The organism is Stenotrophomonas sp. 10N36 (assembly GCF_056395005.1).
This window is the reverse complement of record NZ_JBFTIS010000011.1, coordinates 170,911-211,553: the sequence shown is the minus strand read 5'-3', so window position 1 is coordinate 211,553 and position 40,643 is coordinate 170,911. Positions and strand designations below refer to the sequence as shown.

37 protein-coding genes (1 of these 37 running past the window's edge) are annotated in these 40,643 nt (G+C 68.4%); 23 read left to right on the top strand and 14 right to left on the bottom strand.

Annotated elements, in window-relative coordinates; genetic code table 11:
- The first annotated feature begins 294 nt into the window (after positions 1–294).
- Positions 295–1,416, top strand: a complete 1,122-nt coding sequence (locus tag AC1DCJ_RS12970; protein WP_478071130.1) for a DUF3103 family protein — start codon at positions 295–297, stop codon at positions 1,414–1,416.
- A gap of 254 nt (positions 1,417–1,670) precedes the next feature.
- Here the strand turns inward: AC1DCJ_RS12970 and AC1DCJ_RS12965 are convergent, their stop codons facing one another.
- Positions 1,671–1,895 (bottom strand): YbdD/YjiX family protein, encoded by a 225-nt coding sequence (locus AC1DCJ_RS12965; RefSeq protein WP_038686969.1) that lies wholly within the window; start codon positions 1,893–1,895, stop codon positions 1,671–1,673.
- A complete protein-coding gene (locus tag AC1DCJ_RS12960; protein WP_038686970.1) occupies positions 1,895–3,976 on the bottom strand; it encodes a carbon starvation CstA family protein in 2,082 nt (693 codons plus the stop codon). Before AC1DCJ_RS12960 ends, AC1DCJ_RS12965 begins: the two co-directional genes overlap by 1 nt.
- A gap of 262 nt (positions 3,977–4,238) precedes the next feature.
- Here AC1DCJ_RS12960 and AC1DCJ_RS12955 point away from each other — a divergent pair, with 262 nt between their 5' ends.
- Both AC1DCJ_RS12955 and AC1DCJ_RS12950 read left to right on the top strand, forming a co-directional pair.
- On the top strand, positions 4,239–5,090 hold the full coding sequence (locus AC1DCJ_RS12955; protein ID WP_137191590.1) for a pirin family protein: 852 nt from the start codon (positions 4,239–4,241) through the stop codon (positions 5,088–5,090).
- Between the two features lie 175 nt (positions 5,091–5,265).
- Positions 5,266–5,982 carry a transposase gene (locus tag AC1DCJ_RS12950; protein ID WP_478071129.1) on the top strand — a complete coding sequence of 239 codons (717 nt, stop codon included), beginning with the start codon at positions 5,266–5,268 and terminating at the stop codon, positions 5,980–5,982.
- Positions 5,983–6,062: 80 nt separating this feature from the next.
- On the opposite strand, the gene aqpZ is transcribed toward AC1DCJ_RS12950, so the two are convergent.
- From aqpZ to AC1DCJ_RS12935, 3 genes are all read right to left on the bottom strand, one after another.
- Positions 6,063–6,785: an aquaporin Z gene (gene aqpZ, locus AC1DCJ_RS12945; RefSeq protein WP_081797161.1), complete on the bottom strand. Its 723-nt coding sequence runs from the start codon at positions 6,783–6,785 to the stop codon at positions 6,063–6,065.
- A 103-nt stretch (positions 6,786–6,888) separates the two neighbouring features.
- Positions 6,889–7,752 carry a pirin family protein gene (locus AC1DCJ_RS12940; protein WP_038686977.1) on the bottom strand — a complete coding sequence of 288 codons (864 nt, stop codon included), beginning with the start codon at positions 7,750–7,752 and terminating at the stop codon, positions 6,889–6,891.
- A 417-nt stretch (positions 7,753–8,169) separates the two neighbouring features.
- Complete coding sequence (locus AC1DCJ_RS12935; RefSeq protein ID WP_137191586.1) at positions 8,170–10,233, bottom strand: 3-hydroxyacyl-CoA dehydrogenase NAD-binding domain-containing protein; 2,064 nt, start codon at positions 10,231–10,233, stop codon at positions 8,170–8,172.
- 238 nt (positions 10,234–10,471) lie between these two features.
- On the opposite strand from AC1DCJ_RS12935, the gene rpoE reads away from it, so the two are divergent.
- The 9 genes from rpoE (at position 10,472) to recO (ending at position 19,207) form a co-directional block, all read left to right on the top strand.
- Positions 10,472–11,092, top strand: a complete 621-nt coding sequence (rpoE, locus tag AC1DCJ_RS12930) for an RNA polymerase sigma factor RpoE (protein ID WP_478071128.1) — start codon at positions 10,472–10,474, stop codon at positions 11,090–11,092.
- A gap of 8 nt (positions 11,093–11,100) precedes the next feature.
- Positions 11,101–11,982, top strand: coding sequence for a sigma-E factor negative regulatory protein (locus AC1DCJ_RS12925; protein ID WP_478071127.1), 882 nt, complete (start codon positions 11,101–11,103; stop codon positions 11,980–11,982).
- Between the two features lie 97 nt (positions 11,983–12,079).
- Positions 12,080–13,612 (top strand): DegQ family serine endoprotease, encoded by a 1,533-nt coding sequence (locus AC1DCJ_RS12920; RefSeq protein ID WP_137191584.1) that lies wholly within the window; start codon positions 12,080–12,082, stop codon positions 13,610–13,612.
- A 170-nt stretch (positions 13,613–13,782) separates the two neighbouring features.
- A complete protein-coding gene (gene lepA, locus AC1DCJ_RS12915) occupies positions 13,783–15,573 on the top strand; it encodes a translation elongation factor 4 (RefSeq protein ID WP_038686985.1) in 1,791 nt (596 codons plus the stop codon).
- Positions 15,574–15,687: 114 nt separating this feature from the next.
- A complete protein-coding gene (gene lepB / locus AC1DCJ_RS12910; RefSeq protein WP_038686987.1) occupies positions 15,688–16,482 on the top strand; it encodes a signal peptidase I in 795 nt (264 codons plus the stop codon).
- Between the two features lie 32 nt (positions 16,483–16,514).
- Entirely contained in the window at positions 16,515–16,898 is a 384-nt protein-coding gene (locus tag AC1DCJ_RS12905) for a DUF4845 domain-containing protein (RefSeq protein ID WP_137191583.1), read from the top strand.
- Complete coding sequence (gene rnc, locus AC1DCJ_RS12900) at positions 16,888–17,568, top strand: ribonuclease III (protein WP_137191582.1); 681 nt, start codon at positions 16,888–16,890, stop codon at positions 17,566–17,568. Before AC1DCJ_RS12905 ends, rnc begins: the two co-directional genes overlap by 11 nt.
- On the top strand, positions 17,565–18,461 hold the full coding sequence (gene era, locus AC1DCJ_RS12895; protein WP_038686993.1) for a GTPase Era: 897 nt from the start codon (positions 17,565–17,567) through the stop codon (positions 18,459–18,461). Before rnc ends, era begins: the two co-directional genes overlap by 4 nt.
- Before the next feature lie 23 nt (positions 18,462–18,484).
- Positions 18,485–19,207: a DNA repair protein RecO gene (recO, locus tag AC1DCJ_RS12890; RefSeq protein WP_137191581.1), complete on the top strand. Its 723-nt coding sequence runs from the start codon at positions 18,485–18,487 to the stop codon at positions 19,205–19,207.
- A 159-nt stretch (positions 19,208–19,366) separates the two neighbouring features.
- Here the strand turns inward: recO and AC1DCJ_RS12885 are convergent, their stop codons facing one another.
- Positions 19,367–20,092 carry a response regulator gene (locus tag AC1DCJ_RS12885; protein ID WP_478071126.1) on the bottom strand — a complete coding sequence of 242 codons (726 nt, stop codon included), beginning with the start codon at positions 20,090–20,092 and terminating at the stop codon, positions 19,367–19,369.
- A 137-nt stretch (positions 20,093–20,229) separates the two neighbouring features.
- Between AC1DCJ_RS12885 and rlmD the strand changes: the two genes are divergently transcribed.
- Complete coding sequence (gene rlmD, locus AC1DCJ_RS12880; protein ID WP_038686999.1) at positions 20,230–21,564, top strand: 23S rRNA (uracil(1939)-C(5))-methyltransferase RlmD; 1,335 nt, start codon at positions 20,230–20,232, stop codon at positions 21,562–21,564.
- Positions 21,565–21,624: 60 nt separating this feature from the next.
- Here rlmD and AC1DCJ_RS12875 read toward each other — a convergent pair whose 3' ends face one another.
- Entirely contained in the window at positions 21,625–22,251 is a 627-nt protein-coding gene (locus AC1DCJ_RS12875; protein ID WP_478071125.1) for a hypothetical protein, read from the bottom strand.
- A 60-nt stretch (positions 22,252–22,311) separates the two neighbouring features.
- Between AC1DCJ_RS12875 and AC1DCJ_RS12870 the strand changes: the two genes are divergently transcribed.
- The 8 genes from AC1DCJ_RS12870 to AC1DCJ_RS12835 all read left to right on the top strand — a co-directional run bounded on the left by AC1DCJ_RS12870 (position 22,312) and on the right by AC1DCJ_RS12835 (position 28,155).
- The gene (locus AC1DCJ_RS12870) at positions 22,312–22,818 is read left to right on the top strand and encodes a CYTH domain-containing protein (protein WP_478071124.1); all 507 of its coding nucleotides are present in this window, start codon (positions 22,312–22,314) and stop codon (positions 22,816–22,818) included.
- 149 nt (positions 22,819–22,967) lie between these two features.
- Positions 22,968–23,657 carry a DsbA family oxidoreductase gene (locus AC1DCJ_RS12865; protein ID WP_478071123.1) on the top strand — a complete coding sequence of 230 codons (690 nt, stop codon included), beginning with the start codon at positions 22,968–22,970 and terminating at the stop codon, positions 23,655–23,657.
- 96 nt (positions 23,658–23,753) lie between these two features.
- On the top strand, positions 23,754–24,761 hold the full coding sequence (nagZ, locus tag AC1DCJ_RS12860; RefSeq protein WP_478071122.1) for a beta-N-acetylhexosaminidase: 1,008 nt from the start codon (positions 23,754–23,756) through the stop codon (positions 24,759–24,761).
- The gene (locus tag AC1DCJ_RS12855; protein WP_038687008.1) at positions 24,761–25,315 is read left to right on the top strand and encodes a hypoxanthine-guanine phosphoribosyltransferase; all 555 of its coding nucleotides are present in this window, start codon (positions 24,761–24,763) and stop codon (positions 25,313–25,315) included. Before nagZ ends, AC1DCJ_RS12855 begins: the two co-directional genes overlap by 1 nt.
- A complete protein-coding gene (locus AC1DCJ_RS12850) occupies positions 25,315–26,061 on the top strand; it encodes an S-methyl-5'-thioinosine phosphorylase (protein WP_137191574.1) in 747 nt (248 codons plus the stop codon). Before AC1DCJ_RS12855 ends, AC1DCJ_RS12850 begins: the two co-directional genes overlap by 1 nt.
- A gap of 88 nt (positions 26,062–26,149) precedes the next feature.
- Entirely contained in the window at positions 26,150–26,356 is a 207-nt protein-coding gene (cspE, locus tag AC1DCJ_RS12845) for a transcription antiterminator/RNA stability regulator CspE (RefSeq protein ID WP_019183439.1), read from the top strand.
- 139 nt (positions 26,357–26,495) lie between these two features.
- A complete protein-coding gene (locus tag AC1DCJ_RS12840; protein WP_478071121.1) occupies positions 26,496–27,779 on the top strand; it encodes an FAD-dependent oxidoreductase in 1,284 nt (427 codons plus the stop codon).
- Between the two features lie 109 nt (positions 27,780–27,888).
- Complete coding sequence (locus AC1DCJ_RS12835; RefSeq protein ID WP_038691935.1) at positions 27,889–28,155, top strand: hypothetical protein; 267 nt, start codon at positions 27,889–27,891, stop codon at positions 28,153–28,155.
- A gap of 24 nt (positions 28,156–28,179) precedes the next feature.
- Here AC1DCJ_RS12835 and pdeM read toward each other — a convergent pair whose 3' ends face one another.
- From pdeM to AC1DCJ_RS12815, 4 genes are read right to left on the bottom strand one after another with little or no spacing between them, the layout of a single operon-like run.
- The gene (pdeM, locus tag AC1DCJ_RS12830) at positions 28,180–28,824 is read right to left on the bottom strand and encodes a ligase-associated DNA damage response endonuclease PdeM (protein ID WP_313247222.1); all 645 of its coding nucleotides are present in this window, start codon (positions 28,822–28,824) and stop codon (positions 28,180–28,182) included.
- On the bottom strand, positions 28,814–31,261 hold the full coding sequence (locus AC1DCJ_RS12825; protein ID WP_478071134.1) for a ligase-associated DNA damage response DEXH box helicase: 2,448 nt from the start codon (positions 31,259–31,261) through the stop codon (positions 28,814–28,816). The genes pdeM and AC1DCJ_RS12825 overlap by 11 nt, the downstream gene beginning before the upstream one ends.
- Positions 31,262–31,275: 14 nt before the next feature.
- Positions 31,276–32,880, bottom strand: coding sequence for an ATP-dependent DNA ligase (locus AC1DCJ_RS12820; protein WP_478071120.1), 1,605 nt, complete (start codon positions 32,878–32,880; stop codon positions 31,276–31,278).
- Positions 32,877–33,884: a ligase-associated DNA damage response exonuclease gene (locus tag AC1DCJ_RS12815; protein WP_141059595.1), complete on the bottom strand. Its 1,008-nt coding sequence runs from the start codon at positions 33,882–33,884 to the stop codon at positions 32,877–32,879. Before AC1DCJ_RS12815 ends, AC1DCJ_RS12820 begins: the two co-directional genes overlap by 4 nt.
- A gap of 109 nt (positions 33,885–33,993) precedes the next feature.
- Here AC1DCJ_RS12815 and AC1DCJ_RS12810 point away from each other — a divergent pair, with 109 nt between their 5' ends.
- Positions 33,994–35,625: an isovaleryl-CoA dehydrogenase gene (locus tag AC1DCJ_RS12810; RefSeq protein ID WP_478071119.1), complete on the top strand. Its 1,632-nt coding sequence runs from the start codon at positions 33,994–33,996 to the stop codon at positions 35,623–35,625.
- A gap of 509 nt (positions 35,626–36,134) precedes the next feature.
- Here AC1DCJ_RS12810 and AC1DCJ_RS12805 read toward each other — a convergent pair.
- The 3 genes from AC1DCJ_RS12805 to AC1DCJ_RS12795 form a co-directional block, all read right to left on the bottom strand.
- Entirely contained in the window at positions 36,135–36,539 is a 405-nt protein-coding gene (locus tag AC1DCJ_RS12805; RefSeq protein WP_478071118.1) for a hypothetical protein, read from the bottom strand.
- 160 nt (positions 36,540–36,699) lie between these two features.
- Positions 36,700–37,041, bottom strand: a complete 342-nt coding sequence (locus AC1DCJ_RS12800; protein ID WP_038687024.1) for a hypothetical protein — start codon at positions 37,039–37,041, stop codon at positions 36,700–36,702.
- A gap of 124 nt (positions 37,042–37,165) precedes the next feature.
- Positions 37,166–38,341 (bottom strand): thiolase family protein, encoded by a 1,176-nt coding sequence (locus AC1DCJ_RS12795; RefSeq protein WP_478071117.1) that lies wholly within the window; start codon positions 38,339–38,341, stop codon positions 37,166–37,168.
- 183 nt (positions 38,342–38,524) lie between these two features.
- Between AC1DCJ_RS12795 and AC1DCJ_RS12790 the strand changes: the two genes are divergently transcribed.
- A protein-coding gene (locus tag AC1DCJ_RS12790) for a S8 family serine peptidase (RefSeq protein ID WP_478071116.1) crosses the window boundary here: on the top strand, positions 38,525–40,643 show its 5' portion. 740 nt of this gene lie beyond the right edge of the window; only the first 2,119 of its 2,859 coding nucleotides appear in the window; it begins with the start codon at positions 38,525–38,527; the stop codon falls past the right edge of the window.

The following is a 40,643-nucleotide window of genomic DNA, read 5'->3' as shown; positions in this document are numbered from 1 at the left end:
CCGCTGGCCGGCTCCTCATGAACCCATGGTGTCACCTGGAGCCGGCCAGCGGCCGGCACTACCGCGGGATTGATATTGCCTGGAGCCGGCCAGCGGCCGGCACTACCGGGAATTGAGATGGCTTGGAGCCGGCCAGCGGCCGGCACTACCCTTTGGACGTCCAGAGTGTGGAGCGGGTATCAGACGCAGCGGCAATTGCCCCGTAACGTGCGGCCTCATGCGCCACCCCGTGGCAGGGGGCATCACGGGTGGGAATCTCCGCCGATGGCAATCGGCGTCCAGTCAGGACGTTGCATGAAACCCCAGGGACTGTTCCGATGCTGTGTCACCGCGCTGCTGTTGTTGGCCAGCGCCACCGCCGTTGCCCAGACCGCGCGCATCGAGCGCGCCGATGTGCAGGCCATTACCGATGCCAGCGCCCGTGATGTGGCCGCGCTGATCGCCCAGCCGGGCTTCGCCACGGCGGTGACCGGCGCGCTCGCCGCGCGCCCCGACGGTGTGCCGCTGGCCCGGGTGATGGCCCGCTTCGACCCGCAGGCGCGCACCCAGGCCTCGCGCACGCTGGCCGCCCAGGATCGCCAGCTGCGGCAGAAAAAAGGGCTGCCCGCCGCGGGCGCTGACCTGCTGCAGCTCCGCGCCTACATCCCCAGCGGCACCCGGCTCACCGACGTGCCTGCCGCGCAGCTATGGGTGGCCGTGCTCCCGCGCGGCGATGACCGCCACTGGACCACGCTGAACGCCTACGACCCGCAGGGGCGTCGCCACACGCTGGACGCGCGCACCGCGCCGGCCTTCCCGGTGCTGATCGTCGATGTGGATACGCGCACGGCGGTGGAAGAGGGCATGGCGGTGGTCAATGCCGGGCTGCAGGCGCGCGGCCTGCAATCGCCGGACCGCATCCGGTTGGCCGCCAACGGCAGCGCCTCGCTCGACCTGACCCGGCTGGACCGCATCCGCCTGGCCGACGACCAGGAGCCGTGGGCGCTGGGCGGCGCGGAGGTGTTCGCGGTGGTGTCGGGCCTGCAGATCGGCGCGGCCGAACCGGAGATGGCCACGCTGACTCTGCCGTACCTGGACCACGACAACACCGACTACACCCCCGGCCAACCGCTGGTCATCTGGGGCAACTACCGGTTCGACGCGGCCAATGTGCAGCTGTTCGAAGATGACGGCGACACCAACTACCAGGACCTGCTGGTGGCATTGACCGATGGCGTCAAGGCGGCACTGGGTGCGTTCGCACCGGAGTACGCGGTGATCGCCGACATCGCCGGCGCCATCCTCAAGGCGATGCCCACCACCTGGTTCGCCAACGACACCGACTACCTGGACAGCTTCTACCTGCTGCAGCGCGGGCAGGCCTACACCGACCGCATGGGCGCGGCCAACAACGCCAAGGTCACGCTGACCCGGTAGTGCCGGCCGCTGGCCGGCTCCAGGTGACACCGTGGGCCCATGAGGAGCCGGCCAGCGGCCGGCACTACCGGGTAAGGTTCACGGGCGCCGGTTGAACCGCGTGCGGTTCACGGAAACCGGTCGAACCCGATGCGGTTCGCGGAAACCGGCCGAACCGGGTGAGCTTCACGGGAACCGGCCGACAACCGGCTTCCGCCATGAAAAAACGGCGGCGCTTTCGCGCCGCCGTTCCGTTACTCCACCGATGTCGCCGCTCAGCAGCAGCGGCCCCCGTTCCTGCCGCCGTAGCGCGCCTCCTGGCGCTCGCGGAAGAAGGTCTTGTAGTCCATCGGCACGCGGTCGGGATGGTTGTCGAGCACGTGGCGTACGTAGTTGTCGTAGTCGGGGATGCCGCAGCACAGGCGTGCGGTCTGCACCAGGCGCCGCCACAACCGGCGGTGTGCCTGGTACTGCCCAACGGGAACCAGTTCTGTACTCATCACAGGTCCGCCATCTGGTGCGGCTGCAGCGCCACGTACGGGGTTTCCTTGTCCGTGCGCTGCGGGTTGCGGCGCGCCTGCACGATGGTCTTGATCGCATAGAACAGGATCGAGAACACCACGAACAGGAACAACACGGTCAGGCTGGTGTTGACGTAGGCGTTGACCACGATCTGGTGCATCTGGTCCAGGCTCTTGGCCGGCGCGGTGATGGTGCCGGTGGCGATCGCGTCCTGGAACTTGTGCGCCTGCGCCAGGAAGCCCTGGGCCGGGTTCTTGTCGAAGATCTTGATCAGGCCCGCATACGTGGTGCAGATCAGCAGCCACACCGCCGGCACGCCGGTCACCCAGGCAAAGCGCTCGCGCTTCATCTTGAACAGCACCACAGTGCCCAGCATCAGCGCAATGCCGGCCAGCATCTGGTTGGAGATACCGAACAGCGGCCACAGGGTCTGGATGCCGCCGAAGGGATCCTTCACGCCGGTGTACAGCAGGTAGCCCCACAGCGCCACGCAACCGGCCGTGGCGATGATGTTGGCCGTCCACGATTCGGTCTTCTTCAGCGCCGGGATGAAGTTGCCCAGCAGGTCCTGCAGCATGAAGCGACCGGCACGGGTACCGGCATCCACCGCGGTCAGGATGAACAGCGCTTCGAACAGGATCGCGAAGTGGTACCAGAACGCCATCATCGCGTTGCTGCCACTGGGAATGGCCTGGTGCAGGATCTGCGCGATGCCCACCGCCAGCGTCGGTGCACCACCGGCACGGTGCAGGATGGTCGGCTCGCCGATGGCCAGTGCGGTGGCTTCCAGCTGCTCGGGGGTAATCGCAAAGCCCCAGGTCGTGCTGATGAAGTGCGCGGCCGAGGCCGCATCGGCGCCGATCACCGCCGCCGGGCTGTTCATCGCGAAGTAGACGCCCGGGTCGATGATCGAGGCCGCTACCAGCGCCATCACCGCCACGAACGATTCCATCAGCATGCCGCCGTAGCCGATGTAGCGCATGTGGCGCTCATTGGCCAACAGCTTGGGCGTGGTGCCCGAGGCGATCAGCGCATGGAAACCCGACACCGCGCCGCAGGCAATGGTGATGAACAGGAACGGGAACATGCCGCCCTTCCAGACCGGGCCGTCACCGCTGGCCGCGAACTGGGTCAGCGCCGGCATCTTCAGTTCCGGCATGACGATCAGGATGCCGATCGCCAGCGCCACGATGGTGCCGATCTTGAGGAAGGTGGACAGGTAGTCGCGCGGTGCCAGCAGCAGCCACACCGGCAGCACCGAGGCCACGAAGCCGTAGCCGATCAGCATCCAGGTGATCTCGATGCCGGTGAAGGTGAAGGCCGGGCCCCAGACGGGATCGGCGGCCACCTTGCCGCCGTACCAGATGGCGGCCAGCAGCAGGAACAGGCCGACCACCGAAATCTCCCCGATCTTGCCGGGGCGGATGTAGCGCATGTACACGCCCATCAGGATCGCGATGGGCATGGTGGCGATCACCGTGAACATGCCCCACGGGCTCTCGGCCAATGCCTTGACCACCACCATCGCCAGCACCGCCAGGATGATGATCATGATCAGGAAGGCGCCGAACAGCGCGATGGTGCCGGGCACCTGGCCCATCTCCTCGCGCACCAGGTCACCCAGCGAGCGACCGTTGCGGCGGCTGGAGATGAACAGCACCATGAAGTCCTGCACCGCGCCGGCTAATACCACGCCGACCACCAGCCAGAGCAGGCCGGGCAGGTAGCCCATCTGCGCGGCCAGCACCGGACCCACCAGCGGCCCCGCGCCGGCGATCGCGGCGAAGTGGTGGCCGAACAGCACGTGCTTGTTGGTGGGCACGTAGTCCAGGCCGTCGTTGTTGAGCACTGCGGGGGTGGCCCGGGTCGGGTCGAGCTGCATCACCTTGTCGGCGATGAACAGGCTGTAGAAGCGGTAGGCGATCAGGTAGATCGACACCGCGGCGACCACGATCCACAACGCGTTGATGTGTTCGCCACGGCGCAGTGCGACCACGCCCAGACAGAACGCGCCGAGCAGCGCGAGCGCGGCCCAGCCCAGCTTGGAAAAACCTTTCATGAGATTGCGTCTCCCTGGAGATCGTCGTAAGAGTCTGCCTTGGCACCGATGGGGTCAATGCAAACGCAGGTGCTTGCCGCTAGTACTTTGGTCGTAGGTCGCAACGTGGCGTGCGTGACGATGCGGACAACGGCCCGGTGGACGCGCGCGCCTGCACGGGGTGCGAACGCCACCGCTGGAACAATCGGTTGCGGGCGTGGCGATTGGCGGCTGCCACCCGGGCGCCCATCTTGTTGGCTGGTTTCCTTTTGCTGGAGTCGAGATGAGCAGCCCAACCCCGGTGCGCGTACAGCGCACGATCCGTGGCATGGCCACCTCCGATGGCGCCGGCGTGCGCTTGACCCGGGTGATCGGCGGCCCCTCGCTGCCTGACCTGGACCCGTTCCTGCTGCTGGATGAATTCGGCACCGACCGCGCCGAGGACTACATCGCCGGGTTCCCGAGCCATCCGCACCGCGGCTTCGAAACCGTCACCTACATGCTCGACGGGCGCATGCGGCACAAGGACAACCACGGCAACGAAGGCCTGCTTACCCCGGGCAGCGTGCAGTGGATGACCGCCGGCCGTGGGCTGGTGCATTCGGAGATGCCCGAGCAGGAATCGGGGCAGATGCGCGGCTTCCAGCTGTGGGTGAACCTGCCCGCGCGCGACAAGATGACCGACCCGAAGTACCAGGAATTCGCGCCCGAGCGCATTCCCGTCACCGCGCCCGGCGACGGCGTGCAGGTGAAGGTGATTGCCGGCCAAGTGGGCGAGGTGAGCGGCCCGATCGTGCAGCCGGCCACCGACCCGGTGTACCTGGACATCACCCTGGACGCCAACGCGCGCTGGGACTACACCTTGCCGGAAGGGCACAACGCGTTTGCCTACGTGTTCGAAGGCGGGCTGACGGTGGGGCAGGGCGAAGATGCACGTCCGGTGGCGCGCCAGGAACTGGCGGTGCTGGGCGGCGGCGAACTGCTGCAGCTGCAGGCCGGCGCCGAGGGTGCCCGCCTGATCCTGGTGGCAGGGCGACCGCTGCGCGAGCCGGTAATGCGCCACGGGCCGTTCGTGATGAACACCCGCCAGGAGCTGATGCAGGCCTTCGTCGATTTCCAGGAAGGCCGCTTCTGACCGGTGGTGCCGGCCGTCGGTCGGCACCCCCATGACGCGGCGGAAACACGGGCGGTGCCGACCGCTGGCCGCCAACCGCATCACGCTGCAAAAGCACAGGTAGTGCCGGCCGCTGGCCGGCAACCGCATCACGCTGGGGGAGCACAGATAGTGCCGGCCGCTGGCCGGCAACCCGATGGAGCCTGGAGGCAGGGGCGCAGCCGGCCAGCGGCCGGCACTACCGGGATGTGCGCCATGCACATTCCCGGCCATCTCAGCGCCCCGCGGCGACCGCCGTGGGCGTGAGGTTCATGCCCTGGGTGAGCGACTGCAACGCACCCAGCTCTTTGGCATCCCCGGCATACAGCGCGATCTGCGCGTAGCGGTTCTTGTCGAACTTCACCACGGTGATGCGGCGCGTTTCGTAGCCCGGCGGCTGCTGGCCGCCCAGGTCGGGCTGGTACCAGTACAGCGATTCACCGGCGAACAGGCCCTTTTCCTGGCGCAGCGGGCGGCTCAGCGGCAGGTTCGGGTCGCGTGCGGTCAGCATCAGGCTGAGCACCTCGCGGCCATCGCCGGTGCTGGCCTTGCACAGGACGAAGTCGGCCCGCGCCTGCTCCTGCCATTGCAGGCCGCTGTCGGCGGGCAGGGACGGGCACACGTTCGAGGACTGGGCCGAGACGGCCGCAGCGGACAACAACAGGCACAGGCACACGGCAGCGCGCAGGATGTTCATGGCTTCCCCCAAAGGTCGAAGTGGCCGCGCGTCGTGCTGGCAGAAGGGGTCCGGGGGCCGCAGACAACCCAGGCCGTCCGTGCGCATTTTCCCCATGCGCGTCCCGGAGTACCTCGCCTGCCAGGTGACGGCGTGGTGATTCGGACCTTAACGGAATGTGACTGGATCTACAAATAACTGTTTCAAATGGTCCCTTCCGTGGGCCACCACGCCTTGAATCAGGCGGCCGGAACCGGAGCGGCCCCGGCCGCCCAGGCTCAGCGCGGCTCGGTGCCGATCCACTTGTAGGCAATGCCGCCGATCAGGCCGCCCAGCAGCGGGGCCAGCCAGAACAGCCACAGCTGGCTGAGTGCGCCGCTGCCGGCAAACACTGCCACCGCCGTGGAGCGCGCCGGGTTCACCGAGGTATTGGTCACCGGGATGCTGATCAGGTGGATCAGGGTGAGCGCCAGCCCGATGGCGATCGGCGCAAAACCGGCCGGGGCGTTGCCGTGGGTAGACCCCATGATGACCACCAGGAAGAAGGCGGTGAGCACCACTTCGCACAGGAACGCGGCGGCCACGCTGTAGCCACCCGGCGACAGGGCGCCGTAGCCATTGCTGGCGAACGCACCGGCCTGGCTGCCATCGATGGCGAAGCCGGGGGCGCCCGAAGCAATCTGCAGCAGAATGAAACCGGCCAGGATCCCGCCCAGCACCTGGGCCACGATGTAGGGCAGCAGGTCGCGCGCCGGGAACCGGCCGCCGGCCCACAGCCCCAGGCTGACGGCAGGATTGAAGTGCGCACCGGAGACGTGGCCGAACGCATAGGCGCCGGTGAGCACGGTCAGCCCGAAGGCCAGCGCCACGCCCACGAAACCGATCCCAAGCGGGTTGCCATCACCGCCGAACTTGGCCGCCAGCACCGCGCTGCCGCAGCCCCCCAGAACCAACCAGAACGTGCCGAGAAACTCCGCGGCCAGACGTTTGCCCATGCTCATCGATCGTTCTCCACCAGATGCCCGGGACGGGCAGGCAGAACGTAGCTGAATCGCGGTTCATCGGGGTGAACGTGGCGTCAAGACGCCGACGAACGGCACCGGCTCAGTAGGTGGGCAGCGGAATGAATTCTTTGTCGTCGCCGGGAATCGTGCCGAAGCGCCCGGCGTCCCAGTCGTGCTTGGCCTGCTCGATGCGCTCGGTGGAGCTGGACACGAAGTTCCACCACAGGTGGCGCGGCCCATCCAGCGGTTCGCCGCCCAGCAGCATCGCCTTGACCGGCGTCTTGGCGCGCAGCCGACCACGCGCATTGAGCTCGGGAATCACCAGATGCTGCGCGGGCAGATCCACGCCGTCCAGCTGCGCCTCGCCTTCGAGGATGTACAGGGCGCGCTCGACATGGCCGGTATCCAGGTCGATTTCCGCACCCGGATCCAGATCGATCGCCACATTCAACGTGTCCGCGAACACCTTCACCGGCGATTCTTCGCCGTACGCGCGCCCGGCGATCACCCGCAGCCAGGCACCGTCGCGTCGCTGCTGGGGCAGGGTGGCCGCCGCGTGGTGGAAGAACCCGGGATCGGTTTCCTCGAAACTCTTCGGCAGCGCCACCCAGGTCTGCATCCCGTGGATGGGGTGATCGTGCTCGCGCTCGGGCGGCGGGGTACGTTCGGAATGCGCGATGCCGCGCCCGGCGGTCATCCAGTTGACGTCACCGGGGCGGATCACCTGGTCCGACCCCAACGTATCGCGGTGACCGATCGCACCGGACCACAGGAACGTCACGGTCGCCAACCCGATGTGCGGATGCGGACGCACATCGATACCCGTCCCCGGCGCAAGCACCGCCGGACCCATCTGGTCCACGAACACGAACGGACCGACGCTGCGCGCCTGCAGGGTAGGCACGGCGCGGCGCACCTGCAGACCGCCGATATCGTGGACACGGGGCGCAATGATCGTCGTCATGCGGGCTTTCTCGCTGGCGTGGACAGACCCGCAGGATCGCATGCAGACACACCCCCTGCATGCCCCATTCGGGCAACAGGGTGTTGCGCCAACAGCCCAAGTAGCGCCGGGCGATGCCCGGCAGCGTTTAATTGCGAAGGCAGCCGGGCAGAGCCCGGCTCTACGTACCGTCACCGGCCAACTATCGAAGGCGGGGTGGGTCAGGTGGCGGGGGTGTGAGCGCCATGGATGGCGCGACCAAGCCCCCAGGGATGGGTTCACGGCGTCCCCCGCCACCTGACCCACCCCGCCATCCCCGATCCAGTCCAGAGCCGCTTTACGCTCTCCGCTTGCGCTCTGGCCCTTGCAGTTGCAGTTGCAGTTGCACTTGCACTTGCAGTTGCCGTTGCATCGGCAGGTGCCGGGCGGCAGCCCGGCTTACATCACCGGCTCACGCAACACCGCCGCATCCCAACCCGGGCGCGGCGCGAAACGCTCCCCGTGCCGCTGCTGCAGCGCCTTCAAACGCTCCACCAGCGCGTCCGCACCGGTCGCCCGGATGTACTGGATCGGACCGCCGCGGAACGGCGCGAACCCCGTCCCGAAGATCACCCCCGCATCCAGCAGATCCGCATCGGCCACCACCCCGTCGTGCAGGCACGCCACCGCCTCGTTGAGCAGCGGCAGAATCAGACGGTCTTCCAGATCCGCAGGCACCTCCGCATTGGCTGGCACGTCCGGCTTCTGCGCCCGTCCGTTTTCCCACTTATAGATTCCCTGGCCATCCTTCTTGCCGCGCTTGCCCGGTTCCACCGTCTGCAGCGCCGCCGGAATCTGCAGGCCCAGGAACGGCGCCAGCTCCTTGCCCACGCCGGCGGCCACGTCCAGCCCCACCGTATCCAGCAGTTCGATCGGGCCCATCGGCATGCCGAACTTCACCGCCGCCTTGTCGATCACCGGGCCCGGAATGCCTTCCGCATACGCCGTGGCCGCTTCCAGCATGTACGGGAACAGCACGCGGTTGACCAGGAACCCCGGCGTGCCGGCCACCGGCACCGGGAACTTGCCCAGCGCCTTGCAGAACGCCGCCAGCCGGCGCTCGGTCTCCGGCGCCATGCCGTCGTGGTGGATGATCTCCACCAGCGGCATCTGCGCCACCGGGTTGAAATAGTGCAGGCCGGCGAACTGCGCCGGGTGCTCGATGTGGTCGCGCAGCTCAAGCAGCGGAATCGACGACGTGTTGGTGGTCAGCAGCGCACCGGCCTTCATCTTCGGCTCCAGCGTCTGGTACAGCGAACGCTTGGCGTCGGCATCTTCGATGATCGCCTCGATCACCAGATCGGCCAGCGCCACGCCTTCACCGGCCAGATCGGCCTTCAGCCGTGCGGCCACGGCCGGGCGCTTGCTCTCGTCCTTCACCTTCTTGGCGAACAGCGCCTGCGCGCGCTCCATGGCCGGGTCGATGAAGCGCTGCTCACGGTCCTGCAGCGTCACGTTGAAGCCCTTGTAGGCCGACCACGCCGCAATATCGCCGCCCATCACGCCGGCGCCCACCACGTGCACATGGCTGATGCCATGGTCCTTGCCACCCAGCGCCTTCAGGCGTTCGGTCAGGAAGAAGATGCGGATCAGGTTGCGCGCGGTCGGGGTGCCGGCCAGCTTCACCACCGCACGGCGTTCGGCGTCCAGGCGGGTCTGGATCGGGCTGCCGCCGGTGCGCGCCCAGGTGTTGATCAGTGCGTACGGCGCCGGGTAATGGTCCTTCTTCGCCTTGCGCGCCACCTGCTTGGCCATCTGCGGGGCCAGCAGCTTGCGCGCCAGCCAGGTGTTGGTGGCCCACGCGGTCGCGCGCTGCTTGAACGGGCGGGTCGTGCCCGACAGGCCCAGTGCCACCGCGGTATCCAGCAGCACCGCCGGGGCCACGACCTTGTCCACCAGACCGATGCTGCGCGCGGCCGATGCCGACAGATTGCGACCGGTCAGCATCATGTCCATCGCCGCCGGTGCACCCACCAGTTGCGGCAGGCGCGAACTGCCGCCCCAGCCGGGGAAGATGCCCAACTGGGTTTCCGGCAGGCCGATCCGGGTGGACGGATCGTTGGAGGCCACGCGGTAGCGGCAGGCCAGCGCCAGCTCGGTGCCGCCGCCCAGGCAATGGCCGTGAATGGCGGCCACGGTCGGGCAGGGCAGCTCGGCCAGCTTCTGGTAGGTGCTCTGGCCGCGGCGGATGGCGTCATTGACGGTGCCGCGGCGGTCGAATTCCTGGAACTCCTTCAAGTCCGCACCGGCAATGAAGCCGGCCGGCTTGATCGACTGGATCACCACCGCCTTGGGCGGGTCCATGGCGATGCGTTCGATCAGGTCGCCCAGTTCCAGCAGCACGTCCTGGGACATCGCGTTGACGCTGCTGTCGTGGCGGTCGAGGCTGAGCACCACCACACCATCATCACGGATCTGCGGGTGCCAATGTGCGAAGCGGAGCCCATCGAAGCCTGAGAGCATGGGAACGTTCCATCCGGTTGTGTATGGAGAAGGGGGCTATGATCCAGAGGTTGTTTCCTCCCCGTCAAATCCCAATAGCTGGGGGATGGGCAGGCCCGGTTCAGTGCCGTGAGCGGGAACCTTAACGGAACGGTGGTTAAAAGCTGGTGCGGCGTCGTGTGATCGGTCGCTGAACTTTTCCCGGGATTGGCAGTCTCATTGCTCGACGTTGGTCGGGCTGACAGGAGTGCGGCCCCACATGGCCGAGGTTGAAACACCACAGGAGCTGGACCTGGAGCTGGTCCGGCGCGTGCAGCGCGGCGAGAGTGCGGCGTTCGATGTCCTGGTGCGCAAGTACCAGCATCGGATCGTGGCGCTGATCGGGCGCTACATCGCCGACTGGAGTGAATGTCAGGACGTCGCACAGGACACGTTCGTCCGCGCGTACCGCGCGATCGGCAGTTTCCGGGGCGACGCCCAGTTCTATACCTGGTTGCACCGGATAGCCGTGAATACTGCCAAGAACCACCTTGCCGCCTACAACCGCCGCCCGCCCACCGATGACATCGACATCGGTGACGCCGAGCAGTTCGACAGCGGCACCCGCCTGCGCGACACCGACACCCCCGAGCGCGAATTGATGCGCCAGGAGCTGGAGCAGACGGTGATGAAGGCGGTGGCGGCATTGCCGGAAGAACTGCGATCGGCCATCACCCTGCGCGAGGTGGACGGGCTGAGTTACGAAGATATCGCGCAGAAGATGGGGTGCCCGATCGGCACCGTGCGGTCGCGGATCTTCCGCGCCCGCGAGGCGATCGACACTGAACTTCGGCCGCTGCTGGATATCGGCAGTGCCACCCGCGAGAAGAGCCGCGTATGAGCGAACACATGCCAATCCCTGGAACCGCCGGCACCACGCCGGACAAGATCGACATCCACAACCGCCAGCAGCTGTCGGCGCTGGTCGATGGCGCGCTGTCGCCCGACGAGGCGCGCTTCATGCTGCGCCGCCTGGAGCACGATGAAGCGCTGGCCGGTTGCCACGAGCGCTGGCAGTTGCTCGGCGACGTGCTGCGCGGCCAGGCCTGCGCACCGGCCCCGGTGGACTTCGCCGCGCGCGTACGCAGTGCGGTCGCCGCCGAACCGGCCCCGCTGGCACCGGCGGCCCCGGTCGAACGCAGCCGCGAACGTCGCGGTGGCTGGCGTCGCTGGGGCGGTGGCGCCGCGCTGGCCGCCTCGGTCGCCGCGGTGGCGATGTTCATGACCCGCGAACAGCTGCCCAGCGAGACGCCGCTCGACGCGCCCGCCACCACCATCATTGCCAGCCAGGCCCAGTTGCCGCCCAGCCCTCCGGCGGTCGCGCCTGCGGCAGTGGATGCGGCCGTCGCCGTGGCCGCCGTGCCAGCTGCGGCCGTCGCTGCCGCCAGCCGTCGCCAGGACGTGGCCGCCGTGCGCCGCGCCAGTGCCACCCGTACCCAGCAGGCCGCGCGCAGCGCCGGCGAACGCAGCATCGAGCCGCAGCGTGCCGTGGCCAGCCAGGCCGTGCCGGTGCCGGTGGTGCCGGCCGCCAATGCCCGTGCCTTGCCGTTCGGCGATGTCGCCGCGCTGCAGGCCAAGCCGTGGCCGCGCTCGACCCTGGCCCCGGCGGCCGGCGGGGCGCTGAACGCCCGCTTCTCCACGCAGGAGCCGCAGGCCGCGTTCTACCCGTTCGAGCCGCGCCTGCAGGAGGTCGACCCGGCCGCCCCCGCGCCGCGCCGGCATCGCGACTGACCCTGTCGTCGCACCCGCTCCAGCACACCCTGCGTCCGGCCCCCTGGCCGGAACGCCCCCGCTTTTCCCCACGTCCCGATCCGGAGGCTGACGTCCGATGACTCCCCGCATGCGTAGCCAGGCCATGACCCTGCTGGCCCTGACCCTGCCGTTGATGGCCTGCGCCCAGGCGCCGGCCCCTGCCGCTCCCGCCGCCCCGGCCCCCGCCGCGGCGCCCCGCGCGCCCGCGCCGCAGCTGGTCAGCGGCCTGCCGGACTTCACCAACCTGGTCGAACAGGTCGGCCCTGGCGTGGTCAACGTGGAAACCACCATCGTGCGCAGCAACCGCCAGGCCCGCGGCATGGGCCCGGGCGGCGACGATGAGATGCCCGAATTCTTCCGGCGCTTCTTCGGCCCGGACTTCCAGATGCCAGGGCAGGGCCCCGGTCCCGGTGGCCAGGACGACAGCCCGCGCATCCAGGGCCGTGGCATGGGCTCGGGCTTCATCATCTCCGCCGACGGCTACGTGCTGACCAACTACCACGTGGTCGCCGACGCCAGCGAAGTGAAGGTCAAGCTGGGCGACCGCCGCGAATTCACCGCCAAGGTGATCGGCAGCGACCAGCAGTACGACGTGGCCCTGCTCAAGATCGACGGCAAGAACCTGCCGACCGTGCGCGTGGGCGATTCCAACACGCTCAAGCCGGGCCAGTGGGTGGTGGCGATCGGCTCGCCGTTCGGCCTGGACCACTCGGTCACCGCCGGCGTGGTCAGCGCCGTGGGCCGCAGCACCGGCGGCGCCGACCAGCGCTACGTGCCGTTCATCCAGACCGACGTGGCCATCAACCAGGGCAACTCGGGCGGCCCGCTGCTCAATACCCGCGGTGAGGTGGTCGGCATCAACTCGCAGATCTTCTCCGCCTCGGGCGGCTACATGGGCATCAGCTTCGCCATCCCGATCGACCTGGCCATGGGCGCGGTCGAACAGATCAAGAAGACCGGCCGGGTCAGCCGGGGCCAGCTGGGCGCCGCCGTGGGGCCGATCGACGGACTCAAAGCGCAGGGCCTGGGCCTGTCCGACAGCCGCGGCGCCCTGGTCAATGAAGTGGTGCCGGGCAGTGCCGCGCTGAAGGCCGGGGTGGAACCGGGCGATGTGATCCGCTCGGTGAACGGCAGCCCGATCAATACCTTCAGCGACCTGCCGCCGCTGATCGGCGCGCTGCCGCCGGGCAGCAAGGTCCGCCTGGGCGTGGTCCGCGATGGCAAGGAGCGTGAAATCAGCGCCACCCTGACCGAGTTGGCCGAGGATGCCGAACGCGGCACGACCCGACCCACCGCCGAGGCCGCCGCGCCGCAGACCGGCTCCAACGCCCTGCTGGGGCTGGAGGTGGCCGACCTGACCGCCGCCCAGCGCAAGCAACTGGGCCTCGGGGCGGGCGAGGGCGTGCGGGTGACTCGCGTCAACGGCGCGTCCGCGCGTGACGCCGGTGTTTCGCCCGGCATGGTGGTGCTGCAGGTCGGGCGTACCCCGGTGGGCAGCGTGGCCGCGCTGGACAAGGCGCTGGCCACCTACAAGAAGGGCGATGTGGTCATGCTGCTGGTCCGGGCCACCGGCAACAGCGCCTTCGTGGCGATCAAGGCCGGGCAGTAACCCCCCCGCCAGCGCTACGTTTCCGGGCCCGCTTCGGCGGGCCCGGTCGTTTCTGGCGGGCCGATCACGCCAATCGCGGGCGGCCGCACGCGGGACCGGGCCGGCCATGCGATAATCCGCAGTCATCCTGACGACGCGACGCGCCGCCGCCACCTATGTCTTCTGATTCGATGCGATTCATCCGCAACTTCTCCATCATTGCCCACGTTGACCACGGCAAGTCCACGCTGGCCGATCGCATCATCCAACTTTGCGGCGGCCTGCAGGCCCGCGAAATGGAGGCGCAGGTGCTCGACTCGAACCCGATCGAGCGCGAGCGTGGCATCACCATCAAGGCCCAGTCGGTCTCGTTGCCCTATGTGGCGAAAGACGGCCAGACCTACCATCTGAACTTCATCGACACCCCCGGGCACGTCGACTTCTCCTATGAAGTCAGCCGCTCGCTGGCCGCCTGCGAAGGCGCGCTGCTGGTGGTCGATGCGGCCCAGGGCGTGGAAGCGCAGTCGGTCGCCAACTGCTACACCGCCGTCGAGCAGGGCCTGGAAGTGGTGCCGGTGATCAACAAGATCGACCTGCCCACCGCCGACATCGAGCGCGCCAAGGCCGAAATCGAGGCCGTCATCGGCATCGACGCCACCGACGCGGTGCCCGTCAGTGCCAAGACCGGCCTGAACGTGGTCGACGTGCTGGAGGCGATCGTGCATCGCATTCCGCCGCCGGTGCCGCGCGATACCGACAAGCTGCAGGCGCTGATCATCGACTCGTGGTTCGACAATTACCTCGGCGTGGTCTCGCTGGTGCGCGTGATGCAGGGCCAGATCAAGGCCGGCGACAAGCTGCAGGTGATGTCCACCGGCCGTACCCACCAGGTCGACAACGTCGGCGTGTTCACCCCCAAGCGCAAGGTGCTGCCGGCGCTGCGGGCCGGTGAAGTGGGCTGGGTCACGGCCAGTATCAAGGACGTGCACGGCGCACCGGTCGGCGACACCCTGACCCTGGCCGCCGACCCGGCCTCCAAGCCGCTGCCGGGCTTCCAGGAAATGCAGCCGCGCGTGTTCGCCGGCCTGTTCCCGGTCGACGCCGAAGACTACCCGGACCTGCGCGAAGCGCTGGACAAGCTGCGCCTGAACGATGCCGCGCTGCGCTTCGAGCCGGAAAGCTCCGAGGCGATGGGCTTCGGCTTCCGCTGCGGCTTCCTGGGCATGCTGCACATGGAAATCGTGCAGGAGCGTCTGGAGCGCGAATACAACCTGGACCTGATCAGCACCGCGCCGACCGTGGTCTATGAAGTGCTCAAGACCGACGGCACCATCATCAACATGGACAACCCGGCCAAGCTGCCGCCGGTGAACATGGTCGATGAGATCCGCGAGCCGATCATCCGCGCCAACGTGCTCACCCCCGAGGAGTACATCGGCAACATCATCAAGCTGTGCGAAGAAAAGCGCGGCAGCCAGATCGGCATCAACTACCTGGGCAGCCAGGTACAGATCAGCTACGAGCTGCCGATGGCCGAAGTGGTGCTGGACTTCTTCGACAAGCTCAAGTCGGTCAGCCGCGGCTATGCCTCGCTGGACTACCACTTCGTGCGCTTCGATGCCGGCCCGTTCGTCCGCGTGGACGTGCTGATCAACGGCGACAAGGTCGACGCCCTGTCGCTGATCGTGCACCGCAGCCATGCCGACCGCCGGGGCCGCGAGCTCTGCGAGAAGATGAAGGAACTGATCCCGCGCCAGCAGTTCGACGTGGCCATCCAGGCCGCCGTCGGCTCGCAGATCATCTCCCGCACCACGGTCAAGGCGATGCGCAAGAACGTGCTGGCCAAGTGCTATGGTGGCGACGTTTCGCGCAAGAAGAAGCTGTTGGAAAAGCAGAAGGAAGGCAAGAAGCGCATGAAGCAGGTTGGCCGCGTGGAAATCCCGCAGGAAGCCTTCCTGGCCGTGCTGCAGATGGACAAGTAAGGCCGGCAGGTCGCCCGGCCACCGCGCGGCACCCGCCAGGTGCCGCCGGGCGCGCAGGGATGGCCCCGTAGCCGCTGCACCCGCACCGCTGCACCCGTTGCCCAAGGACACCGCATGAAATTGTTTGAGATCCTCCTGGTCGTACTGACGCTGGCCTCGGGTTTGATCCTGCTGGCCGACAAGCTGTATTTCGCCAAGCGCCGTGCCGCGCGCGCCGGCCTACTGGATTCCGAACCGGTCGCGGTCGACTACGCCCGGGCGTTCTTCCCGGTGCTGGCGATCGTGCTGGTGGTGCGCAGCTTCATCGCCGAGCCGTACAAGATCCCGTCCAGCTCGATGATGCCCAACCTGCTGATCGGCGATTTCATCCTGGTCAACAAGTTCTCCTACGGCCTGCGCCTGCCGCTGAACAATGCCAAGGTCGTCCCGCTGGGCGAACCCAAGCGCGGCGACGTGGTGGTGTTCCACTTCCCGGGCCATTCGGACAACGATCCGGCCAAGGGCGAGAATTTCATCAAGCGCGTGATCGGCATCCCCGGTGACCAGATCGTCTTCGAAGGAGACGGGCTGATCCTCAACGGCGAGCCGGTCAAGTACGACAACAAGGGCCTGTACGCCGGCCATCGCGGCCAGGGCGAGGGCAGCTCGCTGCTGGTCGAGCACCTGCCGGGCCGCACCCACACCGTGCTGGAAACCGACTACCCGCGTGGCGCAGGCCAGTGGACGGTACCGGCCGGCAAGTACCTGGTGATGGGCGACAACCGCGACAACAGCGATGATGGTCGCTTCTGGGGCCTGCTCCCGGAAGAGAACCTGCGCGGCAAGGCGTTCCTGATCTGGCTGAACTGCTCGGGGTGGTTCTGCAAGGACGGCTTCGAGCCGTCGCGGATCGGCTCGAGCATCAATTGATCCATCACACTCGCGTATCTGGGGAGAACGCAATGAAGACGATGAACACGCAGCGCGGCATGACCCTCACCTCGTTCCTGGCGGTACTGATCGTGGTGGCGTTCGGCCTGTATGTCGGCATGAAGCTGTTCCCGATGTACCAGGAGTACTACTCGGTGCGCTCGGCGATGAAGAGCCTGGCCAAGGAGCCGGGCGTGGGCAACATGGAGCCGGCCCGCGTGCAGGACCTGTTCTTCAAGCGGCTGTACATCAACTACTCCGAAAACGTGAAGCCGGCCAACGTCAAGTTCGATCGCATCGACGGCGGCTGGAACATGAAGGTCAACTACGAAGTGCGCCGTGAACTGATCGGCAACCTCGACGTGGTGGGCAAATTCGATACGAACCAGGAACTGACCCGCGCCGGTGTCGACTAAGACTTTCCAACGTGGTGACCGCATCGGCCACCCCTTCGCAGATCCGGGCCTGCTCCAGCAGGCCCTGACGCATCGCAGTGCCGGTACGCCCAACAACGAGCGGCTGGAGTTCCTCGGCGACAGCATCGTCAACATGATGGTGGCCCAGGCGCTGTACCAGCGCTGGCCCAAGGCCGACGAAGGCGCGCTCACCCGCGCCCGTGCCGAACTGGTGCGTGAAGGTGCGCTGGCGGTCATCGCCCGCACCCTCGAACTGGGCGACCGGCTGATCCTGGGCCCGGGCGAGATGAAGACCGGCGGCCACCGCCGCGACTCCATCCTGGCCGACGCCCTGGAGGCGGTGGTGGCGGCCATCTACCTGGATGCCGGGTTCGAACCCTGCCGCGCCGTGGTGCTGCCATGGTTCAGCGCCTCGATGGAGGCGCTGCCGGCCACCGGCAAGCCCGAAAAAGATCCCAAGACCCGCCTGCAGGAATGGTTGCAGGCCCGCCAGAAGACACTGCCGCAGTATGAGCTGGTGTCAGAAGCGGGTGACGATCACGCCAAGACCTTCCGGGTACGCTGTGGCGTAGCCGATCCCGCTGTCAGCACCGAAGGCGAAGGTGCCTCGCGACGGCTGGCCGAACAACAGGCGGCCGCGGCCGCCCTCGAGCAACTGGATTCCAAGTGAGCGAAGCAATTCCCCATCATTGCGGCAGCGTGGCCGTCATCGGCCGCCCCAACGTCGGCAAATCCACCCTGACCAACGCCCTGGTGGGCGCCAAGGTCAGCATCGTGTCCAACCGCCCGCAGACCACGCGGCACCGGTTGCTGGGCATTGCCAGCTACCCGGAAGGGCAGCTGGTGCTGGTGGACACCCCCGGCCTGCACCGGGTGCAGAAGCGCGCCATGAACCGGGTCATGAACCGCGCCGCGCGCGGTTCGCTGGAGGGCGTGGACGCCGGCATGCTGGTGATCGAAGCCGGCCGCTGGGACGAGGAAGACACCCTGGCCTTCAACGTGCTCAGCGACTCGGGCATTCCGGTGGTGCTGGTGGTCAACAAGGTCGACCGGCTCAAGGACAAGGCCGCGCTGCTGCCGTTCCTGCAACAGGTCACCGAAGGCCGCACGTTTGCCGCCGTCCACCCGATTTCGGCGCAGAAGCGCAACGGCCTGGAAGCGCTGGTGCGCGACCTGCTGAAGCTGCTGCCCGAAGCCCCGCCGATGTTCGGCGAGGACGAAATCACCGACCGCAGCCAGCGCTTCCTGGCCGGCGAACTGGTGCGTGAGCAACTCATGCGCCAGCTGGGTGAAGAACTGCCGTACGCCACCACGGTGGAGATCGAGCGGTTCGTCGAAGACGGCAACCTGCTGCGCATCGGCGCGGTGATCTGGGTCGAGCGCGAAGGCCAGAAGGCCATCGTGATCGGCAAGGGCGGCACCCGCCTGAAGGACATCGGCGCCAAGTCGCGCATGCAGATGGAGCGCCTGTTCGGCGCCAAGGTCTTCCTGGAGACCTGGGTGCGCGTGCGTGAAGGCTGGTCCGACGACGAAGCCGCGCTGAAGGCGTTCGGCTACGAGTAAGCCGGGTCGCTGACGGCTGCGCCATGCGCATCGATGACGAACCCGCCTTCGTGCTGCATGCCCGGTCGTGGCGCGAAACCAGCCTGCTGGTGGAGGTGCTGACCGAGCAGCACGGGCGTATCGGCCTGTTGGCGCGGGGTGTCAGCAGCCCGCGCAGCCAGGCCCTGCGGGCCGCCTTGCAGCCGCTGCAATGGATTCGCTTCAGTGCCGTGCAGCGCGGTGAACTGGCCCAGCTGCGCGGCGCCGAAGCCCTTGATGCCGCGCCGCGGCTGGGCGGCGAGGCGATGCTGGCCGGGTTCTATATCAACGAGCTGCTGATGCGGCTGGCCCCGCGCCAGGATCCGCTGCCCGAGCTGTACGACCACTACGGCCTGGTTCGCCAGCGCCTGCGCGACGGCGAGCCGTTGGCCTGGACGCTGCGCCGGTTCGAGCGCGACCTGCTGGAAGCGCTGGGGTTCGGGTTCGACCTGGCCCATGGCAGCGACGGCGAGCCGGTGGACCCGGCCGCCCGCTACGACCTGGACCCGCAGGAGGGGCCGCGCCGGCTGCTCAGCGAGCGCGGCACCGACCCCCGCCGCGGCACCGCCACCGGCAGCGCGCTGCTGGCATTGGCCGAGGACCGCCAGCCCGATCCTGATGACCTGGCCAGTCTGCGCCGGGCGATGCGCGCGGTGCTGCTGCACCACCTGGGCGGGCGCGGGCTGAAGTCGTGGGAAATGCTGGAAGACCTGGCCAGGCGCAGGTAGCGCCGGGCGTATTGAACCGCAGTAGAGCCGGGTTCTACCCGGCTGCTTTTAGACGCGAATACGCCAATTTCCCTGCCAGCCGGGCAGAGCCCGGCGCTACGCGGCGCGAACGAGACAATTTTTCCCGGTAGCCGGGCAGAGCCCGGCTCTACCGGGGCCTCAATGCAGCAGGGATTCCACCGCCGCCTGGAATTGAGTGTGGGCGCCGCTGGAATCCGGGGCCTGGTGCAGTTGGCGGACCGCGCGTGCCAGCCGCGCTGCGCCGACGAAGCCGCAACTGGCCTGCAGCCGGTGCAACTGGCCCTGCAGGGCGCGCAGGTCCTGCTTCAGCAAGGCCTGGGCCACCGCATCGCGCACGCTCGGCAGCTCGGCCAGGAACAGTTCGCGCAGCGCGACGAGATGGTGGCGCTGCCCGTTCAGGGCGGCCAGGGCGGTGATTTCATCCCAGTCTTCACGCTCGCTGTCCAGGCTTGCGCCCACGGCGGGCGGGGCGGTGCCGGGGCTGTTGACCAGCGCCCGGCGCACGGCCTTGAGCAGCTGTTCGCCGGTGAGCGGCTTGACCAGGGTGTCGCTGAAGCCGGCATCGCGCAGCCGCGCATGAATCCTGGTGTCGCCATCTGCGGTATGCGCCAGCGCGGGCGTGTCCGGCCGTGAACGGCGCAGCGCATGCAGCAGCTGGGTGCCATTGCCGTCGGGCAGGTTGACGTCGATCAGCCACAGGTCGTGCTGGCCGCTGCGGCCGGTGTCCATGGCCGTGGCCAGCGAATCGGCGGTATCCACCTGCGCCGGCAGGGTCTCCAGCGCGGCCTTGAAGAAGCCGCGACTGATGGTGTCGTCCTCGACGAGCAGGAATCGGGGCATTGGATCCCGAGGGGTCATCTGCATTGGGGCTGCCTCCATGTCAGCTATGCCCATATTAAACATGACAACGCGCTCTGCAAGCGTTTCCAACGGGCCCATCGGCAGCCCGACCCACGTATCTGCGACAATACGCACCCTTTTTGCCCGCAGCCTGTTGCCACGTGGCCCGATCCCGCTCCCGCCTCGACCGTACCCCTTTCCAGACCGACATCCTCGACCTCAGCCATGATGGCCGCGGCGTTGCCCGCCGTGAAGGCGAGGGTGCCAAGGTCACCTTCATCACCGGCGCATTGCCCGGCGAAGTGGTGAGCGCTGAACCGACCGCGCGCAACCGCCATTTCGACGAGGCGCGCACCCTGGAGGTGCTGCAGCCGTCGCCGCAGCGGGTCACCCCGCGCTGCCCGCATTTCGGCGTCTGCGCCGGGTGCGTGCTGCAGCATCTGGAGGAGTCGCAGCAGATCGTGGCCAAGCAACGGGTCCTTACGGACAATCTGACCCGGATCGGCCACGTCACCCCCGGCACGGTGTTGCCGCCGCTGGTGGGCGACAGCTGGGGCTACCGCCGCAAGGGCCGCTTCTCGGTGCGCCGGGTGGAAAAGAAGGACAAGACCCTGGTCGGGTTCCGCGAGCAGGATCCGCGTTTCGTGGCGGACCTGAGCCAGTGCCTGACCGTCATTCCGGAGATCGGCAGCAAGGTCGGGGCGATGGCGACGTTCATCGAAACCCTCGACGGCAAGCGCGACATCCCGCAGATCGAGTTCATCGCCGGCGATGAGGCGATCATGCTGACCATCCGCCACATGCAGCCGCTGACCGAGGCCGACCGCGCCGCCTGGACCGCCTTCGGGCAGGAACATGGCTTTGCGATCTCGCTGCAGCCGGGCGGTGTGGAGTCGGTGCAGCCGTTGTGGCCGGCCGAGGTGCCGCTGTCGTTCAAGCTGGCGCCGTGGGACGTGGAGCTGGCGTTCCGCCCGCTGGACTTCATCCAGGTCAATGCCTCGCTCAACGTGAAGATGATCGCGCTGGCGCTGGAGCTGCTGGAGGCCGGTCCGGACGAGCGCGTGCTGGACCTCTTCTGCGGGCTGGGCAACTTCACCCTGCCGCTGGCGCGTACCGTGCGTGACGTGGTGGGCGTGGAAGGCGATGCCGGCCTGGTTGCCCGGGCCAGGGAAAATGCCGAGCGCAATGGCCTGGCCAACGCGCAGTTCCATGCCGCCGATCTCACCCAGGACCAGCGCAACGCCCCGTGGATGCGCCAGGGCTTCGACAAGCTGCTGCTGGACCCGCCGCGTTCGGGCGCGATCGAAGTGCTGCAGCAGCTGCCGCTGAAGCAGTTCAAGCGCATCGTCTATGTGAGCTGCCACCCCGGTTCGCTGGCGCGCGATGCCGGCTACCTGGTCAACGAACAGGGCTTCACCCTGGTCAGTGCCGGTGCGATGGACATGTTCCCGCACACCGCGCACGTGGAAAGCATCGCGGTCTTCGAGAAGCGCTGAGGCTGGCGCCACCGCCCGGGCGGCCGATGCATCGCATCGGCGCCCGACCGGGGCGGCCGCTTACGGCTGCGGGGCGTTGACCCACTGGCCGTCCCGCCAGGCGAACGCCATGGTCTGCTCGCCGCGCTCGCTGCCGGCACCGGCGCGGACCGTGCACTCGATCACCGGCGCATCGTCGCCGACCACGCAGTCGCGCACGTCCAACACCTCGGTACTGTTCATGGCCAGGGTCAGATCCGAGCGCGTGCCGGCATCCTGCTCGCGCGCCAGCCGCGCAGCAAACCCTTCGCGCAGCAGTACCTGCACGCGCGCCGTGGGCGGCACCGGTGCCGGCCGATGACGCTGCTGCTGGGTGTGCAGCAGCGCCCAGGTGCCGTCCACCTGGCTGAAGCGCAGCAGCCGGTGCACGGCGTCCCCGCCATCCTCCGCGGTGACGATGCAGTCCATGCTGGGTGGGCCCGCGTCGGTTACCGGCAGGCAGCCGGACACGGCCTGCAGGCGCGGGCGGAAGGCCTCGGCCACCAGCCGGCTGGTGTCGCTGGCCGGGCGATCGGCGATGGCCTCATCGAACAGGCGATCCATTGCGGCCTGGGCCTGCGCCAAGGTGGGATCGGAGACGGCGGCATGCGCGACAGGCAGCGCCAGCAGCAGGGCGGGCAGGAGCAGAAAACGGGTGCGACGGGTCATGGGGGAACCGGGTCCTTGGAAAGGGCGCGCAGTGTAGGCGGTGCGCGCCATAATGCGGGCATGGGCATTGAAATCGAACGCAAGTACCTCGTAACCGGTGATGGCTGGCGCAGTGCCGCCTACGCGGTGATCCCGATGGCGCAGGGCTACATCAACGACTCCGCCGCACTCGACAGCGGCGCGCAGAAGGCCTCGGTGCGCGTGCGCATCCAGGGCGAGCAGGCCTTCCTCAACTTCAAATCGCGTGAGATCGGCCACACCCGGCAGGAGTTCGACTACCCGATCCCGGTCGACGACGCGCGCGCGCTGCTGGCCTTGTGCGTCGGCGGCCTGATCGACAAGCGACGCCACCTGGTGCGCCATGCCGGTCTGGTCTGGGAGGTGGACGAATTCCTGGGCGACAACGCCGGGCTGGTGGTGGCCGAGGTGGAGCTGGAGCACGCCGACCAGGCCATCGAACTGCCCGACTGGGCCGGCACCGAAGTGACCGACCAGGTGCGCTACTACAATCTTGCCCTTGCCGCGCATCCCTACGCGCGCTGGTCGGCCGCTGAGCGGGCCCGGTAGGTACCCACCGTTGGTGGGTACGTATGAACGGGCCCGGTAGGTACCCACGGTTGGTGCCCGGTAGGTACCCACCGTTGGTGGGTACGTATGCGTGCCACGCAACTACGACGCCCCTTGTTTTGGCCGCCCGCGGCCCACAGTCTGGTCGGATGAAAATCGATATCTGGTCCGACGTGGTGTGCCCCTGGTGCTGGATCGGCAAGCATCGTTTCCAGCAGGGCGTGGCCCTGCTGGGCGATGACGCGCCCGACCTCGAGGTGCACTGGCATCCCTTCCTGCTCGACCCCGACGCCAGCACCACCCCGGTGCCGCTGCGCGAAGCCTACGTGGCCAAGTTCGGCAGCGCCGAGCGCACCGCGCAGATCCTGTCCCAGACCCAGACCACCGCGCGTGCCGAGGGCCTGCCGATGGACTTCGACCAGGGACAGGTGCGGGTCACCACCCTGCCGGCACACCGCCTGCTGTGGCTGGCCGGGCGTGAAGGCGTGCAGGCGGCGGTGGGCGAGGCGCTGTTCCGGGCCCATTTCGTCGAGGGCCGCAACCTGGCCGATCCGCAGACCCTGATCGCCGCGGCGGCTACCGGTGGCATCGCCGCCGAGCGGGTCACCGCGCTGCTGGCCGGCGACGAGGGCCTGCCGGAGATCCAGGCGCAGCTGGCCCAGGCCCAGGCGCTGGGCATCCAGTCGGTGCCGACCTTCGTGGTCAATGACCGCTATGCCATCCAGGGGGCCCAGCCGCCGGAGGCCTTCGCCCAGGCCCTGCGCCAGATCGCCGCGGACATGCCCGAGGCACCCGCCGCGGCGCAGGGCGGCCAGTGCGACGTGGACGGCTGCCCGTAAGAACGCCGGCCACGGCGCAGGGCGTGGCCCAGTACACGCGGCTTCTGCGACAATGCGGCGGTGCGCCATCATGGCGCCCCGTATTGGAGATCGACCATGCTCGTGATCGGCGTTGCCGGGACCGAACTTACCGCCCAGGAACGCGACTGGCTGCAGCACGATGCGGTGGCCGGGGTCATCCTGTTCAAGCGCAACTTCGCCTCGCGCGAGCAGGTGTCCGAGCTGTCGGCGGCGATCCGCGCCGCCGCGCCGCGCCCGCAGCTGATCTGCGTGGACCAGGAGGGCGGTCGCGTCCAGCGTTTCCGTGAGGGCTACAGCGCGCTGCCGCCGTTGCAGGGCTTCGATGCCCTCTACCGGCAGGACCCGCAGGCCGCGCTGGCGCTGGCCGAACAACATGCCTGGCTGATGGCCAGCGAAGTGCGCGCCAGTGGCGTGGACCTGAGCTTTGCCCCGGTGGTGGATCTGGGCCGTGGCAACCTGGCCATCGGCGACCGTGCCTTCAGCGCCGACCCGCAGGTGGTGGCGGCCTTCACCGCGGCCTACGTGCGCGGCATGCACAGCGTGGGCATGGCCGCTACCCTCAAGCACTTCCCCGGCCACGGCACGGTGCGCGAAGACACCCATTTCAACGACGCCTCCGATCCGCGCTCGCTGGACGAACTGCGTGCGCTGGACCTGATTCCGTTCGTGGCCGGCATCGACGCCGGTGCCGATGCGGTGATGATGGCCCACGTGGTCTACCCGCAGGTGGCACCCGAGCCGGCCGGCTACTCGCCGCGCTGGATCCAGCAGATCCTGCGCGAACAGATGGGCTTCCGCGGCGTGGTGTTCTCCGACGACATCGGCATGGCCGCGTCGTTCTCGGCCGGCGGGGTCAAGGCGCGCGTGGATGCGCACCTGGATGCCGGCTGCGACGTGGTGCTGGTCTGCCACCCCGAACTCGTCGACGAATCGCTGCGTGCGGTGGAACCGCGCACCCTCAATACTGCTGCGCTGCTCGGCCTGATCGGCCGCGGCGCGCTTGGCTGGGATGGCCTGCTGGCCGATGCCCGCCATGGCACTACCCAATCCCGTTTGCTTGACACCCTTGGAAGAACCGTCTGATGCCCAACCTCACCATTTCCCAGGCCCTGGCCCAGGCCGACCTGCTGGTCGACCGTCCCACCATCGACACGGCCATCGCCACCATCGCCGACGCCATCGCGCGCGATTACAAGGGCGAAGTGCCGTTGTTCCTGTCGATCATGCACGGCGCGCTGCCGTTCGCCGGCCAGCTCGCGCTGGAACTGGGCGCACGCGGCCAGGACGTGCAGTTCGATTACCTGCATGCCACCCGCTACCGCGGTGAAACCACCGGCGGCGAGCTGGTGTGGAAGCACAAGCCGGCCACGTCGCTGTTCGGCCGCCGCGTGCTGCTGGTCGATGACATCCTCGATGAAGGCTTCACCCTGCAGGGCGTGCGCACCTGGTGCCTGGAGCAGGGTGCCACCGACGTGCGCATCGCCGCGCTGACGGTCAAGCAGCACGACCGCGCGCTGCCGGACGTCAAGGCCGACTACGCCGGTATCGATCTGCCCGACCGCTATGTGTTCGGCTTCGGCATGGACGTCAACGAAACGCTGCGCTGCGTGCCGGCCATCTACGCGATGAAGGAATGATGGAACACATCGCACTGGCCGTCATCGGCGGCACCGGCGTCTACAAACTGGCCCAGCTCGACGACGTCAGCAGCCACCAGGTGGAAACGCGCTACGGCACGCCGTCCGGCCCGATCCGGGTCGGCACGCTGCTGGGCCAGCGCGTGGCGTTCCTGGCGCGGCATGGCGAGGGGCATTCGCTGCCGCCGCACAAGATCAATTACCGCGCAAACCTTGCCGCATTGCAGCAGATCGGGGCGACGCGCGTGTTGGCGCTCAATACGGTCGGCGGCATCACCGAACAGTGCGGCCCGCGCGTGCTGGCCTGCCCGGACCAGCTGATCGACTACACCTGGGGCCGTATCTCGACCCTGAGTGAAGAACCCGGCAGCGAGGTGCTGCATGTGGATTTTGGCCACCCCTACACACCGCTGCTGCGCAGCAAGGTGCTGGCGGCGGCCAAAGTCACCGGCGTGCGCGTGCACGACGGCGGCTGCTACGGCGCCACGCAGGGTCCGCGCCTGGAAACCAACGCGGAAATTGCGCGGATGCGCCGTGATGGGTGCGATCTGGTCGGCATGACCGGCATGCCCGAGGCCAGCCTCGCACGCGAGCTGGGGCTGGACTACGCCTGCCTGGCCATCGTGGCCAACTGGGCCGCCGGCTGTGGCGATGGCGATGAAATCACGATGGCCGAAGTACTGGCCAATGTGGATGCTGCATCGGCCGGATTGCCGGAACTGATCGGCGAATTGGCGCGGGGGTGATTGTCATTGCGGAGCAAGCTTTGCATACTCCGCCAGTGCGCTGGTTGAGCGTACACCACCCATTCATAGAAGAAGGTCTCGCATCACCATGCCGAACGGTACCGTCAAGTGGTTCAACGACGCCAAGGGATTTGGCTTTATCTCGCCGGAGGACGGCAGCGCCGACGTCTTCGCGCACTTCTCCGCGATCAACTCCAAGGGCTTCCGCAGTCTGCAGGAAGGCCAGAAGGTCACCTATGACGTGACCCAGGGCCCGAAGGGCGCCCAAGCCTCGAACATCGTGCCGGCTGAGTAACTCTCGCGCTGCGCATTGAAAAACCCCGCTTCGGCGGGGTTTTTTTTGGGTGTCACCCGGTTTGCCAGCGGCGCACCTCAGCGCTCAGGTTCGCGCGTTCCGCGCACCACGTGATGCCCATCACGCTATAAGGACATGCATGCACCCGCAACGACGCACCATCGCCATTGTCGGTTACGGCACCGCCGGCCAGGCATTGGCCGTTCTTCTTTCACGCGATCATCACGACGTGCACGTCTTCGAACGGGCCGCTGCGCCCGGTCCGGTGGGCGCCGGTTTCCTGCTGCAGCCCACTGGCCTGGACGTGCTGTGGCAGATGGATCTGCTGCCGGACGTACTTGCGCACGGCGCAGCGGTACGCCGGTTGTATGGCGACACGCCCTGCGGCCGCACCGTGATGGAGATGGGCTATGCGGGTCTGGATGCGCGCCTGCACGGCGTCGGCATGCAGCGCGGCGCGCTGTTCACCCTGTTGGCGCAGGCATGGGCGCATCCGGGCAACCTGCAGGCCGACACCACCATCGTGGAGGTGGACGCCGTGCAGGGGCGCGTGCGTGATGCACGCGGGCAGTGGCATGGGCCGTACGATCTGGTGATCGCCGCCGACGGTGCCGCCTCGACGTTACGCACCCAGGTGCAGGCCACGCAGCTGGATCGCGAATACCCGTGGGGCGCGCTGTGGTGCCTGCTGCCGCGCGGCGACTGGGCGTATCCCGATGAGCTGCGCCAGCGTTACGTGGCCGCGCGCAAGATGATCGGGCTGTTGCCGGTCGGCACGCGCCCGGGCGATGCGCAGCCGCGGTTGAGTTTCTTCTGGAGCCTGCCACGCGACCAGTTCGCGCAATGGGAACGCGACGGTCTGCAGCGCTGGCTCGATGAGATCGCCGCGCTGTGGCCCGAAGCGCATGCGCGTCTGGACGGTGTGCGCGACAGTGCGCAGCTGGCGCGTGCGGGGTATCGCGATGCGGTGATGGCGCGCTGGAGCCGCGAGCGGCTGGTGCTGGCCGGCGATGCGGCACACGCGATGAGCCCGCAGCTGGGGCAGGGCGTGAACATGGCGCTGATGGATGCCCTGGCGCTGCGCGATGCGTTGCGCGCGCATGCCGACCGTGACGCAGCGCTGCAGGCCTATGCGGCGCAGCGGCGCGCACACGTGGCCGTCTATCACTTCTGGAGTCGCTGGCTGACGCCGCTGTTCCAATCCGAGCGCGACACCTTGGCGCGTGCGCGCGACGTGCTGTTCAAGCCGATGGGGCGCATGCCCGGTGGCAACGGCCACATGCTGCGCGTGCTCAGCGGCACCCAGCGCGGCTGGATGGGCAAACTGGCGCTGAATCCGGGCTTCATCGCGGCGATGCACGCCCATGCGGCTCAACCTGCATCAGCTGATAACCCCGTGTGGCGGGCTTCTGCGGGGGAGTGAAGGCAGAATTAACCTGGATTGACGATGAACTCACCCACGACCTGTCACAAGTAATGGGTTGGCCCCGCACACCCGTGCACCTGCCAACCGCTACCTGAAGGAGATGGACATGCTGTTCCCGGCCGAAATCCTGGATGCTGAAATCTGCAAATTGCGCGGACTGCTGCAGATGCTGCACGAGGATCAGCCCGACGTGATGCACGACATTTTCGAGTTCCATGTCACCAGCCTGATCACGCATACCGCACCCGAGCACCACCGCCGCATCCGCGATGCCGCACACGCGATGCTGACCGACATTCAACGGCGGCCGGTTCGACCCGATCCGCCGCGGTCGGAAATCCAGTTGATGCCGCAGGTGTTGGCCGCCGCGTAAGGCGTGCTGCCTGATGCTGGCGCGTCAGCGCGCCGGCAAGGCAATGGCCTCGTCTTCCACGCAGGCCACCAGCTGTTCGCCGGTGGCAAGCACCGGCGCGATGCCTGCGGTAAACCGCGAGTAGGCCGGCAGCACCGTGAGTCGCTCGCGCAGCCAGAACGCCGGCCAACGCCGCTGCATGCCGGGCAGGCGAGCCAGCGGATGCACATGCCCGCACAGCACATGCAATGACGGGTGCGGGTGCGGATCGTGGCGCAGCAGAAACGGCCCCACCTGCAGCTGTTCGCCGAGCAGCGTGAGGCCGAGATCGGCCTTGGGCAACGCGCGGTCGTGATTGCCGGCCAAGGCGCCGATCTCCAACGCGGCGTGCTGCTCGCGCCAGCCCTGCCATTGCCGATACCACGCCGCGCGATGCGCTGCGCCGTGCAGCACGTCGCCCAGAATCCACAGCGTCTCCACGGCGTGCTGCTGCAGCAGCGCCGACAGGCGCTCCAGATCGTCGCCGGTGCCGCCGCTGGGCAGGCCGATGCCGGCGCGCCGGAACACGTCGGCCTTGCCCAGGTGCAGGTCGGCGATCAGCAGCGCCTTGCGCGCTGGCCAGTACAGCGCGCGGGCGCCCAGCAGCAGGACCTGCTCGCCGGCGAGCGTGGTGGGCAACTCAGGTGCCATGGCGGCTCTCCAATTGCGCGGCAGCGCGTTTGACGCGGGTTTTCCAGTCTTCATTGCTGAGCTGGCCGCGCAGGCGTTCGGCCCACAGCGGAAATGACAGCGGCCCCAGCGTGCGCGGTGACTGCAGGCACAGCGTACGCCCCTGCAGGCGCTGCAGCGTGGCCGCCAGGCTGTCCAGGTCGAGTTGGCCGTGCAGCACCTCGCGCTCGGCCAGGCCCAGCAGGATGTGGTCCGGATCATGCTGGCGCAGCACGTCGTACAGCAGGCCGCTGGACGCCTGCAGTTGGCGCAGGCTGCGCGGCGTGCGTCCGGGCAGTGCCGGTACCAGCATGCCCGACACCCGGGCGATATCGCGGAACTGGCGGCGGGCCAGTTCGGCCAGGTTGAGGCTGTCGCGCAGGTCGTCCAACAGTCCCGCAGGCCGCAGCAGGGCGCGCATGCCGGCCACGTCCAGCTCCACCGCGCGTGCCGGCGCCAGCACGAAGCCATAGTCGTTGGCGGCGTAGCCCAAGGTGTTGGGCTGCAGGCGGGCCAGGCGCAGCGCCATCAGCGCGGCCACGCCTTCGTTGATCTGGCGCCCGGCGAACGGATACACGAACACGAACTGGCCCTCGCGACGGCGCACGACTTCCACCAGCAGCGACGACGGGCCGGGCAGCATCGAGATGCGCGATTGCAGGGTGAGCAGGGGAGCCAGCCAGCGCATCTCCGGCGATGTCGGCGGCGCGGCGAAGACCGCTTCCATTTCCTGCCCCAGTGCTTCGGACAGCGGCAGCCGGCCGCCCTGCCAGCGCGGCACCAGCCCATCGCCGCCCTTGGCCAGGCGCACGTAGGCGGTGAGGTTTTCCAGCCGCACCAGTTCCAGCAGGCGCCCGGCGAACTGGAAGCGGTCGCCCGGGCGCAGCCGCCCCAGGAACTGCTCTTCCACCGAACCCAGCCGACCACCGCGCAGGAACTGCACGCTCACGCTGCCATCGCTGGTAATCGTGCCAATCGACAGCCGGTGGCGCAGCGCCACGCGCCGGTCATGGACCCGGTACACGCCGTCCTCGTCGCGCACCACCTTGTGGAAGTCCGGATACTGCGACAGCGCGCGGCCGCCCTGCACGATGAACTCCAGCACGCCCTGCCACTGCGCGGCATCCAGTGCCGCGAACGCGTGGGTGCGGCGAACCTGCGCGAACAAGGCGTCCGCGTCGAAGCCACCGCCCAGCGCGCAGCTCACGCAATGCTGGGCCAGCACGTCCAGCGACAGCGTGGGCGGGGGGCGCGCTTCGATCACGCCGGCCGCCAGTGCATGCCGTGCCGCAGCGTATTCGACCAGCTCCAGCGCGTGCGAAGGCACGCACACCAGCGTGCCCGATTCGCCCGGCCGGTGCCGCGCACGTCCGGCGCGTTGCAGCAGCCGCGCGATGCCCTTCGGGCTGCCGATCTGCAGCACCTGGTCCACCGCCGGGAAGTCCACGCCCAGGTCCAGGCTGGAGGTGGCCACCACGCAGCGCAGCTGGCCCTCGCGCAGGCCTTGTTCGGCGTGGCGGCGCACGGCCGGATCCAGCGAGCCGTGGTGCAGCGCCAGCGTGGACGGGTCTTCCGGCCACACCGCCGCCAGCGCCTGGTGCCAGAGCTCGGCCTGGGCGCGGGTATTGGTGAACAGCAGGCTGGTGCGCACCGACAGCAGCTTTTCCAGCACGCGCTGCAGCTGCGACAAACCCAGGTGGCCGGCCCACGGGAAGCGTTCGCCGTGAGCGGGCAGCAGCGTGTCCAGATGCACCGGGCGCGGCCGTGCACCGGCCACCAGCGGGGCATCGGGAACATCGGGCAGCAGCACCTCGCGCGCCTGTTCCAGGTTGCCCAGCGTCGCCGACAAGCCCCACACCTGCAGCGCGGGCAGCGCATCGCGCAGCCGTCGCAGGTTCAACTGCAGCAGCACGCCGCGCTTGTTGCCCAGCAGTTCGTGCCACTCGTCGACCACCACGCAGCGGAGTTGGCGCATCTTCGCCAGCCCGTCGGAATAGCTGAGCAGCAGCGCCAGCGATTCGGGTGTGGTGACCAGCACATCCACGCGGCCCTCGCGCGCCAGCCGCTTGTCACGCGCGCTGGCATCGCCGGTCCGCAGCCCCACCTGCCAGTCCAGCCCCAGCGCGGCCAGCGGTTCGCGCAGGGCGCGGGCGGTGTCGGCAGCGAGCGCGCGCAACGGGGTGATCCACAGCACCTGCAGGGCCGGCACCGGCTTGCGCGCGCGTCCGCCCACCGCTGCGGGTTGCGGGGCGCTCAACGCCTGCAGCAGCGGGCCACCGAACACGGCCAGGGTCTTGCCGCTGCCGGTGGGCGTGTGCAACAGCCCGGACGCGCCCGACAGGTAATGGCGCCACACGGTCTTCTGGAAGGGCAGCGGTGCCCAGCCGCGGCTGGCAAACCACGCCACCAGCCGCGCCATCGCTTCGCGCCGCGTCACCGCGCCAGGGCCTGCAACTGGGCCAGCGTATCGGCCTCGCTGGCGGGCTTGTCGCGACGCCAGCGCAGGATGCGCGGAAAGCGCACCGCGATACCGGACTTGTGCCGGGTACTGCGGTTGACCGCTTCAAAGCCCAGTTCGAACACCTGTTCGCCGCGCACGCTGCGCACCGGCCCGAACCGCTCCACGGTGTTGGCCCGTATCCAGCGATCGAGTGCGAGGATTTCCGTGTCGTCCAACCCCGAGTACGCCTTGGCGACCGGCACCAGCGTGTCGCCGTTCCACACGCCGAAGGTGTAATCGGTGTACAGCGTGCTGCGCCGGCCATGGCCGGCCTGCGCGTAGATCATCACCGCATCGATGGTCAGCGGATCGATCTTCCACTTCCACCAGTCGCCGCGGCGACGCCCGCTCTGGTACAGCGAATCGTGGCGCTTGAGCATCAGCCCTTCCACGCCGCGTTCGCGTGCCAGCGCGCGTTGCGCGGCTGCCGCCGGCCAGTCGCTGGCCAGCAGCGTGGGTGAGAGCACGATGCGCGGATCGTCCAGTGCCTGCAGCAGGGTGGCCAGACGCGCGCGACGGGCGTGCAGCGGCTGCGTGCGCAGGTCCTCGCCGTCGATCTCCAGCAGGTCATAGGCCAGCACACGCACCGGCGTGTCGCGCAGTGTCTTCGGCCCCGGCTTGCGACGCTGGATGCGCGTCTGCAGCGCGGTGAACGGCAGCGGCTGCGCCTCGCCGTCGCGCCACGCCAGCAGCTCGCCATCGATCACGCAGCCGTCGGGCAGCGCCATGGCCGCCGCCTCGATTTCCGGGAAGCGCCCGTCCAGGCGTTCTTCGCCACGCGACCACAGTGCGGCCTCGCCCTTGCGGCGCAGCAGCTGCAGGCGGATGCCATCCCACTTCCATTCCAGCACCCAGTCGGTGATCGGCCCGAGGCTCTCGACGTCGGCTTCAAGGGGCGAGGCCAGGAAAAAGGGGTAGGGCTGCTGGCGGTCTTCCGGGCGCTCCTGCGGCGACAGCAACGCCGCGAGCAGCCCGGGGGAGGGCACCCACTCGCCGAGCATGCGCTGGGCAATGCGCGCGATGTCGATGCCCGACAGCTCGGCCAGTGCCTGCTGCACCAGCCGCTGCGACACGCCCACGCGGAGTGCCCCGGTCAGCAGTTTGTTGAACACCAGGCGTTCGTTGGCGGGCAGCTGCCGCCAGCCCTCGAGCACCGCGGCATGGCGCACCGGTTCAGGCTGGTTGGCCACCGCCAGCAGATGCGTTTCAATCCATTCGGCCAGGGGCCGGTCCGGGCTGCGGCCGGGCGGATCATCCAGCAGCAGGGTCAGGGTTTCGGCGAGGTCGCCCACCTGCGTGTAACTGTCTTCCACCAGCCAGGGTGGCAACCCGGAGGCCTCGCTGATCCATGCGCGCAGCTCACCGCTGGCGGCAATCTTGCGCCGCGCCCCGCCCACCTTGCCGCCACTGAGCAGGTACAGCGCCCACGCGGCGTCGTGCGGGCGCGCATCGCGGAAATAGGCGACCAGGGCCGCGCGCTTGTCCAAGGTGGCGGTGCTGCGGTCCAGGCGCTCGTACAGCGCGGCGAAGGCCTTCATTCTTCGCTCCCGAAATCGGTACGGAACGCTTCGGCGGCGATGCCACGCTCGCGCAGGAAGGGAATCAGGGCATCGGTGTTGCCGTGGGTGGCAATCACCCGGCGCGCGCCGGTCTCGGTGATGGTCTGCAGCAGGGCGGGCCAGTCGGCATGGTCGGACACCACGAATCCCCGGTCGTAGTTGCGTCGGCGGCGGTTGCCGCGCAGCTGCATCCAGCCCGACGCGAAGCCCAGCTGATGCTTGCCGAAGCGCCGCAGCCACGGCGTGCCAGCGGCCGACGGCGGCGCCAGGATCAGCTTCCCGGCCGCATCGGGCTGGCGGCCCTGTTCGGCCACGGTATGGGTGTCGAGCATGGCAATGCCGGCCTCCCGGTACACCGCCACGCCGTTGGCAATGGCGCCGTGCAACCAGGCGGGCTGGTCATCCAGTGGCAGCAGCTCGGCCAGCACCCGCTGCGCCTTGCCCAGGGCGTAGCAGAGCAGGATGGCCGCTTCGCCGCGTGCGGCGCACTCGTGCCGCCACGCCACGATCCCGGCGGCGACCTCGGCGGTGTCCTGCCAGCGGTAGATCGGCAGGGCGAAGGTGGCCTCGGTGATGAACACATCGCAGGGCACCACCTCGAACGGCGCGCAGGTGGGGTCGGGCTGGCGCTTGTAGTCGCCCGAGGCGACCCAGACCTGCTGGCCATCATCGATGCGCACCTGCGCCGAGCCCAGCACATGCCCGGCCGAATGCAGCGATACCTCGACATTCCCCAAGCGGAACGGGCGGCCGTAATCGTGCGCCTGCAGCGGCACATCGCCCAGCCGCCAGCGCAGGATCGGCACGCTGTCGGTGGCGCAGTAATACTGGCCCATGCCGCTGCGCGCATGGTCGCCGTGGCCATGGGTGATCACCGCACGCGGCACGGGCCGCCACGGGTCGATGTGGAAGTCGCCGGCCGGGCAATACAGCCCTTCCGGGCGAAGCACCACCAGATCGTCGTTCGTGCTGCCAATGCTCATGGCTGCACTGTGCCGCCGCGCTCGTGCAGGAGGTGAGAATCCACCTGAACGGCGTACGACAAGCGGATGCGGCAGAATCGGGTGAACCCTTGGCCAGGAGGCCGCCGCGATGTCCTCTGCACTGCCCGCGTTCGACACCCACGAGGTCTTCAACCAGCCACCGCCGTTCGGTGGCCGCAACCTGTGGGCTGATGATGTGGCCCTGGCCGAGGCGGTGCAGCGCGAAGGTGGCGACGGGTTTGCAGCGGTGCTGGCGGGCTACGGCGGGCTGGCCGGCGATGCACTGTACTGGCTGGGGTTTGACGCCAACCGCGATAAGCCGCGGCTGCGCACGCATGACGCGCAGGGGCATCGCATCGACACGGTGGAGTTCCATCCCGCGTATCACCAGTTGATGGACGCGGCCAAGACGCATGGCGTGGCCGGGCTGTCCTGGCACGATGGCACGGCCGGTGCGCATGTCGCGCGTGCGGCGTTGAGTTACCTGCACCACCAGGCCGACGCAGGCACCAGTTGTCCGCTGACGATGACCCATGCGGCGGTGGCGGTGTTGCGCCAGGACCCGGCGCTGGCCGAGTGGGCCGACAAGGCGGCGGCGCCACAGTACGATCCGCGCGACGTGCCGATCGCCGACAAGGCCGGCATCACGCTGGGCATGGGCATGACCGAGAAGCAGGGCGGTTCGGATGTGCGCAGCAACACCACGCGGGCCGAACCGCAGGCCGATGGCAGCTATCGCCTGGTGGGGCACAAGTGGTTTTTCTCGGCGCCGATGTCCGACGGTTTCCTGGTGCTGGCGCAGGCACCGGCGGGATTGAGCTGTTTCCTGATGCCGCGCCGTCTCGCCGATGGCAACCGCAATGCGTTCCGGTTGATGCGGCTGAAGGACAAGCTGGGCGACTGGTCCAACGCATCCAGCGAGGTGGAGCTGTGCGGCGCGTGGGCACGCCGGGTGGGCGAGGAGGGGCGCGGGGTGGCGACGATCATCGGCATGGTGATGATGACCCGGCTCGACTGCATGCTGGGGGCGGCGGCGGAAATGCGCATGGCGCTGGCGCAGGCGTTGCACCACACGCGGCACCGGACCAGCTTCGGCAAGCGGTTGTGCGACCACGCGTTGATGGCCAATGTGCTGGCCGATCTTGCGATGGAATCCGAAGCGGCAACCACGTTCGCGATACGCGTGGCCGGTGCGGTCGATCGTGCGGGCCACAGCAGCGCCGACGCGGCGTTCGCGCGGATTGCCACGGCGGTGGGCAAGTACTGGGTGTGCAAGCGCGCGGCGGTGTTCGTCAACGAGGCGCAGGAATGCCTGGGCGGCGCGGGGTATGTGGAGGAGTCGATGTTGCCGCGGTTGTACCGGCAGGCGCCGTTGAATTCGATCTGGGAGGGCAGCGGCAACATCCAGTGTCTGGACGTGCTGCGCGCGTTGTCGCGCGAGCCGCAGGTGGTGCCGGTGCTGGATGCCGAGCTGGATGGCGTGGCGGGCCGCGATGGTAGTTTCGATGCGGCGTTGCAGGCGTTGCGCAGTGCGTTGGCGGCATCGCCGGGCGAGGCGCAGGCGCGCCGCATCACCGAGCAGTTGGCGCTGCTGCTGCAGGCGGCGGTGTTGTTGCGTGCCAACAGTCCGATCGCCAGCGCGTTCGTGCGCTCGCGACTGGGCGGCGAGCATGGCATGGCATTCGGGACGCTGCCGGCGGATCTGGACACAGCGGCGGTGCTGGCGCGGGCGCTGCCGTAGGTCACGACCGTTGGTCGTGACGCTCCTGGTGCGGACTGTTGATCGGCGGGTCGGGCACAGCCGTCGGCGGGTCGGGCGCTGGGACCCCATGCCCTTTCCGGCGAATGTCCTCCGGCGTCGGCCTGCGGCCGCCGCCTCCCCCTTTATTTCGCCTCCAAGGGCATGGGGTCCCAGCGCCCAACCCACCGACAGCGCCAGAAAGGCCTGGCTTCCCTTGCTTACCGCGAGCCGAGCCCCGTAGCSGCCGGTAGGCTCCTGGGCAAAATAAAGGAGGAGGCCGCCCCGGCGGCCGGGGGACATTTGCGCCAGGGGCCTGCCGGCGGCTACGGGGCCCTCACGCGCGCGACCAGCCCGATCGGAGACGCCAGCCGATCCAAGCCTGCACACCCGAGCACCCGCGTAGCGTCGTGCTCACTTGCAAAATGACGCATCCCCTCCGATGGGCGAACACCAAAAAAAAACGCCCCTTCCTGCGAAGGGGCGTTTCGTGTGCTGCGGAAACGGCAGACTCAGCGCTTGGCTTCGTCGGCGTTCTTATTTGCTTCATCAGCCACGTCGCGTGCCTTGTCGGCCACCTTCTGCGCGGCATCGGCGGTGGCATCGCTGGCGTGCACGCCTGCATCCTTGGCGGCCGTCTTGGCCTCGCCGGCCGCTTCGGACGTGGCTGCCGCAGCGCGGTCCAGCGCCTGCTGGGTTTCGGCGGCGGCGCGCTCGGAGGCGGCAGCGGCATCGTCGGCCGCGTTGCGCGTGGAGGCGGCGGCCTTGTCCACCGCTTCGCGTGCGGCGGCATTGGCGCTGTCGGCGGCCTGCGCCGCGTCATCGCGCGCCTTCTCCGCTTCCGGGCCTTTGCATGCGGCCAGGCCGAGCAGCAGGGAGGCGGCCAGCAGGGACGTGGTGAACGGACGAATCTTCATGGCGGTCTCCAATACGGTGATCGTAGGGGAGGCCAGCCTATTCATGCCTGCGTGAAGACAGGGTCGGTGCGCACCGGCCATGCCCCGGCCGGATCGCGCCCAAAGAAAAAGCCGCTGGCGAACCAGCGGCTTCTTCAGACTTGCGTGAAGAAAGAAGTTATTACTTCTTGGCTTCTTCAGCAGCGTCCTTGGCCTGCTCGGCGGTGGCTTCACCGGCCTTGGCAGCGTCTGCAGCGGTGTCGGCAGCAGCGTCGGTGGCAGCAGCGCCAGCCTGAGCAGCGGCGTCAGCCGAGGTGTTGGCAGCGGTGGCAGCGGTGTCGGCAGCAGCCTGGGCAGCGTCGGCGGTCTGGGCGCCAGCAGCAGCGGCCTGGTCGGCGGCGACCTGGGCGTCAGCGGCAGCTTCGTTGGCCGAAGCAGCGGCGTCAGCAGCCTGTTCCTGCTTCGAGCAGGCGGTCAGAGCCAGGCCCAGGGCCATCGCGATCAGCAGCTTGTTGATGCTCATTTGTGTGAATCCTCGTCGTTAGATTAGGCAACGCGCTATTGCGCGCCCGGCAACATGATGACAAGCCACGTTTGGCTGTCAAGCGATCGCGCATTCATTTTTGCGAAATGCGCGTTAAGTTCAATCAAATCAATTCGATGGCAATGGCCGTGGCTTCGCCGCCGCCGATGCACAGGGTAGCGATGCCGCGCTTTCCGCCGCGCGTGCGCAATGCGTTGACCAGCGTTACCACCAGACGCGCACCGGAAGCGCCGATCGGATGGCCCAATGCGCAGGCACCACCGTTGACGTTGACCTTCTCGTGCGGGATGCCCAATTCACGGATCGGCGCCATGGCCACCACCGCGAACGCTTCGTTGATTTCAAACAGGTCGACCTGGTCCAGGCTCCAGCCGGCTTTTTCCAGCACCTTGTGCAGGGCGCCGATGGGGGCGGTGGTGAACCATTCCGGTTCCTGGGAATGCGTGGCATGGGCCACGATCCGCGCCAGCGGCGTCACCCCGCGTGCAGCGGCGTCTTCTTCGGCCAGCAGCACCAGCGCGGCGGCGCCATCGGAAATGCTCGAAGAGCTGGCCGCAGTGACCGTGCCGTCCTTCTTGAAGGCCGGGCGCAGGGTCGGGATCTTGGCGATGTCCGAGCGGCCCGGCTGTTCGTCCTGGCTGAATTCGACCTCGCCCTTGCGGCCGGCCACCTTCACCGCGACGATTTCGTCGTCGAAGGCACCGGCGGCCTGCGCGGCCTGGGCGCGGCGCACCGATTCGATGGCGAACGCGTCCTGTTCCTCGCGGCTGAACTGGTACTTGTCCACCGTGCATTCGGCGAATTCACCCATCGCCTTGCCGTCGTAGGCATTGACCAGGCCGTCGTGGGCCATGTGGTCGACCGCCTGGAAGTTGCCGAAGCGGTTGCCGGTGCGCGAGTTGGGCAGCAGGTGCGGCGCATTGGACATCGACTCCATGCCCCCGGCCACCACGATGCTGGCCGACCCGGCCTTGATCAGGTCGTGCCCCAGCATGATGGCCTTCATGCCCGAGCCACAGACCTTGTTGAGCGTGGTGGCCCCGGTGGAAACCGGAATGCCCGCCGCGATCGCCGCCTGGCGCGCCGGCGCCTGGCCCAGGTTGGCCGGCAGCACGCAGCCCATGATGACTTCGGACACATCGGCCGCTGCGATACCGGACTGCTGCAGTGCCGCAGCGATGGCACTGGCGCCCAGGGTCGGGGTGGGCACGCCGGTGAACTGGCCCAGGAAGGAACCGATGGCGGTGCGTTTGGCAGCGGCGATGACGATGTTGGACATGGGCAATCTCGTTGGTGCGTGAGCAGGTTTCAAGAGTGGGACCGCATGCCATTGGCGGCAGCGGATTTTCCCGGCAGACTGCGGACTACCGGCCAAGTATAGAGGCTTGGCACTTGCCGCCGGGTCAGGTCCAGGAGGACCGGCCAGACGGGGGCGAACGACACGTCAATTGGGGAAACAAGGATGAACAAGGCAGTAGTGGGTCGATCCGTATTGGTCACCGCGCTCGCGGCGGCGCTGGCTGCGTGTGGCGGTGGCGGCGGGGGCGGAAATGTCCGCGTCGATCCGCCCCCGACCACGCCGCCCACCCCGCCCCCTACCACCCCACCGCCCACGACGACCACGCCCACGCAGCCGGCCTTCGATGCRCACCTGACCATCACCCAGGCCGGCGCCGCGCGCAGTGCCGGGTTGACCGGCAGCGGCGTGCGTATCGGCATCGTCGATTCCGGCGTGATGCGCAACCATCCGGCGCTGGCCGGGCGCGTGCTGGCCAGTTACAGCTACGTCGATCCGCGGGTGAACAACCTCAACGTCGATGACGTGGTCGGGCATGGCACCGCCGTTGCCGAACTGGCCGCCGGTGCGGCCATGGGTACGTGGCAGGGCGGTATCGCGCCCGGCGCGCAGATCGTGTCGGCACGCATCATTGCCGACACGCGGCCCACCGACGATGGCTCGGGCAGTGGCAATGAAGTCAACGGCGCGCTGGGCCTGGCCGAGGTCCATGTGGACCTGATGAACCAGGGCGTGAAGGTCATGAACAACTCCTGGGGCGGTCTGTACTGGACCAACCCGGCGGCCACCGCGCCGATCGCCCAGGAATACCGCCCCTTCATCCTCAACCACGGCGGCCTGGTGGTGTTCGCCACCGGCAACGAGAGCAAGCCGAACCCGTCCAGCATGGCGGCGTTGCCCAGCCAACCCGGCCCGAACGGCACACTGCCGGCGGCCGACCTGGAGCGCGGCTGGCTGAGCGTCACCGCCGTCGATTCCAACAGTCCCGGCAAGCTGGCGTCCTATGCCAATGCCTGCGGCGTCGCGGCGAAGTACTGCCTGGCCGCCCCGGGCGCGGCGGTGTACGTCGATCCGGCACATACCGCCGGCGGTACCCCGAGCTATCTCTGGAACTACGGCACCTCGTTCGCCGCGCCGCTGGTATCCGGCGCAGCGGCACTGGTGTGGCAGAAGTACCCGTATTTCAGCAACGACCTGGTGCGGCAGACGCTGCTGGGCACCGCCACCGACCTGGGCGCGCCCGGCGTGGACAGCACCTTTGGTTACGGCCTGCTCAACATCGCCAAGGCCATCAATGGTCCGGGGCGGTTCGACTGGGGCGACGTCACGATCAACGTGGCGCAGTCGGCATCGGGCACCGTGTGGGCCAACAACATCAGTGGCGACGGTGGGCTGACCAAACAGGGCGACGGCACGCTGGTGCTGTCCGGTGCCAACACGTACAGCGGCCTGACCCGCATCGAGCGGGGCACGCTGGCGCTGCGTGACGGCGCGTCGCTCACCTCGGTGGTGCTGGTCGGCCCTGCGGCCGGCAACGGCACGCTGGGCGCCCTGCAGTTCCGTACCGGCACCACGCGCATTACGGGCATCGTCGATAACAACGGCAGCGTTGTTCTCACCGAAGCCAATACCAATGCGGTCATCGACGGCGATTACGTGCAGCGGTCCAATGCCCGCTACATCACGACGCTGGGTGCGCCCGCACTGCAGGTGACCGGCCATGCCAGCCTGGAAGCCGGGCGCGTCAGCGTGGTCGGTGCGGTCAGCGGCTATGTGCCGCAGAACAACCAGCGCCAGGCGCTGATCAAGGCCGGTACGGGTGTCAGCGGCGCCTTCGGTGCGCTGGACTTCAGTGGCCCGGTCACGCTGCTGGATGCCACCTTCTCCTACGATGCAAGCACGGCGTGGTTGAACATCAACCGGGTCAACGTGAGCTCGGCCGCCACCGCTGCGGGTCTGGATGCCGTGGCGATCGGGTCGGCCAGCCGCGTGGAACAGGCGTTTGTCCAACTCGATACCGGAAGCGGCAACGGCACGAGTGGTTTCGCAGACGCGGCCGGGCAGTTGCAGCAGGTGCAGGGCAACCAGGCGCTGCAGGCCAGCCTGGACAGCTTGTCTGGCAAGGCCCATGCGCTGGCCACCGCCGCCACCTTCGACAGCGTCGATCTCAACCGCCGCGCGCTGTCGGCGCGGTTTGGCCAGGTGCAGGGCGCACCGCGCCTGCGCGGTGCCTGGCAAAACCAGCTCGGCGAGGTCGGGCAGGGCAGCTTCTCGGCCAGCGGTG

What these genes read in the sequence shown, in the direction of transcription:
- AC1DCJ_RS12970 (WP_478071130.1), top strand. Translation starts at nt 295, where the DNA reads ATGAAACCCCAGGGACTGTTCCGATGCTGTGTCACCGCGCTGCTGTTG.
- AC1DCJ_RS12965 (WP_038686969.1), bottom strand. Translation starts at nt 1,895, where the DNA reads ATGAGTACAGAACTGGTTCCCGTTGGGCAGTACCAGGCACACCGCCGG.
- AC1DCJ_RS12960 (WP_038686970.1), bottom strand. Translation starts at nt 3,976, where the DNA reads ATGAAAGGTTTTTCCAAGCTGGGCTGGGCCGCGCTCGCGCTGCTCGGC.
- AC1DCJ_RS12955 (WP_137191590.1), top strand. Translation starts at nt 4,239, where the DNA reads ATGAGCAGCCCAACCCCGGTGCGCGTACAGCGCACGATCCGTGGCATG.
- AC1DCJ_RS12950 (WP_478071129.1), top strand. Translation starts at nt 5,266, where the DNA reads ATGGAGCCTGGAGGCAGGGGCGCAGCCGGCCAGCGGCCGGCACTACCG.
- aqpZ (WP_081797161.1), bottom strand. Translation starts at nt 6,785, where the DNA reads ATGAGCATGGGCAAACGTCTGGCCGCGGAGTTTCTCGGCACGTTCTGG.
- AC1DCJ_RS12940 (WP_038686977.1), bottom strand. Translation starts at nt 7,752, where the DNA reads ATGACGACGATCATTGCGCCCCGTGTCCACGATATCGGCGGTCTGCAG.
- AC1DCJ_RS12935 (WP_137191586.1), bottom strand. Translation starts at nt 10,233, where the DNA reads ATGCTCTCAGGCTTCGATGGGCTCCGCTTCGCACATTGGCACCCGCAG.
- rpoE (WP_478071128.1), top strand. Translation starts at nt 10,472, where the DNA reads ATGGCCGAGGTTGAAACACCACAGGAGCTGGACCTGGAGCTGGTCCGG.
- AC1DCJ_RS12925 (WP_478071127.1), top strand. Translation starts at nt 11,101, where the DNA reads ATGCCAATCCCTGGAACCGCCGGCACCACGCCGGACAAGATCGACATC.
- AC1DCJ_RS12920 (WP_137191584.1), top strand. Translation starts at nt 12,080, where the DNA reads ATGACTCCCCGCATGCGTAGCCAGGCCATGACCCTGCTGGCCCTGACC.
- lepA (WP_038686985.1), top strand. Translation starts at nt 13,783, where the DNA reads ATGCGATTCATCCGCAACTTCTCCATCATTGCCCACGTTGACCACGGC.
- lepB (WP_038686987.1), top strand. Translation starts at nt 15,688, where the DNA reads ATGAAATTGTTTGAGATCCTCCTGGTCGTACTGACGCTGGCCTCGGGT.
- AC1DCJ_RS12905 (WP_137191583.1), top strand. Translation starts at nt 16,515, where the DNA reads ATGAAGACGATGAACACGCAGCGCGGCATGACCCTCACCTCGTTCCTG.
- recO (WP_137191581.1), top strand. Translation starts at nt 18,485, where the DNA reads ATGCGCATCGATGACGAACCCGCCTTCGTGCTGCATGCCCGGTCGTGG.
- AC1DCJ_RS12885 (WP_478071126.1), bottom strand. Translation starts at nt 20,092, where the DNA reads ATGCAGATGACCCCTCGGGATCCAATGCCCCGATTCCTGCTCGTCGAG.
- AC1DCJ_RS12875 (WP_478071125.1), bottom strand. Translation starts at nt 22,251, where the DNA reads ATGACCCGTCGCACCCGTTTTCTGCTCCTGCCCGCCCTGCTGCTGGCG.
- AC1DCJ_RS12870 (WP_478071124.1), top strand. Translation starts at nt 22,312, where the DNA reads ATGGGCATTGAAATCGAACGCAAGTACCTCGTAACCGGTGATGGCTGG.
- AC1DCJ_RS12865 (WP_478071123.1), top strand. Translation starts at nt 22,968, where the DNA reads ATGAAAATCGATATCTGGTCCGACGTGGTGTGCCCCTGGTGCTGGATC.
- nagZ (WP_478071122.1), top strand. Translation starts at nt 23,754, where the DNA reads ATGCTCGTGATCGGCGTTGCCGGGACCGAACTTACCGCCCAGGAACGC.
- AC1DCJ_RS12855 (WP_038687008.1), top strand. Translation starts at nt 24,761, where the DNA reads ATGCCCAACCTCACCATTTCCCAGGCCCTGGCCCAGGCCGACCTGCTG.
- AC1DCJ_RS12850 (WP_137191574.1), top strand. Translation starts at nt 25,315, where the DNA reads ATGGAACACATCGCACTGGCCGTCATCGGCGGCACCGGCGTCTACAAA.
- cspE (WP_019183439.1), top strand. Translation starts at nt 26,150, where the DNA reads ATGCCGAACGGTACCGTCAAGTGGTTCAACGACGCCAAGGGATTTGGC.
- AC1DCJ_RS12840 (WP_478071121.1), top strand. Translation starts at nt 26,496, where the DNA reads ATGCACCCGCAACGACGCACCATCGCCATTGTCGGTTACGGCACCGCC.
- AC1DCJ_RS12835 (WP_038691935.1), top strand. Translation starts at nt 27,889, where the DNA reads ATGCTGTTCCCGGCCGAAATCCTGGATGCTGAAATCTGCAAATTGCGC.
- pdeM (WP_313247222.1), bottom strand. Translation starts at nt 28,824, where the DNA reads ATGGCACCTGAGTTGCCCACCACGCTCGCCGGCGAGCAGGTCCTGCTG.
- AC1DCJ_RS12825 (WP_478071134.1), bottom strand. Translation starts at nt 31,261, where the DNA reads ATGGCGCGGCTGGTGGCGTGGTTTGCCAGCCGCGGCTGGGCACCGCTG.
- AC1DCJ_RS12820 (WP_478071120.1), bottom strand. Translation starts at nt 32,880, where the DNA reads ATGAAGGCCTTCGCCGCGCTGTACGAGCGCCTGGACCGCAGCACCGCC.
- AC1DCJ_RS12815 (WP_141059595.1), bottom strand. Translation starts at nt 33,884, where the DNA reads ATGAGCATTGGCAGCACGAACGACGATCTGGTGGTGCTTCGCCCGGAA.
- AC1DCJ_RS12810 (WP_478071119.1), top strand. Translation starts at nt 33,994, where the DNA reads ATGTCCTCTGCACTGCCCGCGTTCGACACCCACGAGGTCTTCAACCAG.
- AC1DCJ_RS12805 (WP_478071118.1), bottom strand. Translation starts at nt 36,539, where the DNA reads ATGAAGATTCGTCCGTTCACCACGTCCCTGCTGGCCGCCTCCCTGCTG.
- AC1DCJ_RS12800 (WP_038687024.1), bottom strand. Translation starts at nt 37,041, where the DNA reads ATGAGCATCAACAAGCTGCTGATCGCGATGGCCCTGGGCCTGGCTCTG.
- AC1DCJ_RS12795 (WP_478071117.1), bottom strand. Translation starts at nt 38,341, where the DNA reads ATGTCCAACATCGTCATCGCCGCTGCCAAACGCACCGCCATCGGTTCC.